Origin of the sequence: Enterobacter sp. K16B, from assembly GCF_020216105.1 — a bacterium.
Classification (GTDB): Bacteria; Pseudomonadota; Gammaproteobacteria; order Enterobacterales; family Enterobacteriaceae; genus Enterobacter; species Enterobacter sichuanensis.
On the sequence record NZ_JAIWJZ010000012.1, the window covers coordinates 1 to 42,384 of the forward strand.

Annotated in this window: 45 protein-coding genes; 18 read left to right on the forward strand and 27 right to left on the reverse strand. The window is 56.2% G+C overall.

Annotated features, from left to right (window positions below; genetic code table 11):
- Positions 1-164: 164 nt before the first annotated feature.
- The 5 genes from yqaB to LDK53_RS03440 all read left to right on the forward strand — a co-directional run bounded on the left by yqaB (position 165) and on the right by LDK53_RS03440 (position 4,272).
- Positions 165-731 carry a fructose-1-phosphate/6-phosphogluconate phosphatase gene (yqaB, locus tag LDK53_RS03420; RefSeq protein ID WP_225284333.1) on the forward strand — a complete coding sequence of 189 codons (567 nt, stop codon included), beginning with the start codon at positions 165-167 and terminating at the stop codon, positions 729-731.
- On the forward strand, positions 728-1,156 hold the full coding sequence (locus LDK53_RS03425) for a YqaA family protein (protein WP_025757127.1): 429 nt from the start codon (positions 728-730) through the stop codon (positions 1,154-1,156). Before yqaB ends, LDK53_RS03425 begins: the two co-directional genes overlap by 4 nt.
- Before the next feature lie 83 nt (positions 1,157-1,239).
- Positions 1,240-2,784 carry a glutamate--cysteine ligase gene (gene gshA, locus LDK53_RS03430; RefSeq protein WP_225284335.1) on the forward strand — a complete coding sequence of 515 codons (1,545 nt, stop codon included), beginning with the start codon at positions 1,240-1,242 and terminating at the stop codon, positions 2,782-2,784.
- Positions 2,785-2,937: 153 nt separating this feature from the next.
- The gene (luxS, locus tag LDK53_RS03435) at positions 2,938-3,453 is read left to right on the forward strand and encodes an S-ribosylhomocysteine lyase (RefSeq protein ID WP_025757129.1); all 516 of its coding nucleotides are present in this window, start codon (positions 2,938-2,940) and stop codon (positions 3,451-3,453) included.
- A 54-nt stretch (positions 3,454-3,507) separates the two neighbouring features.
- On the forward strand, positions 3,508-4,272 hold the full coding sequence (locus LDK53_RS03440) for an AraC family transcriptional regulator (RefSeq protein ID WP_225284337.1): 765 nt from the start codon (positions 3,508-3,510) through the stop codon (positions 4,270-4,272).
- Here LDK53_RS03440 and leuA read toward each other — a convergent pair.
- The 13 genes from leuA to LDK53_RS03505 form a co-directional block, all read right to left on the reverse strand.
- Positions 4,259-5,914 carry a 2-isopropylmalate synthase gene (leuA, locus tag LDK53_RS03445; protein ID WP_225284347.1) on the reverse strand — a complete coding sequence of 552 codons (1,656 nt, stop codon included), beginning with the start codon at positions 5,912-5,914 and terminating at the stop codon, positions 4,259-4,261. The genes LDK53_RS03440 and leuA overlap by 14 nt on opposite strands.
- A gap of 130 nt (positions 5,915-6,044) precedes the next feature.
- Entirely contained in the window at positions 6,045-7,592 is a 1,548-nt protein-coding gene (gene emrB / locus LDK53_RS03450; RefSeq protein WP_025757132.1) for a multidrug efflux MFS transporter permease subunit EmrB, read from the reverse strand.
- A gap of 16 nt (positions 7,593-7,608) precedes the next feature.
- Complete coding sequence (gene emrA / locus LDK53_RS03455) at positions 7,609-8,781, reverse strand: multidrug efflux MFS transporter periplasmic adaptor subunit EmrA (protein ID WP_045286064.1); 1,173 nt, start codon at positions 8,779-8,781, stop codon at positions 7,609-7,611.
- A gap of 126 nt (positions 8,782-8,907) precedes the next feature.
- Complete coding sequence (gene mprA / locus LDK53_RS03460; protein ID WP_047959312.1) at positions 8,908-9,438, reverse strand: transcriptional repressor MprA; 531 nt, start codon at positions 9,436-9,438, stop codon at positions 8,908-8,910.
- 314 nt (positions 9,439-9,752) lie between these two features.
- The gene (locus tag LDK53_RS03465; RefSeq protein ID WP_412174821.1) at positions 9,753-10,892 is read right to left on the reverse strand and encodes an MFS transporter; all 1,140 of its coding nucleotides are present in this window, start codon (positions 10,890-10,892) and stop codon (positions 9,753-9,755) included.
- Between the two features lie 220 nt (positions 10,893-11,112).
- Entirely contained in the window at positions 11,113-12,108 is a 996-nt protein-coding gene (gene proX / locus LDK53_RS03470; protein ID WP_047959310.1) for a glycine betaine/L-proline ABC transporter substrate-binding protein ProX, read from the reverse strand.
- A 9-nt stretch (positions 12,109-12,117) separates the two neighbouring features.
- Positions 12,118-13,182, reverse strand: a complete 1,065-nt coding sequence (gene proW, locus LDK53_RS03475; protein WP_225284350.1) for a glycine betaine/L-proline ABC transporter permease ProW — start codon at positions 13,180-13,182, stop codon at positions 12,118-12,120.
- The gene (gene proV / locus LDK53_RS03480; RefSeq protein ID WP_045286363.1) at positions 13,166-14,377 is read right to left on the reverse strand and encodes a glycine betaine/L-proline ABC transporter ATP-binding protein ProV; all 1,212 of its coding nucleotides are present in this window, start codon (positions 14,375-14,377) and stop codon (positions 13,166-13,168) included. Before proV ends, proW begins: the two co-directional genes overlap by 17 nt.
- 330 nt (positions 14,378-14,707) lie before the next feature.
- Positions 14,708-15,667, reverse strand: a complete 960-nt coding sequence (nrdF, locus tag LDK53_RS03485; protein ID WP_225284352.1) for a class 1b ribonucleoside-diphosphate reductase subunit beta — start codon at positions 15,665-15,667, stop codon at positions 14,708-14,710.
- A 9-nt stretch (positions 15,668-15,676) separates the two neighbouring features.
- A complete protein-coding gene (gene nrdE / locus LDK53_RS03490; protein ID WP_225284371.1) occupies positions 15,677-17,821 on the reverse strand; it encodes a class 1b ribonucleoside-diphosphate reductase subunit alpha in 2,145 nt (714 codons plus the stop codon).
- Positions 17,794-18,204, reverse strand: a complete 411-nt coding sequence (gene nrdI / locus LDK53_RS03495) for a class Ib ribonucleoside-diphosphate reductase assembly flavoprotein NrdI (RefSeq protein ID WP_021241965.1) — start codon at positions 18,202-18,204, stop codon at positions 17,794-17,796. The genes nrdE and nrdI overlap by 28 nt, the downstream gene beginning before the upstream one ends.
- Positions 18,201-18,440 carry a glutaredoxin-like protein NrdH gene (gene nrdH / locus LDK53_RS03500; RefSeq protein ID WP_225284373.1) on the reverse strand — a complete coding sequence of 80 codons (240 nt, stop codon included), beginning with the start codon at positions 18,438-18,440 and terminating at the stop codon, positions 18,201-18,203. Before nrdH ends, nrdI begins: the two co-directional genes overlap by 4 nt.
- Before the next feature lie 252 nt (positions 18,441-18,692).
- The gene (locus LDK53_RS03505; protein WP_025759729.1) at positions 18,693-19,019 is read right to left on the reverse strand and encodes a DUF883 domain-containing protein; all 327 of its coding nucleotides are present in this window, start codon (positions 19,017-19,019) and stop codon (positions 18,693-18,695) included.
- A gap of 160 nt (positions 19,020-19,179) precedes the next feature.
- Between LDK53_RS03505 and LDK53_RS03510 the strand changes: the two genes are divergently transcribed.
- Positions 19,180-19,524: a DUF2002 family protein gene (locus LDK53_RS03510; RefSeq protein WP_008502568.1), complete on the forward strand. Its 345-nt coding sequence runs from the start codon at positions 19,180-19,182 to the stop codon at positions 19,522-19,524.
- A gap of 32 nt (positions 19,525-19,556) precedes the next feature.
- Here LDK53_RS03510 and alaE read toward each other — a convergent pair whose 3' ends face one another.
- Positions 19,557-20,006, reverse strand: a complete 450-nt coding sequence (gene alaE / locus LDK53_RS03515) for an L-alanine exporter AlaE (protein WP_025759727.1) — start codon at positions 20,004-20,006, stop codon at positions 19,557-19,559.
- A 494-nt stretch (positions 20,007-20,500) separates the two neighbouring features.
- Between alaE and stpA the strand changes: the two genes are divergently transcribed.
- Entirely contained in the window at positions 20,501-20,905 is a 405-nt protein-coding gene (gene stpA / locus LDK53_RS03520) for a DNA-binding protein StpA (protein WP_025759726.1), read from the forward strand.
- Between the two features lie 38 nt (positions 20,906-20,943).
- Here stpA and LDK53_RS03525 read toward each other — a convergent pair whose 3' ends face one another.
- The 3 genes from LDK53_RS03525 to LDK53_RS03535 all read right to left on the reverse strand — a co-directional run bounded on the left by LDK53_RS03525 (position 20,944) and on the right by LDK53_RS03535 (position 22,034).
- Positions 20,944-21,123, reverse strand: a complete 180-nt coding sequence (locus tag LDK53_RS03525) for a hypothetical protein (protein ID WP_025759725.1) — start codon at positions 21,121-21,123, stop codon at positions 20,944-20,946.
- 79 nt (positions 21,124-21,202) lie between these two features.
- Positions 21,203-21,724, reverse strand: coding sequence for a rhodanese family protein (locus LDK53_RS03530; RefSeq protein ID WP_225284375.1), 522 nt, complete (start codon positions 21,722-21,724; stop codon positions 21,203-21,205).
- A gap of 10 nt (positions 21,725-21,734) precedes the next feature.
- Positions 21,735-22,034 carry an ArsR/SmtB family transcription factor gene (locus LDK53_RS03535; protein WP_225284377.1) on the reverse strand — a complete coding sequence of 100 codons (300 nt, stop codon included), beginning with the start codon at positions 22,032-22,034 and terminating at the stop codon, positions 21,735-21,737.
- Positions 22,035-22,212: 178 nt separating this feature from the next.
- On the opposite strand from LDK53_RS03535, the gene LDK53_RS03540 reads away from it, so the two are divergent.
- A complete protein-coding gene (locus LDK53_RS03540; RefSeq protein WP_045286357.1) occupies positions 22,213-22,371 on the forward strand; it encodes a YqaE/Pmp3 family membrane protein in 159 nt (52 codons plus the stop codon).
- Here LDK53_RS03540 and LDK53_RS03545 read toward each other — a convergent pair.
- Positions 22,368-23,297 (reverse strand): LysR substrate-binding domain-containing protein, encoded by a 930-nt coding sequence (locus tag LDK53_RS03545; RefSeq protein ID WP_025759721.1) that lies wholly within the window; start codon positions 23,295-23,297, stop codon positions 22,368-22,370. The genes LDK53_RS03540 and LDK53_RS03545 overlap by 4 nt on opposite strands.
- 318 nt (positions 23,298-23,615) lie before the next feature.
- Between LDK53_RS03545 and LDK53_RS03550 the strand changes: the two genes are divergently transcribed.
- From LDK53_RS03550 to LDK53_RS03575, 6 genes are all read left to right on the forward strand, one after another.
- Positions 23,616-24,221 (forward strand): ankyrin repeat domain-containing protein, encoded by a 606-nt coding sequence (locus tag LDK53_RS03550; RefSeq protein ID WP_025759719.1) that lies wholly within the window; start codon positions 23,616-23,618, stop codon positions 24,219-24,221.
- Positions 24,222-24,328: 107 nt separating this feature from the next.
- Entirely contained in the window at positions 24,329-25,870 is a 1,542-nt protein-coding gene (gene fdrA / locus LDK53_RS03555) for an acyl-CoA synthetase FdrA (RefSeq protein ID WP_225284396.1), read from the forward strand.
- Positions 25,870-27,285 (forward strand): DUF1116 domain-containing protein, encoded by a 1,416-nt coding sequence (locus LDK53_RS03560; RefSeq protein ID WP_225284398.1) that lies wholly within the window; start codon positions 25,870-25,872, stop codon positions 27,283-27,285. The genes fdrA and LDK53_RS03560 overlap by 1 nt, the downstream gene beginning before the upstream one ends.
- A gap of 11 nt (positions 27,286-27,296) precedes the next feature.
- A complete protein-coding gene (locus LDK53_RS03565) occupies positions 27,297-28,850 on the forward strand; it encodes a xanthine permease (protein ID WP_225284401.1) in 1,554 nt (517 codons plus the stop codon).
- Positions 28,847-29,803: a carbamate kinase family protein gene (locus LDK53_RS03570; RefSeq protein ID WP_225284403.1), complete on the forward strand. Its 957-nt coding sequence runs from the start codon at positions 28,847-28,849 to the stop codon at positions 29,801-29,803. Before LDK53_RS03565 ends, LDK53_RS03570 begins: the two co-directional genes overlap by 4 nt.
- Position 29,804: 1 nt before the next feature.
- Complete coding sequence (locus LDK53_RS03575) at positions 29,805-31,184, forward strand: amidohydrolase family protein (RefSeq protein ID WP_225284405.1); 1,380 nt, start codon at positions 29,805-29,807, stop codon at positions 31,182-31,184.
- Positions 31,185-31,288: 104 nt separating this feature from the next.
- On the opposite strand, the gene LDK53_RS03580 is transcribed toward LDK53_RS03575, so the two are convergent.
- A complete protein-coding gene (locus tag LDK53_RS03580) occupies positions 31,289-31,891 on the reverse strand; it encodes a short chain dehydrogenase (RefSeq protein WP_025759711.1) in 603 nt (200 codons plus the stop codon).
- A gap of 97 nt (positions 31,892-31,988) precedes the next feature.
- Here LDK53_RS03580 and LDK53_RS03585 point away from each other — a divergent pair, with 97 nt between their 5' ends.
- The 3 genes from LDK53_RS03585 (at position 31,989) to LDK53_RS03595 (ending at position 34,681) form a co-directional block, all read left to right on the forward strand.
- Entirely contained in the window at positions 31,989-32,876 is an 888-nt protein-coding gene (locus tag LDK53_RS03585; protein WP_094918842.1) for a LysR family transcriptional regulator, read from the forward strand.
- A gap of 20 nt (positions 32,877-32,896) precedes the next feature.
- Entirely contained in the window at positions 32,897-34,078 is a 1,182-nt protein-coding gene (locus LDK53_RS03590) for a PLP-dependent aminotransferase family protein (RefSeq protein WP_225284407.1), read from the forward strand.
- 84 nt (positions 34,079-34,162) lie between these two features.
- Positions 34,163-34,681 (forward strand): DUF6622 family protein, encoded by a 519-nt coding sequence (locus LDK53_RS03595; RefSeq protein WP_095450559.1) that lies wholly within the window; start codon positions 34,163-34,165, stop codon positions 34,679-34,681.
- Between the two features lie 2 nt (positions 34,682-34,683).
- On the opposite strand, the gene LDK53_RS03600 is transcribed toward LDK53_RS03595, so the two are convergent.
- A complete protein-coding gene (locus LDK53_RS03600) occupies positions 34,684-35,103 on the reverse strand; it encodes a nuclear transport factor 2 family protein (RefSeq protein ID WP_225284409.1) in 420 nt (139 codons plus the stop codon).
- 69 nt (positions 35,104-35,172) lie between these two features.
- Between LDK53_RS03600 and LDK53_RS03605 the strand changes: the two genes are divergently transcribed.
- Positions 35,173-35,931: a helix-turn-helix domain-containing protein gene (locus LDK53_RS03605; RefSeq protein WP_225284420.1), complete on the forward strand. Its 759-nt coding sequence runs from the start codon at positions 35,173-35,175 to the stop codon at positions 35,929-35,931.
- Here LDK53_RS03605 and nudI read toward each other — a convergent pair.
- From nudI to LDK53_RS03640, 7 genes are all read right to left on the reverse strand, one after another.
- Positions 35,903-36,328 (reverse strand): nucleoside triphosphatase NudI, encoded by a 426-nt coding sequence (gene nudI, locus LDK53_RS03610; RefSeq protein ID WP_225284422.1) that lies wholly within the window; start codon positions 36,326-36,328, stop codon positions 35,903-35,905. The genes LDK53_RS03605 and nudI overlap by 29 nt on opposite strands.
- A 57-nt stretch (positions 36,329-36,385) precedes the next feature.
- On the reverse strand, positions 36,386-36,658 hold the full coding sequence (locus LDK53_RS03615) for a HigA family addiction module antitoxin (RefSeq protein WP_225284432.1): 273 nt from the start codon (positions 36,656-36,658) through the stop codon (positions 36,386-36,388).
- 93 nt (positions 36,659-36,751) lie between these two features.
- Positions 36,752-37,273: a YrhA family protein gene (locus LDK53_RS03620; protein WP_225284442.1), complete on the reverse strand. Its 522-nt coding sequence runs from the start codon at positions 37,271-37,273 to the stop codon at positions 36,752-36,754.
- Between the two features lie 9 nt (positions 37,274-37,282).
- On the reverse strand, positions 37,283-38,419 hold the full coding sequence (locus tag LDK53_RS03625) for an HNH endonuclease signature motif containing protein (RefSeq protein ID WP_225284445.1): 1,137 nt from the start codon (positions 38,417-38,419) through the stop codon (positions 37,283-37,285).
- Between the two features lie 267 nt (positions 38,420-38,686).
- Complete coding sequence (locus tag LDK53_RS03630; protein WP_225284454.1) at positions 38,687-39,127, reverse strand: hypothetical protein; 441 nt, start codon at positions 39,125-39,127, stop codon at positions 38,687-38,689.
- A 320-nt stretch (positions 39,128-39,447) separates the two neighbouring features.
- Positions 39,448-40,617, reverse strand: a complete 1,170-nt coding sequence (locus tag LDK53_RS03635; protein ID WP_104557915.1) for an HlyD family efflux transporter periplasmic adaptor subunit — start codon at positions 40,615-40,617, stop codon at positions 39,448-39,450.
- Between the two features lie 10 nt (positions 40,618-40,627).
- Positions 40,628-42,384 (reverse strand): type I secretion system permease/ATPase (locus LDK53_RS03640; RefSeq protein WP_225284455.1); only part of this gene is annotated, 1,757 nt, incomplete at its 5' end.

The window sequence follows — 42,384 nt, forward strand, 5'->3', positions numbered from 1 at the left end:
GGCTACGAACCGAGCGGTCGGAGGTTCGAATCCTCCCGGATGCACCATCTTCTCCTTCTTTGTTTATTCCTTCGACGTTCCGTCAGCAATCACACTCTCAGTCAGCGACAAAAAACACCTTTTACGATAAAGTAATGCTTTGTTAATCGTTTAGCGAGAGCACGATGTACGCACAGTATGACGGTTTGATCTTCGATATGGATGGCACTCTCCTGGATACCGAACCTACGCATCGTCAAGCCTGGACTGACGTCCTGGGCCGCTACGGCATGCGTTTCGATCTTCAGGCGATGATTGCCCTTAACGGATCGCCCACCTGGCGTATTGCGCAGGCCGTGATTGAACTGAATCAGGCCGATCTCGACCCGCACCTGCTCGCGCGCGAAAAAACCGATGCGGTAAAAGCCATGCTTTTAGATACTGTCCGCCCGCTGCCGCTGGTTGACGTGGTAAAAGCGTGGCACGGACGTCGCCCAATGTCGGTCGGCACGGGCAGCGAAAGCGCGATTGCAGAAGCCTTACTCAATCATCTTGGCCTGCGCCACTATTTTTCTGCCGTGGTCGCCGCCGATCATGTTAAACACCACAAGCCCGCACCGGACACCTTCCTGCTTTGCGCAGAATTAATGGGCGTCCCGGCGGCAAAATGCGTCGTGTTTGAAGATGCCGATTTCGGTATTCAGGCCGCGCTTGATGCCGGCATGGCTGCGGTGGATGTGCGCTTACTGTGAGTGACGCACTGTCACTTGCCTCATTATTCGCCAGCAGTTTCTTAAGCGCCACGCTGTTACCGGGCAATTCGGAAGTGGTGCTGGTGGCGATGCTGTTGTCCGGCGTGAGTCAGCCCTGGCTGCTGGTGTTAATAGCAACAATGGGTAATAGCCTTGGAGGGCTGACTAACGTTATTCTTGGGCGTTTCTTTCCGCTGCGTGAGACATCGCGCTGGCAGGAAAAGGCAGTCGGCTGGCTAAAACGCTATGGCGCTGCCACGCTGTTATTAAGCTGGATGCCTGTAATAGGCGATTTACTGTGTCTGCTGGCGGGATGGATGCGCATCTCCTGGGGACCAGTGCTCTTTTTTTTGTGCCTTGGCAAAGCGGTGCGTTATGTCCTTGTGGCATGGGCAACGCTGCAGGGTATGACGTGGTGGCACTAATTGGTGGAATGAATACGCGACCTTCAATCGTCAACCATTACAATTATGCTGAGTAACATTACTTTGACAGGCGGGAGGTCAATTTGATCCCGGACGTATCTCAGGCGCTGGCCTGGCTGGAAAACCACCCTCAGGCATTGAAGGGTATTCAGCGTGGTCTTGAGCGTGAAACGCTGCGCGTTAACGCGGACGGTAGTTTAGCGACGACGGGTCACCCGAAGGCGTTAGGCTCGGCGCTGACACATAAATGGATCACAACCGATTTCGCTGAAGCACTGCTGGAGTTTATCACCCCGGTAGAAGGCGATATTGATCATATGCTGACGATCATGCGCGATATCCATCGCTACACGGCGCGCAATCTGGGCGACGAGCGTATGTGGCCTCTCAGCATGCCGTGTTATATCGAGCAGGGCCAGGAGATTGAGCTGGCACAGTACGGCACATCGAATATCGGCCGGCTGAAAACGCTCTACCGTGAAGGGCTGAAAAACCGCTACGGCGCGTTGATGCAGACAATTTCGGGCGTGCACTACAATTTCTCGCTGCCAATGGCTTTCTGGCAGGCGAAATGCGGTGAAACAGATAAGGACGCGATCTCCGCGGGCTATTTCCGCCTGATCCGCAACTATTACCGCTTCGGCTGGGTTATTCCTTATCTGTTCGGTGCGTCGCCGGCCATCTGCTCGTCGTTCCTGCAGGGGAAACCGACGACGCTGCCGTTCGAGAAGACCGAGTGTGGAATGTACTATCTCCCATATGCCACCTCTCTGCGCCTGAGCGATCTGGGCTATACCAATAAATCGCAAAGCAATCTCGGTATTACGTTTAACGAATTGCACGAATATGTGGCAGGATTGAAGCGGGCGATCAAAACCCCGTCGGAAGAGTACGAAAAAATCGGCCTCGAAAAAGACGGTAAGCGCCTGCAGATCAACAGCAACGTCCTGCAGATTGAAAACGAGCTGTATGCGCCAATTCGTCCTAAGCGCGTGACGCGCAGCGGTGAAACCCCGTCGGATGCGCTGCAGCGCGGTGGGATTGAATACATTGAAGTGCGCTCGCTGGATATCAACCCGTTCTCACCGATTGGCGTTGATGAACAGCAGATTCGCTTCCTGGACCTGTTTATGGTCTGGTGCGTGCTGGCGGATGCGCCGGAAATGAGTTCAGACGAACTGCTCTGTACCCGTACAAACTGGAACCGTGTGATTCTGGAAGGGCGTAAACCAGGCCTGACGCTGGGTATCGGCTGTGAAACCGCACAGTTCCCGCTGACGAAAGTCGGTAAAGATCTGTTCCGTGACCTGAAGCGTGTTGCCCGGACGATGGACAGCATGGAGGGCGGCGACGCGTATCAACAGATTTGCGACCAGCTGGTGGAATGCTTTGATAACCCGGATCTGACGTTCTCAGCACGCATTCTGCGTTCTATGATTGATCAGGGCATCGGCGGTACCGGGCGTTCGCTTGCGGCGGAATACCGTGAGATGCTGGTGCAAGAGCCATTAGAAGTCCTGAGCGAAGCGGATTTCGTTGCGGAACGCGATGCGTCCGTGGTGCGTCAGAAAGAGGTTGAAGCGGCGGATACGGAGTCGTTTGAGGCGTTTCTGGCGAAGCAGGCTTAAGCAGAAAAGAAAAAGGCCACATCGCTGTGGCCAAAATATACATCTCTGAATTCAGGGATGATGATAACAAATGCGCGTCTTTCATATACTCAGACGCGCATTCTGTAGAAGAGTTCAGTTTATTTAAAAAAAAATCACTACCGGAGGTGACGTATGCCGTTATTAGATAGCTTTACTGTCGACCATACCCGTATGGAAGCACCTGCAGTCCGCGTGGCGAAGACCATGCACACCCCGCACGGCGACACGATCACCGTCTTCGATCTGCGTTTCTGCGTGCCAAACAAAGAAGTGATGCCGGAGAAAGGCATTCATACGCTGGAACACCTGTTCGCTGGCTTCATGCGTGACCACCTGAACGGCAACGGCGTTGAGATCATCGATATCTCTCCAATGGGCTGCCGTACCGGTTTCTACATGAGCCTGATTGGCCAGCCTGAAGAGAAACGTGTGGCAGATGCCTGGAAAGCGGCCATGCAGGACGTGCTGAAGGTAAAAGAGCAGAGCCAGATCCCTGAGCTGAACGTTTACCAGTGTGGGACTTACCAGATGCACTCTCTGGAAGAAGCGCAGGAGATTGCGCGTCACATCATCGAGCGTGATGTCCGCGTGAACAGCAACGAAGAGCTGGCCCTGCCAAAAGAAAAACTGCAGGAACTGCACATCTAGTGCACCTTTTCCCTCTCCCACCGGGAGAGGGTAGGGCGAGGGTGGTTTAATCCCATGACCACAACCTTAACCTTCTCCTTTACCCATCGTCCCCTTGTGCCGTTTGCCCATGATTACGTTCATGGTGACAGCGAGCCGTGGCATGAACATGACTGCGCCCAACTGCTGCATACCCTGAGCGGCGTGGTACGGGTAGATACCGCATCCGGCTGCTGGGTTGTCCCTCCGGGCCGCGGCGTCTGGCTACCGGCGGGTACCCGTCACTCGTTGCGTATTACCGGCAACGTGGCGGCGCGCACGCTGTTTATCGATCCGCTGGCGCGGGCCGATCTCCCGGCCACCTGCCAGATCGTGCAGATCTCCCCGCTGCTGCGGGAACTGATCCTCGCTGCGCTCTCGCTTCCCGAGTCTTATGCACCGGGGAGCCGAGACGAACGCGTGTATGAGCTCATTCTCGATGAAATTCGCCTTATGCCGGTACTGCCGTTTCATCTCCCGGAGCCGGAAAGTGAACCGCTACGACGTCTTTGCCAGCAGATCCGCCAGACCGCCGGGGAGAGCTGGAGCACTGCACAAGCCGCGGGCCTGCTTGGCATGAGCGAGCGCACAATGAACCGCCATTTTCAGCAGCAGACGGGATTAAGCTACGGTGAGTGGCTGAGACGGGCGCGCCTGCTGGAGGCGCTGGTACGGCTTGCGCAGGGCCAGCCGGTGCTTCGGGTGGCGCTGGAGCTGGGTTACGGCAGTCACAGCGCCTTTACGGCCATGTTCCGCCGGGTGATGGGCATTTCACCCAGCGACTACTTCAAAGACAGCTAACCGCATTAAAAAGTGCCTGAAGCGAGGCGCGCGAGACGTCGCTGTCAATTCCCACGCCCCAGCGGCTGCTGCCGTCCTGAAACAGGCAGCGAATGTACGCCACCGAACGGCTGTCGCTGCGTTCGCCTAACGAATGTTCGTGATAATCCTTAATCACGAACGGCGCGTTGACCCAGCGGCTTAACCCCTGAGCGGCGGCGGACAGCAGGCCATTACCCTGACCTTCGAGCTGGCGCGTTCCCCCCTGCGTACAGATGCTTGCCGTCAAACGCAGCTGACCGTCCTGCTGGCCATCGCTGCGATAGGATTGCAGCGCTAACGGCGGCGTTGCCACCAGGCCGTAGCGGGTGCGGAACAATTGCCACAGCGCGTTTTGCGTCATCTCTTTTCCGTGGCGGTCGGTTTCCTGCTGTACATGCTGGCTGAAATCCTGCTGCAGGGCGCGGGGTAATTTCAGACCATGATTCTGCTCGATAAGCCACGCGCTGCCGCTTTTCCCTGACTGGCTGTTCACGCGGATCACCGCTTCGTAGGTGCAGCCGATATCCTGCGGGTCCACGGGCAGGTAAGGCATCTCCCAGCGGTCGCCTGGCCTGCGGGCATCAAAGCCTTTTTTGATGGCGTCCTGGTGCGAGCCGGAGAAGGCGGTATAGGCCAGCCGTCCGGCCCACGGATGGCGCGGATGCACCGGCAGCTGGTTGCAGGTTTCCACCACTTCCACCACCCGGTTCATATCGCTAAAGTCCAGATTCGGGCTAATACCCTGGCTGTAAAGGTTCATCGCCAGCGTCACCAGGCAGACGTTGCCTGTACGTTCCCCGTTCCCGAAGAGACAGCCCTCCACGCGGTCAGCGCCCGCCATCACGGCCAGCTCGGCGCTGGCGACGCCGCTACCGCGGTCGTTATGCGGATGCACGCTGATGCAGACATCGCGGCGGCGGCTAAAGTGGCGACAGAAATACTCGATCTGATCGGCATAGACGTTCGGCGTACTCACTTCGACGGTCGCGGGTAAGTTGATCACCATCGGGCGTTCGTCGCACGGCTGCCAGATCTCCGCCACGGCTTCACAAATCTCCAGCGCAAATTCCGGCTCGGTAAAGCAGAAGGTCTCCGGAGAGTATTCATACTGCCAGCGGGTGTCGGGATTTTCCTCGCACAGCTTACGGATGAGACGCGTGGCGCGCGTCGCCAGCTCAACGATTTGCCCTTTCTCCATGCCGAATACCAGGCGGCGGAACAGCGGAGCGGTGGCGTTATACAGATGGACGGTGGCCTGCTTCGCGCCGCGCAGGGATTCAAAAGTACGATGGATGAGATCTTCCCGCGCCTGAGTAAGCACCTGAATCGTAACGTCATCCGGAATACGGTTCTCTTCAATCAGCTGGCGGACAAAGTTGAAATCCGTCTGCGAGGCGGAGGGAAAAGCGACCTCGATCTCTTTAAACCCGCAGCTCAGCAGCAGATCCCAGAACTGCAGCTTGCGCGCACTGTCCATCGGCTCGGCCAGGGCCTGGTTGCCGTCGCGTAAGTCGGTGGAGAGCCAGCGCGGCGCGCGGGTAATGCGTTGCTCCGGCCAGCGGCGGTCGGGAAGGGAGATAGCGGGATAAGGCTGGTATTTGTCGGCGGGTGTGTTCAGCATGATGCGCTCCTGTTGTCTTTTCACTATCGTGAAGGGATTTCAGGCGCGCTGCTTTATCGGAGGTGACAATTGCTGTCGCGTTTTGGACACGGTGGCGATGGTAGCCGCCACCGTGCAACCCGGCAGAGGACTAATGCGCGCCGCCACCCCCGCCACCGGCACCAAACGGCGGTCTGGCAAACCACACCAGCCCCAGCAGGACGATAAAGATCCCTGCCGAAATCCAGAAAATCTCGTTAGCCGAGATAATCAGCCCCTGGTTGGTGATCTGCTGGGCAATCCAGCCGGACGCCTGCTGCTCCGTCATGCCCATTCCCTGAAGCTGGCTATACATCTGCTGCGCATTTGGGTTGTAGGGATTCACCGCTTCGGTCAGCTGCGCGTGGTGCATCGATTCACGGTTTGTCCACAGGGTGGTGGTGATCGACGTCCCGATGGAGCCCGCCAGCGTACGGGTGAAGTTCGACAGGCTCGACGCGGCCGCCAGACGCTCAGGCGGCAGGCCAGAGAGCGTGATGGTGGTCAGCGGCATAAAGAAGCACGCAACCGCGAAGCCCTGAATAAACTGCGGCCACGCAGAGGCGCCAAAGTCCATTCCCGGCTCGAAGGTATACGCGCGCCAGTAGAAGCACACCGCATACATAATGAAGCTGAAGGTCACCAGCCGACGCATGTCGAGCTTGTGGGCAAAGCGGCCAATAATCGGCGACAGCAGGACCGGGATCACCCCGACCGGCGCGGACGCCAGACCCGCCCAGGTTGCGGTATAGCCATAAACCTCCTGCAACAGCTGCGGCAGCAGAACAATCGCGCCGAAGTAGAGCATATAGGCGAGGCTGATACACAGACAGCCGATGGTGAAGTTTCGCGACTTAAACAGCGAGAGATCGACTATCGGGTTTTCGTCCGTCAGCTCCCAGACAATCAGGAAGCTCAGCGACACCACCGCGACAATGGTCAGGATGATAATTTCCTGCGAGTTGAACCAGTCGAGCTCTTTACCGCGGTCGAGCATGATCTGCAGACTGCCGATGCCGAGGATCAGCAGCGCCAGACCGATGCTGTCGATACGCCGCTGCTCGGTACGCGTTTCACGGCCGCGCAGGGATTGCAGCGTCATCAGCACCACGACGGCACCAATCGGGACGTTGATAAAGAAGATCCAGCCCCAGTGGTAGTTATCGCTGATGTAGCCACCCAGAATCGGTCCGCAGATAGGCGCGACGATAACGGTCATCGACCACAGCGCCAGCGCGACGGAGCGTTTTGCGGGAGGGTAGTTGCTCAACAGCAAACTCTGGGAGAGCGGGATCAGCGGCCCCGCGACTATCCCCTGAATGACGCGGAAGAAAATCAGCATCGTCAGGCTGCTGGACATGCCGCAGGCCCAGGAGGCCAGCACAAACGCCACCGTGGACCAGAGGAACAGCTTCACTTCCCCGACGCGCTTCGCCAGCCAGCCGGTAATCGGAATGGAGATGGCGTTCGCCACCCCAAACGAGGTGATGACCCAGGTCCCCTGGCTCAGGGACGAGCCAAGGTTACCGGCGATGGTCGGGATGGCCACGTTTGCGATGGTGGAGTCCAGCACCTGCATGAATGTCGCCAGCGACAGCGCAATGGTCATAATGACCAGCTGCGCGCCCTCCAGCGGTTTTTGCGGCTTTTGCTGTTGCATAACGCTCACCTTCGGATTAACCGGCGTTTGCCTTCACGATGTCATCGATCAGCTTGTTGACCGGATCGAGGCTAATTTCACGGGCGTTACTCTCATACGCCGGGCTGCTACGCACCTGGCTTGCCAGGATCTGACCGTCGCGGTTGGCGGTGTCGACCGTCACCAGCGTAGAGAGGCCGATACGCAGCGGGTGATCCGCCAGCTGTTTGGCATCCAGTTCGATACGCACAGGCAGACGCTGGACTACTTTGATCCAGTTACCGGTGGCGTTCTGCGCGGGCAGCAGGGAGAAGGCGCTGCCGGTCCCCATATCCAGGCCAACCACTTTCCCGGTGTACTTCACGTCATCGCCGTAGATGTCGCTGACAACCGTCGCGGTCTGGCCGATACGCATATGGGCGAGCTGCGTCTCTTTAAAGTTGGCATCAACCCACAGATTGTCCGCCGGCACGACCGCCATCAGCGGGGTGGTAGGGCTAATCTGCGCCCCTGGCTGGACGGAACGGCGGGAGACATAGCCGGTCATCGGGCTGACGATTTTGGTACGCTGCAGGGCAAGCCATGCGTTGCGCACTTCAGTCGCGGCCTGCTGTACAGCTGGCTGGTTTTCGAGGCTGGTGCCCAGCACCATCGCCTGGTTGGCGTTGTACTGTTGAATGGCGACATCCAGTTGTGCCTGAGCGCTGGCAACGGCGTCACGCGCGTGCTGCAGCTCTTCACGGCCAATCAGGTTGGCGCTGCCGAGCGGTACGCGGCGGTTCAGGTCGCTCTGCGCCTGGGCGAGTGCGGTTTTCTGCACGTCGATGTTGGCCTGCAGCTGTTTGCTGTTGATCATCAGCTGGCGGGTCTGACGGACGCTGGAGGCCAGCGCGGTCTTCGCTTTCTCAAATGCCTGCTGGGCGTCGGTCGGGTCGAGGGTCACCAACACATCGCCTTTTTGCACAAAGTCGGTATTGTCAGCCCAGACTTTCGTCACGCTGCCCGACACCTGCGCCATAATTTGTACCTGGTTCCCTGCCACGTAAGCGTCGTCTGTTTCCTCAGCATGACGCAGTACTAAAAACCAATAGATCCCATATGCCACGGCAATAATGATAAAGAGCAAGGTCAACAGAAGAAGGGCGCTCTTACGTTTGCCTTTCTTATTGGCCGGTTGCTGCGGGGTAGTGCTCTCCGCATTTGCGCTCATTGTTGTTCTCCACGATCTTCTTATTTTCACATCGGCTGAGCCGACCTGTTGTCAGAAAGGCCAGCAGTGTGACGTGCTGGCCTGTCGGTTTTCTTATGAATCTGGATGGTTGAGCGTGTCGTCGCGTTAGCGCAGCGCCTCAAGAACGGCGCCGTCTTCATCCATCTGGTCCAGACGGGTGAGCAGCTTGCGAGTGATGTGCTCAAGCTGGTCGCGCTCGGCAGCGCTGAGGGCGGACCACAGTTTGTGCAGGCAATTGTGCTGAGGTGGCAGCACCTCACGCAGGAACTGGTGACCTTTGTCGGTCAGTTGCAGATGCAGGCAGCGGCGATCGTTGTCGCTTTCACGGCGTTCAATCCAGCCACGCTTTTCAAGCTCATCGGCAATACGGGTCGCATTGGTACGGGAGGAGCCCAGCGCGCAGCTCAATTCGGAAGGCTGAATACTGTGGTTTTCCTGAGACTCCAGCGTAATCAACGCCATAAACAACGTCTCGTTAATCCCTTGAGCTTTCAGCATTTTATTACGGTTTTCCAGTAGCTTACCCTGCATGTGCATGCACAGGCGAGTCAGCAGGATTTCCTGGTACGGGAAGTCCTCATGGCGACTGGCGCGGAATTTAAGCATTTGTTCAATGGGCGTAAACGAACTATCCATTTGGGCATAACCTCATTAATTACAGCCGATATAGTAACGACGGTGACAAATAATGTAAATGAATTATTTGTGCGGTTATATCCGCCAAATTAATGTCACCATCAGAAAGCGCCGGGTAAGTCCGTGACCCGGTGAGCACAGAAAGGGTAGGGTGTGAACCCGCTGAAGAGAGGATGTGAGGACGGGGGTCTGAACTGTTCATGCCGATTGTAAATATGTCACCCACATTAAAATTTCTGGGATAAATGATTACGTTTACATTAACAGACTGAGGGGCCTCTTTACACCCTAAGAGGCCCAACGCAATGTAAAACTTAATGAATTGCCTCCTGGCGATGGTAGCCGCGCCACCATACCACCAGGTTGAGTGCGGCAACGATGGCACCAATCCCACACACGCCGGACCAGCCGGCATGCTGCCACGCCGAGGCGGAAATGAGCGAACCCGCTGCGCCGCCAATAAAGTAGCTGGTCATGTATCCGGCCGTGAGGCGGTTACGCGCCTCTGGCTTCACGCGGTAAATCACGGTCTGATTGGTGATATGAACGCCCTGCACGGTGAGATCGAGCACCAGAATACCGACGATCAGCGCCAGTACCGAGACGTGTCCGTACCAGATTGCCGCCCAGGAGAGCAGGAGTAAAATCAGCCCTGCGGAGGTGGTCAGGTGAGATTTGCCCTTGTCGGCCAGCCCGCCCGCGGGACGCGCGCCCAGCGCGCCAGCGGCACCGGCCAGACCGAACAGACCAATCACCCCTTCGGAATAATTGAACGGCGGGGCGGCAAGCAGAAACGCCATCGACGTCCACAGAATGCTGAAGTTAGCGAAGGTGAAACAGCCGAGCAGGGCGCGGGTGCGCAGAAGTTTATCCTGCGTGAACAGGCTAAACACGGAGGCCAGCAGCTGCGGATAGTTCAGATGGTTCTCCTGCTTCACCTTCGGCAGCCCGCGCCACAGCGCCAGTGCCATAACGACCATCAGGACGCTCGCCACCCAGTAAACGGTGCGCCAGCCGCCGAGACTTGCCAGCAGTCCTGCAACGGTACGCGCCAGCAAAATCCCCAGCAGCAGGCCGCTCATAATGGTACCCACCACCTTGCCGCGTTTTTCCGGGGAGGCGAGGGTCGCCGCGAGAGGCACCAGAATTTGTGCCACCACGGAGAACAGCCCCGTAAGCGCGGTACCGACGATCATCATCGTCAGCGACTGGCTGCTGGCGGTGATCAGCATCCCGCCGGCGGCCAGCAGGGTCATGGAGACAATCAGTATCCGGCGTTCAAACATATCGCCCAGCGGCACCAGGAACAGCAGCCCGGCGGCATAGCCGAGCTGCGCGGCCGTAACAATAAAGCCTGCGGAGCTGGCAGAGAGGTTGAACGCGCGGGCGATGGTGTCGAGAAGAGGTTGTGCGTAGTAGTTACTGGCGACCGCCAGACCCGTTGCCACGGACATTAAAAGGATGAGTGCGGGGCTAAGCCCTTGAGTTGTTTTGGTCAATAGTTTCAGGAATCGTTAGTGAAGTGATTATTTTTCCGGAAACCATAATAGCTAATGATTGTGAATAGTGGGGGATTGTTACGTGATGGATTGTGCGGTTTGGGTTCGGTGCGGATTGATCCCCTCACCCTAACCCCTTCCCCTTTGGGGAGAGGGCCGGGGGAGGGGTGTATTTTTACTTCTGCGCCGCAAGCGCCTCTTTCACCCAGCCGTCAAACTGCTGCTGGTGGGCTTTGATCCAGCCGTCCACATGACCTTTCACATCCGCCTCAGAGGATTTGCCCGCATGCATCATTGCGTTCTGGGCGTTAATGTCCGCCAGCGGCAGCTTCATCACCGAGAACAGCTTCGCCGCCGCCGGGTTTTTCTCTGCCCAGGCTTTGTTGGCGACGATGTGCATGGTGTTCACCGGGAAACCGTAGTTCATGCCGTTCGGCAGTTTAGTGTCGATATCCTTTTGCTCGCCCGGCAGGGAGGAGAACGGCACCTGCAGCCACACCACGTCTTTACCCGGCTTCAGCACGTCGCTTACCCAGTATGGCGTCCAGGTGTAGTAGATCACCGGTTTGCCCTCTTTGAAGCGGGCGATGGTATCGGCCATCATCGCCGAATAGTTGCCGTGGCTCACCTCGACCGTTTTCGCCAGATCAAACGCTTTGTTCTGGTGGTTAATCACCGCTTCACAGCCCCAGCCCGGCGAGCAGCCCATCATGTCGGCTTTACCGTCGCCGTTGGTGTCGAACAGCTTCGCGATCTGCGGATCTTTCAGCTGCGCAATATTGGTGATGTGATACTGGTCGGCGGTTTTCTTGTCGATCAGATAACCCTGGGCCGCACCGGTTACAAAGGTGCCTTCGCGGTAGAATTTCTTATCGCCACCGGCGGCGGCATACATGTCGTCGTGCAGCGGCTGCCAGTTTACGGCGGTAAAGGTAGCATCACCGGAGGCAATCGAGGTATAGCCGACGTTGTAATCTACTTCGCTCGGCGTGTTAACCGTGTAGCCCAGCTTCTCCAGTGCGCGGCTGACCAGCAGGGTCTGGAAGCTCTCTTCCGAAATGGTGCTCTGCACCGGCTGCACGGTAATGCCTTTGCCCGGCAGGTCAGCGGCGAATGCGCTGGTGGAGACAAGGGTGGCAAACGCTGTGGCAAAAAGTACGCTCTGTCGCATCGTTGTTCCTTATTTAATGAATGGGCGGGTGAGTAACCCGACGGGGCCGGTGGTGTACCAGCGACGGTTGCCGCGACTGCGTGAATCACGACCGACGGCCTGGGTCAGGCGGTCAAGAATAATGGCGAGGATCACAATCCCGACGCCGCCAACGGTAGCCAGTCCCATGTCGAGACGGCCAATGCCGCGCAGCACCATCTGACCGAGACCGCCAACGGCAATCATCGAGGCAATGACCACCATCGACAGCGCCAGCATCAGCGTCTGGTTAACGCCTGCCATGATGGTCGGCATTGCCAGCGGGAGCTGAACCTTAAACAGCATCTGACGCGGGCTGGCGCCAAACGAACGTGACGCTTCGATCAGATCCGCAGGGACCTGGTTAATGCCCAGAATGGTCAGACGAATAATCGGCGGCAGGGCGAAGATAATGGTCACCACGACCCCCGGCACGTTGCCGATGCCGAACAGCATGACGATAGGTACCAGATAGACGAACGCTGGCGTGGTCTGCATCGCATCCAACAGGGGACGAATGATCTTCGCCGCCCTCGGGCTGCGGGCCAGCCAGATCCCCATCGGCAGGCCGATAACAATGCAGAAGAGCAGGGCGGTCAGCACCAGCGCCAGGGTGATCATCGCCTGCGACCAGGCCCCGATGGCACCGATCGCAATCAATGAGATCAGCGTGGCGATCCCCATCCCCGCGCTGCCAAACTGCCAGGCGATCAGGGAAAACAGCACAATCGCCACCGGCGCCGGCATGCCCAGCATCAGCTGCTGAAAGCCGTTAAGGATGTAATCCACCGGGATGCGGATCCCCTGGAACACCGGGCGGAAGTGCGTCACCACCCAGTCGATCCCCTCCGTCACCCAGCTGTCCAGCGGGATCAGCGTTTTATGGAACGGATCCATGATGTTGAAGTGTTCTGGCGCAGGCGCGGGCGCGCTGTTCAGCCAGTCTGCTGCACCCCCACCGTCGGCAGGAGCTGGCGCGGAACCCCACGCGTCGGCAGATTGCGCCGCGCTGTCCGCGGCTTCAGTGGTACCCCACGGGTTAGATTGATCGGTCATTGTTTGCTCCCTCGCGATCTAAAGCCTGCAGCAACATGCGTTTTGAGATGATGCCGACGTACTGTTGTTCCTCACCCACGACCGGCACGGCGCATGGCGCCTGGCCGACGTGAGAGAGCAACTCGCTGAGCGGCGTTTCGGCGTCCACGGCAAGCGGAGCGTCAATTAACGCCGCATCGATTCCCTGGTTTTCGCCAAGGGCGGTTTTCAGAGAGTCGATGGAGACAACGCCAACAAATTTATTGCCGCGTTCAACCAGATAGCCGTATTCACGGTCTTCGTCCTGCAGCAGCTTGAGGGCCGAGCGCGGGCCAAAACCGGGCGTTTTACGGATAATGCCGTTGGGCGTTCTGCGGGCAATATCTTTGGCGCTAAAGACCTGGCTAATATCCACGCCGCGGAAGAAGGTGCGCACATAATCATTGGCCGGATTATTGAGAATTTCATCCGGCGTGCCGACCTGCACCACTTCACCATTTTGCATAATGGCAATACGGTCGCCAATTCGCATGGCTTCATCCAGATCGTGAGAAATAAAAACAATGGTGCGCTGATGTTTCGCCTGTAATTTTACCAGCTCATCCTGCATCTCGGTGCGAATTAATGGGTCGAGGGCCGAGAAGGCTTCATCCATTAATAAAATATCCGGATTAATGGCTAATGCGCGGGCTAATCCCACGCGCTGGCGCATGCCGCCAGAAAGTTCATCCGGGTACGCATGGGCATAATTTTCCAGCCCGACCTGACGCAGCGCATCAAGGGCTTTTTCCTGACGTTCCTGAGCGGGCGTACCGGCTAATTCCATGCCAAAGGCGGTATTATCCAGCACCGTCATGTGCGGCATCAGCGCGAATGACTGGAACACCATCGCAATCTTCTTTCTGCGCACCTCGCGAAGCTCAGCGTCGGATATTCTGGCGATATCCACGCCGTCAATCAGCACCTGACCGCGGGTGGGTTCAATCAGGCGATTGAGAAGGCGAACCATAGTGGATTTACCCGAACCGGATAATCCCATGATGACAAAAATCTCGCCTTCTTCAATGGCCAGACTGGCGTTTTTCACGCCAAGCGATAGCCCGGTTTTTTCCAGAATTTGCTCTTTCGAAAGGCCTTTCTCAATATATTTGAATGCGCGCTGTGGATGCTCGCCAAATACCTTATATAGATTTTTCACTTCTAATTTAATTGCCATGCAATAGAGAGTGTCCTGTTATTTGTTTATGTCGATATGATTACCATGGTAAATTGTTAACGGGCATAACCCTAACATACTGAGAATCTGAGACAACCCTGTGTTTGCTTATGGCGTGAATTTTCAGGCAAGCGAAACGGCTGAATTTCCCATGAGTAAAGGGCTGAGCGTGGTTTGAATTTTTCGCAATTTTTTGCTGCGGCATCGGGGAATTTCGCCTGAACATGACGATTCAGGCGAATATGACGTGGAAATGACAGTGTAGTCGCTTTGTAAATATTCGAGAGGAAAATGTTGGGTTTATATTAAATTAACGAACGTTAGCGTTCATTAAAAATCCCAGTCTTCGTCCTCCGTTTCCACCGCTTTACCCATCACGTACGATGAGCCAGATCCCGAGAAGAAATCGTGGTTTTCGTCAGCGTTGGGCGACAGCGCGGACAGAATCGCCGGGTTGACCTCCGCCATCTCCGGCGGGAACATCGCGTCGTACCCCAGGTTCATCAGCGCCTTGTTGGCGTTGTAGCAGAGGAAGGCCTTCACGTCCTCCTCCCAGCCGGTACCGGCGTACAGTTCCTCGGTATAGCTCAGCTCGTTGTCGTACAGATCCATCAGCAAATCGAGCGCAAACCCTTTGAGCTCCTCACGCTTCGCCTCGCTGACTTTCTCAAGTCCTTTCTGATACTTATAGCCGATGTAATACCCGTGTACCGCTTCATCGCGGATGATAAGGCGAATCAAATCGGCGGTGTTGGTCAGCTTGCCGCGGCTCGACCAGTACATCGGCAGCCAGAAGCCGGAATAGAAGAGGAAAGATTCCAGGAACACGCTGGCGATTTTCTTCTTCAGCGGCTCATCAGCCTGATAATAGTCCAGCACCAGGCGGGCCTTGCGCTGCAATGACTCGCTCTCCTCACTCCAGCGGTACGCGGCATCCACATCTTTGGTCTGGCACAGCGTGGAGAATATCGAGCTGTAGGAGCGGGCGTGCACCGCCTCCATAAAGCTGATGTTGGACATCACCGCCTCTTCGTGAGGCGTCAGCGCATCATGCATCAGGGCGGGTGCGCCGACGGTATTCTGGATGGTGTCCAGTAGCGTCAGACCGGTAAAGACGCGGATCGTCAGCTGCTGTTCGGCGTGGCTGAGCGTTTGCCAGGCCGGAATATCGTTGGAGAGCGGGACTTTTTCCGGCAGCCAGAAGTTGCTTGTCAGCCGGTTCCACACTTCCAGATCTTTGTCGTCCTGGATTTTGTTCCAGTTAACGGCGCTCACGCGTGACAGTTTCATCCTTTCTCCTTACAGCGCGCAGGACACGCAGCCTTCAATTTCGGTGCCTTCCAGCGCAAGCTGGCGCAGGCGAATGTAGTAGAGCGTTTTAATGCCTTTTTTCCAGGCGTAGATCTGCGCTTTATTGATATCCCGCGTGGTGGCGGTGTCCGGGAAGAAGAGCGTCAGCGACAGCCCCTGATCCACATGTTTTGTCGCCTCGGCGTAGGTATCAATGATTTTCTCCGGGCCGATCTCGTACGCGTCCTGATACAGCGCCAGGTTCTCATTGGTCATAAACGGGGCAGGGTAGTAAACGCGCCCGGTTTTACCTTCCTTGCGGATCTCTATTTTTGACACAATCGGGTGAATGCTCGACGTGGCGTGGTTGATGTAGGAGATTGACCCGGTTGGCGGCACCGCCTGCAGGTTCTGGTTATAGATGCCGTAACGCATCACGTCATCTCGCAACTGCTGCCACATCTCGCGCGTCGGCAGGACGATCCCGGCGCGGGCAAACAGCTCACGCACTCGCGCTGTTTTCGGCTGCCAGTCGCCTTCCAGGTATTGGCTGAAATACTCTCCGCTGGCGTAGCGGGAGTGCTCAAAGCCCGCGAAGCGCTGGTTACGCTCGCGCGCCAGCATCATCGAGGTGTGCAGCGCATGCCAGGTGATGGTGTAAAAATAGAGATTGGTGAAATCCAGCCCTTCCGGGCTGCCGTAGGCAATGCCTTCCCGCGCCAGATAGCCGTGCAGGTTCATCTGCCCAAGTCCGATAGCGTGCGACGCGGCGTTACCTGCTTCAATGGACGGCACGCTGCGGATGTGGCTCATGTCCGACACCGCCGTCAGGCCGCGAATGGCCGTCTCCACCGTGCGGCCAAAGTCGGGGGAATCCATGGTATGGGCAATATTCAGCGACCCGAGGTTACAGGAGATATCCTTGCCGATCTCCGCGTAGTCGAGGTTCTCATCGTAGGTTGACGCGCTGTTGACCTGCAAAATCTCCGAGCACAGGTTGCTCATGTTGATGCGCCCGGCAATCGGGTTGGCGCGGTTCACCGTGTCCTCGTACATGATGTACGGATAGCCGGACTCAAACTGAATTTCGGCCAGCGTCTGGAAGAAATCGCGGGCGTTGATATATTTTTTGCGAATACGATCGTCGGCCACCAGTTCGTCGTAGCGCTCGCTGATGGCCACATCGCCAAAGGCTTTGCCGTAAATTCGCTCGATGTCATACGGCGAGAAGAGCGCCATCTCAGCATTCTCTTTGGCAAGCCGGAAGGTGATATCCGGGATCACCACCCCCAGTGACAGGGTTTTGATACGGATTTTTTCGTCGGCGTTTTCGCGTTTGGTATCCAGAAAACGCAGAATATCCGGATGGTGCGCATGCAGGTAAACCGCGCCTGCACCCTGACGCGCGCCAAGCTGGTTGGCATAGGAGAAGGCATCTTCCAGCATCTTCATCACCGGGATCACCCCGGAGGACTGGTTTTCGATGCGCTTGATCGGCGCCCCGGCTTCACGCAGGTTAGAGAGCAGAAACGCCACGCCGCCGCCGCGTTTGGAAAGCTGTAGCGCTGAATTCACCGCGCGGCCAATTGACTCCATATTGTCTTCAATGCGCAGCAGGAAGCAGGAGACCAGCTCGCCGCGCTGGGCCTTGCCGCAGTTGAGGAAGGTTGGCGTGGCGGGCTGGAAGCGCCCGGAGAGGATCTCATCGCTTAGCTGTTGCGCCAGCGCTTCATCACCCTGCGCCAGCGTCAACGCCACCATCACCACGCGATCTTCAAAGCTTTCCAGGTAGCGTTTACCGTCAAAGGTTTTCAGGGTGTAGCTGGTGTAGTACTTCCATGCGCCAAGGAAGGTCTGGAAACGAAAACCGCTGGCGTGCGCGCGTTCAAACAGACTCACAACGAAGGGGCGTTGATAGCGGGACAGGACGCGTGCGTCGTAGTAGCCCTCTTTGATCAGATAGTCGAGGCGCTCATTCTGGCTCGCAAAGGTCACGCTGTTGGGCCGCACATGGGCGGCAAAAAAGGCGTCCACCGCCTCGCGATCTTTCCCGAACTGAATGCGCCCCTGACGATCGTAGAGGTTAAGCATTGCGTTTAATGCGTGGTAATCCGGCGTCGCCTGAATTACCCGTTCTGCGGTTGTCGTTGCCAAAATTCGTTCACTCCTTTACGCACGTTTTCGACGTCCTGCTGTGTCCCCATGAGCTCGAAGCGATAGAGATACGGCACGCCGCATTTTTGAGAGATGACATCCCCGGCGCGGCCAAAGGCATCGCCGAAATTGCGGTTGCCCGCCGCAATCACGCCGCGGATCAGCCCGCGGTTATGAGGATCGTTGAGAAAGCGGATCACCTGACGGGGAACGGCCCCCGCCGTGCCGCCGCCGCCATAGCTCGGCACCACCAGAATGTACGGTTCCTCTACCCGGATGCGCTCCCGCTCGTTGAGCGGAATGCGCACCGCTGGCAGCCCGACGCGCTCAATAAAACGAAGCGTGTTTTCCGAGCTGCTGGAGAAGAAAACCAGCCCACTCATGCCCGGGAGGCCTGCGCGCTCAGGCGGTTGATCATGTCCGGGCGGAAGCCAGACCAGCTAAGCTCCCCGGCGACAACGACCGGAAGCTGACGGAACCCCTGCGCACGCAGGGTATCGGCGGCCTCGGGCTGCTGATCAATATTCACCATCTCAAAAGCCACACCACGGCTTTCCATCGCACGTTTTGTGGCGTGGCACTGAACACAATCGTTACGTGTGTAAATAATAATGCTCATGATTCGTATTTCCATTTAAAATGAGGGAGCGGCGCGAATCATCGCGTCAGGTTGTGTGTCTCTTGCTAAAAGGAATACTAGATGTAGTTGTCTTAACTTTCAACCATACAAGATATGGGAAATTTAGATTGATATCGCCCCTGTGATGAGCACAGCGGGGCAGGGCAGGCTGTACGGGTTTTTCAGGCGTTCGGGCAAAGAAAAGCCCCGGCAGCCGCTGGCCACCGGGGCAGAAAAACAACTCACAAGGCGTTATTTACGCAGGCTAAGGAGGGCTCCGACGAAGATCCCGACTGCCGCCACCGTGCCCAGCGTGCAGAGCGGTTTCTCGCGCACGAAGGTGGTTGCGCAACTGACCGCATCGCAGGCCGCCTGAGTCGTACGGGTACGTCCGTTCAGACGCGCACGGGTTTCACGGAGCAGAGACTGAGCCTTACGTTTAGCCGCATCCGCTTCGTCCTTCGCGCCACTTCCCCAGGATTTCAGCACCTCTTCCAGCGAATCCGCTAATTGGCTGACATCATTACGAATATCCTGCGCGTCGTCATTAATATCGTTTCGGTTCGGTCTGTTAAACATACGTTCCTCCGTAATCTTGTGTTCCCGTTCAGTTTAGTTCAGAAATTTAATATCTGAAGCGCATCACGCGTTATCCGGCAGTTTATGGACTATTCTGAAAGCCCTGCTAATGCTGAATACTGTAAGGTTGCCGGGCAGGAAAAGATAACGAGGAAAAGATATGTATTTACGACCTGATGAGGTGGCGCGCGTTCTTGAAAAAGAGGGATTCACCATGGATGAGGTGACACCAAAAGCGTATGGTTATCGCCGTGGCGAGAATTACGTTTACGTTAATCGTGAAGCAAGAATGGGACGTACCGCTCTCATTATTCACCCGACGCTGAAAGACAGAAGTTTGTCATTTGCTGAGCCAGCCTCGGATATTAAAACCTGCGATCATTATCAGCAATTCCCGCTCTATTTAGGCGGCGAGACGCATGAGCATTATGGTATTCCGCATGGCTTCAGCTCGCGTATGGCGCTGGAACGGTTTTTGAAAGGCCTGTTTGGCGACGTACAGTAAACTTGCGACTGGCGTGCGCCAGTCGCTTCACATCACGCTTTTGCCTGGCTGTACTGGCTGACCCTGAACAGGCGGCGACAGTAGTCGAGAAAATAGCCATACACCGCCCCCATCAGCATTGAAATCACAATATTTGAGCTGACCGCCGCCGCGATCTGGTGCCAGTCCGCCCCCACCGTCAGCAGAATGGCCACGTAAACCGGAGACTGGAAGGTCACATACGCCAGAACGTCTGCCAGGTTTTTCACCCAGCCAGCGGGGCTGAGTCGCCGAGCAAAACGCATTACCGCATCGCGGTATAAACCGTAAGGCCAGGCAATAATAATATTGACCGGGATCGCCACCAGGCGAGAGGAAAGTGACTGCTCAAAGGTCATTCCGGAGAGGAATATTTCAATCAGCATGTTCACGACGGAACAGTAGACAACCATCGCGAAAGTATCCGCTACCGCATGGCGCAGGCGTGATTGCGGTGAGAACATGGCTGAACTCCTTGAGAAGAACACAAAAGAAACGATTTTCCCGCAGCGCATAGTGCTTTAGGTTGGTTTGTTTGACGTGTATAGCGTATCTCTCTGGGTTTGAACTAACAACTAGTGATTAATTTTTATTTAATCGCGTTTTGTCCACAAAATTCTCTAAAAATGATTGTTTTTTGATCGGTTCGTTATAATCTGTCCCGCTTAATACTTTTTTATTTAAAAACAATTGGTTATTGGTGGTGGTGCTGACGTGTGTGTAAGTGTCGTTCCGGGTGGCGCAGAATGCTGTAATTTGGCTTAAGGATGACCATTTATAGTGTGGTCAGAGATCAATGCAAACATACCTCGCAAACCGTATATGATAATATAAAGGGTGACATATAAAGGTATTGGCATTATTGGTAGAGCGGACCCGTGGGTAGATATTTTCACTGAAATGAATTATTCTTTCGGTGATTTATCTATTTACCCCAAAGAAAAGGTTTTCAAATAATATGTCTTTGACGTTACAGAATCTTAATAATATCCGAACTCTGCGCGCCATGGCGCGTGAATTATCCCTGGACGTTCTTGAGGAAATGCTGGAAAAGGTCAGGGTCGTTGCCGAAGAGAAACGGAGTGAGCTGGCGGAATTAGAACAGCAGCGCGCTGAGCAGCAGGAAAAAATTAATGCCCTATTGGAACTGATGAAAGCCGATGGTATTTCTCCAACCGAACTGCTGAACTCTGAACGGGCGCTGGCGGGTAAAACGGTGAAAAAACGTAAACCGCGTGAAGCGAAATATCGCTTTATTGACCAGAACGGTGAAGAGAAAACGTGGACCGGCCAGGGTCGTACGCCGAAGCCTATTGCCAGCGCGCTGGCTAACGGTAAATCACTGGATGATTTTCTGATCTAATCCGTGAGCCGGGCGGAAGCGTCCGCCCGGATGTCTGTTTAGCAGACGCCGAAATCACCTTCTTCGCTATACAGCACGACTTCTGCTGCTTTCAGGGTAAATTTCTCACCCTCTTCATTGCTGGCCTGCACCGCCACAATGCTATCCCCCTTCACGTCGAGCACTTTCAGTTTTGGCCCGCCCTGACGCGGTTGTACATAATCACCGACAGCAAACATAGAACCTCCTCATCGTTTTAGCGATCTTCACCTTAGCCCACGCAGGACGTCGGGTACAGCGTATTTCACCGATGACGGATTACGAGGTGCGCCGGTTCCAGGGCATCACCCTGAGCAGTCTCGCCATACCGCAAAAGCCCGTCACACCGGCGAACAGCAGCCCGGCTCCGACAAAACCGCTGAGCAGGAAAAAGCCGCCGGAGACGCTATAGCCCAGCACCACGCCGCACAGAATGAGCAGCCCGGCGGCAATCTGCACCTGACGCATCAGCGGCAGCGGCTGGGATCTGTCTTCGACGGTCTCCAGCCCGGCCTGCTTCCAGCCCTGAATGCCCCCTTCGATCACAAAGGCCTGAGCGGGCGCGGCTGCCCGGGCAAGGCGATCGGCATTCCCCGAGGTCCGGGCACCGGACTGGCAGTGGAAAATTATCGTGTCACCGGCCTCGGCTTTAAGCCCAGCGGGCAGGGTATCCAGCGGCACGGACCGGGCGACAGGAATATGCTCGCGGGCGTATTCGTCGGCATCACGGATATCAATCAGTTTTGCCCCTTCTGCGACGCGCGCGCTGGCCTGTTGAGGTGAAATCAGAGGAAGTGACATGGGCGGCTCCTTACGGACAATAAACGGTTTTCAGGGTGCTGATGAGCTGATGCACCGCATCGTTTTTAATGAAATAGAGAATGCGCTGCGCGTCGCGGGTGCTGTCGATCAGATCCTCTTCACGCATACGCGCCAGATGCTGCGACGTGGCAGAGGCGCTAAGGCCGGTCGCGCGGGCCAGTTCGCCTGCGCTGGTCCCCGGCGCGCCGCAGAGTGTGCAGAGGATCAGCAGCCTGCGTGGGTTGCTCATCGCTTTTAAAAGGGTGGCGGCCTGCTCTGCGCTGGCCTGAAGCTGTTCGAGTTCAGTCATGATAATTTAGCATTTACTTAATTAAGGTAATGCTAAAGTAATTGCGGGCATTAAGCCAGTGTCAAAAGCGTAAAAGAGGGTAAAAGCGAGGCATGGAACTGGCGCAGACCGATAAACTGACTACGCTTAGAGGGTGTTCTTTTATTATTTTCAATGGATTAGCTTGCACGGAGTTTTTATGGGTTTTTGGCGTATTGTTTTTACCATCCTGTTGCCGCCGCTGGGCGTTCTGTTGGGCAAAGGGTTTGGCTGGGCGTTTATCATCAACATTCTTCTGACGCTGCTGGGCTACTTCCCCGGCCTCATTCACGCGTTTTGGGTACAAAGCAAAAGCTAAGCGCGCCAGAGTAAGTCGCTGTAGATCCCGGTCAGCACGCCCTGTGGGCCAAACTGCTGTTTGATCCAGCGCGTGACCTGGCCGGTTGCGGCATGCTGCGTGGCGAGCAGCATGCGCGAGTCCTGACGCGGGTTATTGATACGTCGCGTCACCAGCAGCCCGTCTTCCACCGCTTCCCGCGCCATATATTCCGGCAAAAATCCTATCCCTTCCCCCAGGATCTGACACTGGCATTTGGTATTAAAGTCCGGCACCAGAATCGCCTCCTGTCCGTGCAGCAGCCAGCCAACCTTCTTGTTAATGGTATGTGCCGTATCTTCCACCATGATGTTGGGATACAGGCGCAGCTGGCTCTCCGCTATCGGTTCCGGGACGAAGGCCAGCGGGTGTTCCGGCGCGATGGCAAACACCCAACGGATGGCGCCGATCTCGGTGTAATCAATCCCGCCGCCGTCGAGCAGCGTGTCCGGGGCACCAATGGCGATATTGGCCTGGTTATTAATGATTGAGTCCCAGACGCCGTTATACACCTCGGTGGTGACGGTGATCTGGCAGGTAGGAAACTGCTTTTTCAGAACCTGCAGCAGCCGCGCGGTATGGCGCGGGGTGTATAACAGCTGATTAATACAGATGCGCACCCGCGCTTCGATGCCCTGAGAAATGGTATCAATTCCGCGCTTGATGGCATGAAAATCATTCAGCAGGTCGGTCGCTTTGCGATAAAAGTAAAAACCGGACTCGGTCAGCTCAATGCTGCGCGTGTTGCGGACAAACAGCACCACGTCCAGCCCGGTCTCCATCCGCTTAATGGTGTAACTGATGGCCGAAGTGGTAACGCCCAGTTCGGCAGCCGCCTTGCTGAAGCTGCCGAAACGTGCCGCGGTCGTGAAGGCCAGCAAATTCTCTTCAGTAAAGATCGAATTCATATTACGGCTCCAGGTTGCCATCAGTTTTGAACATATTTTAACAGCCTCGCAACACGGTATTTGACGCCGGTCACAGTTCTGATGATTTACTACAGGCCTTGTCGTGCAAGGCTTTATCAGCCATAAGAACAATGCCGTCTGCGGCGATAAAAAGCGGCCAGCCATAAGGAAAAGGTTGCACAGACGCACGTTTTAGCTGAACTATTGAATTTAACTCAACAATGAATTGACTGTCGATGAATGATTTTTAAGCGGATTCTTTTCTGAAAGGGCTGTTGCTATTCTCAGGTCATCAGCAACACATCATCGGGAGTCTTTATGTCTGCGAACGAACTCGTTACTGAATTTCTGCTGGCGGCAGAGCAGGGCAATGCCGACGCGCTAAAAGCCTGTCTGGAGAAAGGCGTGGATATTAACGCCACCAACCGTCAGAAAAGAACCGCGATTATTCTTGCCAGCCTGAACAAACATTATTCCTGTGTGTCCTTATTAATTGATGCCGGCGCGGATATTGATAAACAGGACCAGACCTGTTTTAACCCCTTCCTGATTAGCTGCCTGACCAACGATATCACCCTCCTGCGGCTGATATTACCCGCGAACCCGGACCTCGACCGCCTGACCCGCTTCGGCGGCGTGGGCATTACCCCTGCCAGTGAAAAAGGGCACGTGGACATTGTGCGTGAGCTGCTGGAAAAAACCGATATTAACGTCAACCACACCAACTTTGTCGGCTGGACGCCGCTGCTGGAAGCCATCGTATTAAATGACGGCGGAGCGAAGCAGCAGGAGATTGTGAAGCTGCTGCTGGAACACGGCGCGAACCCGCATATGACCGACAAATACGGCAAAACGCCGCTCGAACTGGCGCGGGAAAAAGGCTACCACGAGATAGCCGACCTGCTGCTGGCGGCGGGCGCATAACGTATTCGGCCAGCCTTTTCCGGCTGGCCAGTAATTAAAAACGCATTTTTACCGACGTGTATTTCGCACGACGGCGGCCCCCTTTTATCCGCTCTCAGGAGAAAATAATGCCCACGAAAATCGTGATTAAAAAGAACACGTATTTTGACTCCGTCTCATTAATGTCCGTTTCCACCAAAGCCAATAAATTGCCGGGCGTCGAGCAGGCCTTTGTGGCCATGGCGACGGAGATGAATAAAGGCGTCTTAAAAAGCCTCGGACTGTTAACGCCGGAATTAAATGAGGCTAAAAACGGCGATCTGATGATCGTGATTAAAGGCGACGCGGCCAATGATGAAACCCTGGCGGCGATTGAGGCGCTGTTCACGCGTAAAGAACGCCAGGGCGCTCATGAAGCACGCTACGCCACGATTGCCAGCGCCAAAACCCATCGTCCTGATGTCAATCTTGCGGTCATTTCGGTCAACGGAACCTTTGCCGCCCGTGAAGCGCGTCAGGCGCTGGAAAACGATCTTAACGTGATGCTGTTCTCCGATAACGTGTCGCTCGACGACGAGCTGGCGCTGAAGCAGCTGGCTCATCAGAAAGGCTTGCTGATGATGGGACCGGACTGCGGCACCGCCATTATCAACGGCGCGGGGCTGTGCTTCGCCAACGCGGTACGCCGCGGGCCCATTGGGATTGTCGGCGCATCCGGTACCGGCAGCCAGGAGCTGAGCGTGCGCATCCATGAATTTGGCGGCGGCGTATCGCAGCTGATTGGCACCGGCGGGCGCGATCTCAGCGAGAAGATCGGCGGCCTGATGATGCTCGACGCCATCAGGATGCTGGAGGCCGACGAGGGCACAGAGGTGATTGCGCTGATCTCCAAGCCGCCAGCCCCCGCCGTGGCCGAAAAAGTGCTGGCCCGCGCGCGCGCATGCCGCAAGCCCGTTGTCGTCTGTTTCCTTGGGCGCAATGAGCCGCCAGCAGATGAAGACGGACTGCAGTTTGCGCGCGGCACCAAAGAGGCGGCCCTGAAGGCCGTCCTGCTCACCGGCATCAAAAAATCGTCTCTGGACCTGCACCCGCTCAACTGGCCGTTGATTGAAGCGGTGCGCGCCCGCCTGACCCCGCAGCAGAAATACATTCGCGGCCTGTTCTGCGGCGGCACCCTGTGCGATGAAGCGATGTTCGCGGCGCTGGAAAAATTCGACGACGTCTACAGCAACATTCAACCGGATCCGGCGAAGCGCCTGCGCGATATCAGCGTCAGCCAGGGCCATACCTTCCTCGATTTTGGCGATGACGATTTCACCAACGGCAAGCCGCACCCGATGATCGACCCGACCAACCGCATCAGCCGCCTGCTGCAGGAAGCGCGCGATCCGGAAGTGGGGGTGATTGTGATGGACTTCGTGCTGGGCTTCGGCGCGCACGAGGATCCGGTTGGGGTGATGCTCGACGCCATCAAAGAGGCGCAGGCCATTGCGAAAGCCGATAACCGTCCGCTGGAGATCCTCGGCTACGTGCTGGGTACCGATCAGGATCCGCAGCCGCTGGCGCAGCAGTGCCAGCGGCTCACCGATGCCGGCGTCATCTGGGCCAGCAGCAGTACCAACACCGGATTACTGGCCCGTGAATTTGTCTGCAAAGGGGAGAAAGCATAATGACCACTTTATTTAACCAGCCGCTGGACGTGATTAACGTAGGCATCGCGATGTTCAGTGACGATCTCAAAAAACAGCACGTTCCCGTCACCCAGCTCGACTGGACGCCGCCGGGGCAGGGCAATATGCAGGTTGTTGAGGCGCTCGACCAGCTGGCACAAAAACCGCTGGCGGAGAAGATCGCCGCCGCCAACCAAATCGCTCTTGAGCGCATCATTCAGTCTCATCCGGTGCTGGTGGGCTATGACCAGGCGATTAACGTTGTACCGGGGATGACCCGCACTACCATCCTGCATGCTGGTCCGCCTGTGACCTGGGAAAACATGTGCGGAGCGATGAAGGGTGCTGTCACCGGCGCGCTGGTGTTTGAAGGGCTGGCGACGGATCTGGAGGACGCGGCCAGGCTGGCGGCCTCCGGGGAGATCACCTTCTCGCCGTGCCACGAGCACGACTGCGTGGGCTCCATGGCGGGCGTCACCTCTGCGTCGATGTTTATGCACATTGTTGAGAACAAAACCTATGGCAACCGCGCGTTCACCAACCTCAGCGAGCAGATGGCGAAGATCCTGCGCATGGGCGCCAACGACCAGAGCGTAATCGACCGTCTGAACTGGATGCGCGACGTGCTCGGCCCGATGCTGCGCGACGCCATGAAGATTATCGGTGAAATCGACCTGCGTCTGATGCTGGCCCAGGCGCTGCACATGGGCGATGAGTGCCACAACCGCAACAACGCGGGCACCACGCTGCTGATCCAGGCGCTGACGCCGGGGCTGATTCAGGCGGGCTACCCGGTTGAGCAGCAGCGCGAGGTGTTTGAGTTTGTTGCCAGCAGTGACTACTTCTCCGGCCCGACGTGGATGGCAATGTGTAAGGCCGCGCTGGATGCCGCCCACGGCATTGAATACAGCACCGTGGTCACCACCATGGCGCGTAACGGCTACGAGTTTGGCCTGCGCATCTCCGGCCTGCCGGGACAGTGGTTCACCGGCCCGGCGCAGCAGGTGATTGGCCCTATGTTTGCGGGCTATAAGCCGGAAGATTCCGGGCTGGATATTGGCGACAGTGCAATTACCGAAACCTACGGCATCGGCGGCTTTGCGATGGCAACGGCCCCGGCGATTGTCGCCCTCGTGGGTGGCACGGTGGAGGAAGCCATCGACTTTTCCCGCCAGATGCGTGAAATCACCCTCGGCGAAAACCCGAACGTCACCATTCCGCTGCTCTCGTTTATGGGGATCCCGAGCGCCATCGACATCACCAAAGTCGCCGGCAGCGGCATTCTGCCGGTCATCAACACCGCCATTGCCCACAAAGACGCGGGCATCGGCATGATTGGGGCGGGCATTGTTCACCCGCCGTTTAGCTGTTTTGAAAAGGCGCTGTTGACCTTCCGCGATCGCTACTTTTTATAAGGCATGCATCCATGAAAAACATGAAACTGGAGTGGAAAAGAGGTGACTGGGCGGCCTATTTCGGGTTGATGACCAACAACCTGACCAATTTGCTGACCATGATGGGGTTGCTCATTTTTGTCGTCGGCATCCCGAAGGAGATTGTTTATGGACGCATTGCGCCCGCCTTCGGGCTGGCGGTGCTGGCGGCGAGTATTTGCTACGCATGGTTCGGCATGCAGATGGCGCGCCAGACCGGGCGCACGGATGTGACCGCGCTGCCGTCCGGCCCCAGCGCACCGTCAATTTTTACCGTGACCTTCCTTGTCCTGATGCCGGTGTATCAGCAAACGGGCGATGCGGAGTTCGCCATTCAGATTGGCCTGGTGTGGTGCTTTGTTGAGGCGATGATCCTGGCGGGCGGTTCGTTTTTAGGGGAAACCATCCGCAAGATGATCCCGCGTACCGTGCTGCTATCGTGCCTGTCCGGCCTGGGCCTGCTGCTGCTGGCGATGAACCCGATGCTGCAGGCGTTCGAAGCGCCCACCGTGTCGTTCATCGTCCTGCTGCTGATCTTCATCAACTGGTTCGGTAAAAAGCCTATTTTTGCCCGCATCCCGACAGGGTTGCTGCTGCTGATTGCCGGCACGGCCCTGGCGTGGATCTCCGGCCTGCAAAGCCCGGAGGCGATTAAAGCCTCGATGTCATCGTTCGGCTTTAACCCGCCGCAGGTGCATGTGGAAGGGTTCCTGCAGGGGCTGCCGCACGCGCTGCCGTATCTTGCCTCGGCAGTTCCGCTGGGCCTGGCGAACTATATCTTTGACCTGGAGAACATCGAAAGCGCCCACGCGGCGGGGGACGAATACCCGACCCGCAAGGTGATGCTGGCGAACGGTCTGGCGTCGATGCTTGGTTGCCTGATGGGCAATCCGTTCCCGGTCACGGTCTATGTCGGCCATCCGGGCTGGAAAGCGATGGGGGCGAGTATCGGCTACACGCTGGCTTCCGGCGTGACCATGTTCATCGTGCCGCTGTTCGGGCTGGGGGCGTTTATGCTCGCCATCATTCCGATGACCGCCATCGTGCCGATTCTGGTGTTTATCGGCGTCGTCACCGCCAACCAGGTGGTGCGGGAAACGCCGAAGGTGGAGGTCCCCGTCATCTTCATCTGCCTGTTCCCGTGGATCGCCAACTGGGCGCTGACCATGATGAACAGCGTGATGGGCGCGGCCGGGACAAGTGCGGCGAAAATCGGCACCGACGTGCTGCACAGTAAAGGGATCTACTACGAAGGGCTGATGCATCTCGGAAACGGCGCGCCGCTGGCCAGTATGCTCTGGGGCTGTATCGCCATCTTTGCCATCATTAACAAACCGCTGCGCGGGGCTGTCGCTGCCGCGGGGGGCGCGCTGCTGGCGCTGTTTGGCGTCATCCACGCCCCGGTAGTGGGCTTTGCCGAAGGCAGTTCGCTGATGTTCGTGACGGCCTACCTGATGATGGGCGGTATGTTTGTGGCGAAGCATGTACTGGATAGCCGCGAAACGGCGAGCGTCGAACCCGGCCCGATTGTGAAGGAAAACGTATGAAAGCGCTTATGGTCGTCGCCATTGGCGGCAACAGCATTATCAAAGACAACGCCAGCCAGTCGGTTGAGCATCAGGCGCAGGCGGTGAAAGCGGTGGCAGAGTCGGTGCTGGAAATGCTGGCCTCGGACTATGACATCGTGCTGACCCACGGTAACGGCCCTCAGGTCGGGCTGGATCTGCGCCGCGCCGAAATCGCCCACGAGCGGGAAGGGCTGCCGCTGATGCCGCTGGCGAACTGCGTGGCGGACACGCAGGGAGGAATCGGCTATCTGATCCAGCAGGCGCTCAACAACCGCCTGGCCGCCCGCGGGGAGCAAAAAGCGGTCACGGTCGTCACGCAGGTGGAGGTGGATAAAAACGATCCCGGCTTCAGCCATCCGACCAAACCCATCGGCGCGTTCTTCAGTGAGGCGCAGCGTGATGAACTGCAGCAGGCGCACCCGGACTGGCACTTTGTTGAAGATTCAGGCCGGGGCTATCGCCGCGTGGTGGCGTCACCCCAGCCGCTGCGCATCGTTGAAGCGGAGGCTATCAAAGCGTTAACGCAAAAAGGTTTTGTGGTGATCGGCGCGGGCGGCGGCGGGATCCCCGTTGTGCGCTCGGCGCAGGGCGATTACCAGAGCGTGGATGCGGTGATTGATAAAGATCTCTCCACCGCGCTGCTGGCGCGCGAGATCCGCGCCGACGTGCTGGTTATCACCACCGGGGTGGAGAAGGTGTGCATCAACTTCGGCAAGCCGAGCCAGCAGGCACTGGACACCGTCAACGTGGCGCAGATGACGCGCTACATGGAAGAGGGACATTTCCCGGCGGGCAGCATGCTGCCCAAAATTGTCGCCTCGCTGGCGTTTTTACACCACGGCGGCAAGCGCGTGATCATCACCTCGCCGGACTGCCTGCCCGCCGCGCTGCGCGGGGAAACCGGCACCCACATTGTTAATGAAGGAAGATAAGATGAGTGAGAACAAAAGCCGCCGTGAATTCATTAGCCAGAGCGGCAAAATGGTCACCGCCTGCGCGCTGTTTGGCGCGACCGGATCCGTCGCGTATGCTGCTGATTCCGCAAAGCCACTCTGCGAGACCGGTAAACCGATGACCATCACCGCAAAACATTACTATCTGGACAACGTGCTGCTTGAAGCCGGGTTCAACTTTGACGGCAGCGTGGCGACAAGTACCCGCACTGAGCTGAAAACGCTGGAGATTAAAGACGGCAAGATCGTCGCCCTGCGCGACAACAAAAGCCACGCGGTCGCCTCGCTGCCGCACTATGACGCAGGCGGCAAGCTGATGCTTCCGGCAATGCGCGACATGCATATCCACCTGGATAAAACGTTTTACGGCGGACCATGGCGGTCGCTCAACCGCCCGGCGGGCACCACCATTCAGGACATGATCCGTCTTGAGCAGAAGCTGCTGCCGGAGCTACAGCCATACACCCAGGCGCGGGCGGAAAAGCTGATCGACCTCATCCAGTCGAAAGGCTCTACCATCGCCCGCAGCCACTGCAATATCGAGCCGACCTCCGGCCTGAAGAATCTGGAAAACCTGCAGGCGGTTTTATCGCGCCGCAAGCCCGGCTTTGACTGTGAAATCGTCGCTTTCCCGCAGCACGGGCTGCTGCTGTCAAATTCCGAAAAGCTGATGCGTGAGGCGATGCAGGCCGGGGCGCACTACGTGGGCGGGCTGGATCCTACCAACGTCGATGGCGCGATGGAGAAATCCCTCGATACCATGTTCCAGATTGCGCTGGACTACGACAAAGGGGTTGATATTCATCTGCATGAAACCAGCCCGGCGGGCGTGGCGGCGGTGAATTACATGGTGGAAACCGTGGAAAAAACGCCGGCGCTGAAGGGCAAACTGACCATCAGTCACGCCTTTGCGCTGGCGACGCTTAACGAACAGCAGGTGGATGATATCGCCATCCGCATGGCGGCGCAGCAGGTGACCATCGCCTCTACCGTACCGATTGGCACGTTGCATATGCCGCTGAAGCAGCTGCGGGATAAAGGCGTGTTTGTGATGACGGGCACCGACAGCGTGATCGACCACTGGTCGCCATACGGTCTGGGGGATATGCTGGAAAAAGCCAATATTTATGCCCAGCTCTACATCCGCCCGAACGAGCAGACCCTTTCCCGCGCATTAGGTATTGCCACCGGCGACGTGCTGCCGCTCAACGACAAAGGCGAGCGCGTGTGGCCAAAAGCGCAGGACGACGCCAGCTTTGTGCTGGTGGACGCCTCCTGCTCCGCCGAAGCCGTAGCGCGCATTTCCCCGCGTACTGCGACCTTCCATAACGGCAATCTGGTCTGGGGCTCGGTGGGCTAAAAGCGCGCCGGGTGACGCTGCGCTTACCCGGCCTACATTTGAATCGTAGGTCGGGTAAGGCGCAGCCGCACCCGACAATGCAGTTTACTGCTGTGCACAGCGCCTCAGTACCCCACCTTATACACCCGCCCGCTCTGCACGCCTTCCACGCTGCGGCGATAGGCTTGTGCCACCGTCGCGGCAGGCACGCTTTCGAAGCCCGGGAAGAAGCCATCGTAGGTTTCGACGGATTCGGTGAGCACCGTCGGGCTAATCAGGTTGATGCGGATCCCGCGCGGCAGCTCGCAGGCCGCGGCGCGCACAAACCCTTCCAGGGCCGCATTCACCGTGGTGGCATTCACGCCCTGAGCGATCGGCTCGTGCGCCACGATGCCGCTTATCAGGGTGATCGAGCCGCCTTCGTTCAGGTAGTGCTGGCCGGTCAGCGCCAGGCGCACCTGCCCGAGCAGTTTATCCTGTAAGCCCTGATTGAAGTCGCTGTCCTTCATGGTGGCCAGCGGGCCAAAGTAGAGCCCGCCGCTGGCGGAGACAATGGCATCCACCGGGCCGATTTTTTCAAACAGCGCCTGGACGCTTGCCTGCGAAGTAATATCCACCTGGTAGTCACCCTGCGTGCGGCCCACGCGGATCACCTCGTGGCGACGACTCAGCTCTTCACTTACCGCACGACCCACTGTACCGCTGGCACCAATAATGACGATTTTCATAGCCGACTCCTTCTGTTGTGAGCCTCCATTCTTTAATAAATCAAAAACCGGATAAACTGGGCTAAAGTTAGAAGATTGCTAACCAGAGGTTTGTAATATGGATAAGCTTCGCGGCATGGAGACCTTCATCGCCGTCGTGGAAAGCGGCAGCTTTACCGGTGCCGCATCCCGGCTGGAAATGTCGTCGGTGATGGTGGGGAAGTACATTGCATTGCTGGAATCGCAGCTCGGCACCCGTCTGCTGGAGCGTAATACGCGGCGGCAAAGTTTGACCGACGCCGGACGGGTCTATTATGACGAAGCAAAGCGGGTGCTGGAGCAGGTATCGATTGCCGAAAGCGCGGTGGAGCGTCTGCGCGCCGCACCGGCGGGTACCCTGCGCGTGACGGCACCTACGTCGTTTGGGGGCTGCGTTATTGCCCCGCTGACCGCAACGTTTTTGCAGCGCTACCCGGACGTGCGCGTGGAGCTGGATCTCACCAACCGGATGGTGGACCTGGTTGAGGAGGGTGTCGATCTGGCCATTCGCATTGGGGATATTCACAACGACGATCTGGTGGCGAAATATCTCTGCCCATACCGGATGGTGATCTGCGCCGCGCCGGACTATCTGGCGCGCTACGGCACGCCGCAAACACCCGCCGACCTGGTGAATCACCTTTGCCTCTCCCACAGCGTATGGACTGAGCGCAACGAGTGGCGGCTACCGGGTGTCGAAGGGGAGGTGCGCTGGAAGCGGGATGCGGTATTAAGATGCAACGACGGTTACGGGCTGCGGATGGCGGCACGCGCCGGAGCGGGGCTGTTGCTGCAGCCGGAAGTGCTGGTGGCGGAAGAGCTGGCAAGCGGCAGGCTGGTGCGGGTGCTGGAAAATTACATCCCGCAGCCGAGGCCGGTGCATCTGCTGTGGCGCCAGGATTTACGCCCGCTGCCTAAGCTTACGGAATTTATCGCTCATATTCTGCTAAGATTGGGCACACTATAAAAAAAGAAGGTAAGCAAACAATGTCTGTGAATAAACTCGCCAGCAGTGCGCAGGGCCTGCAATCATCTGCCATCCGTGAATTATTAAAACATAGCAAAATGGCAGGCGTTATTTCGCTGGGCGGGGGGATCCCTAACCCGGCCTTATTCGATCACGAAGGCCTGAAAATGGCCGCGGATGCCGTACTCTCACAGCATTTTGGCGAAGCCTTTCAGTACGGTCTGACCGAAGGCGTGCCGGGGCTGCGCGAAGAAATTCAGCGCATCTGTGAAGGGCGCGGCATTGCCTGTAAAGCCGATGACGTGGTAGTGACATCCGGTTCGCAGCAGTCCCTGGACGTGCTGGCGCGGGCGTTGATTAACCCCGGCGATACCGTCGTTGTCGAGCGCCCAACCTATCTCGCTGCCCTGCAGGTGTTCGGCCTGGCGCAGGCGAATTTTGAATCCGTAGGCACTGATGGCGACGGCATGATCGTCGACGAACTCGAAGCGCTGGTGAGCAAAAAAGCCATTAAAGCGGTTTATATTGTGCCGACCTTCGGCAACCCTGGCGGGGTTACGCTTTCTGAAGCGCGTCGTAAGAAGCTGGTGGAACTCTCGAAGCGCCATGACTTCGTGATCATCGAAGACGATCCGTACAGCGAAATTAACTACACCGATGAGCTCTTCTGTCCGTTAATTGCCCATGCCAAAGCTATCGGTAACGAAGAGAACGTGGTGTATACCTCCACCTTCTCTAAAATTCTCGCGCCGGGCACGCGCGTAGGCTGGGTGCTGGTGCCGGAGTGGCTGAAGCGCGCGGTGGTGAATCTGAAGCAAACCACCGACCTGCACACCAGCACCCTGTCGCAGCTGATGACCTACGAATACCTGAAAACCGGCCGTCTGCCGGATCAGATTAAAATGATCCGTGAGGCCTATCGTCAGAAATTCCAGACCTTCGCGACGGAACTGGAGGCGGAGCTGGGCGATGTGATGTCGTTCCACAAGCCAAAGGGCGGCATGTTCCTGTGGGCGAAAATGAACAACGGCATGAACACCACCCGCTGGCTGGAAAAAACGTTAAGTAATGGCGTAGTCTTTGTACCGGGCGAATTTTTCTACTGCAATGAGCCAGACCCTTCAACGCTGCGTATGTCGTTTGTCACGCCAACGGATGAAGATCTGAAAGAGGCGGTTCGTCGCCTGAAAAAATCGCTGTAAAAGACCTGCGCATAACGGTGGTTCTGCCGTTATGCGCAACAGGCGTTCAGGGCGGCAAGGCCGCGATCGTTCATGGTGATCTCCATGTTTGAATTTCTGATCGGTGTTGTGACGCACACCCCCGTCTGGGTGTGGGTGCTGTTTCTCTTCCTTCTCTCTCGCGGCATAAAAGCCCGCAAGCCCGCGACCGTGACCCTGGAGCGGCTTGCCATCATTCCAGGGATCTTTCTTGTCTGGGATATCTACGATCTGGTGGTCTATCGCCAGCTGACCTTTGTGACGGTAGCACTGTGGTTCGCAGGGATCGTTATCGGCGCGGCGCTGGGGTATGTCCTGATTAAGCGGACGGTTGTCACGCGTACGGATGCGCCGCGCACCCTGTTCCGTCAGGCTGATTACACGGCGCTACCGTTTATGATGCTGGCGTTTGGGGTGAAATATGTGCTGGGCGTCATGAGCGCCATCTCTCCCCAGACGCTGCAGCAGCCCGCGATGAGCGCGCTGGCAATTGTCTCCGGCGGCGTCTTTGCGGGCGTATTTATCGGCAAGTTTGTGCGCTATGTCGGGGTGTATAACAGCGTCGCCCTGAACCCGGCGGAGTAACGTTACTGTGTCGCGTGGGCCAGCGCGCGGTCTGATGCATTGCCGCTGAGGGCTCGCGTGACCTCATGGATCCGCCAGATTTTTCCTTCACGCAGCGCCGCAAACATGTACATCTCCAGTACGGCCTGATGACCCTCCGGATAGGTCACCGTTACGATATGCCGGTCTGCCAGAAGGTGGTTCTGGCAGCTTATCTCCTCCACGGTGAATGCGATCTCGCGGATCTGCGCGCGAACGTGGTTCAGGTGCTGCACAAAACCCTGATAATCAAGCGCATGGCCGTCTGTGAACTGCTGGTAGTCGGCAGTGAATACCTCTGCCGGATCGATTTCGCCTTTAAAGAGACCCGTCAGCAGGCAGGCCATGTTCTCGCGCTGTGCGCTGTTTTCTGCAGGGTCGAGCAGGGATGTGATAATACGCATGATGACTCCTTGTGTGGGTGAGCCACCATTATCCTTGACAGAGGAAGGCGCAGTTTCTGTAATACGTCGATGAATAACGATTTTCGGTCAAATGCGATGTTCAGCACTGAGATACTCAGTCATCCCGGCGGCTATCGTACTCCGTGGCACAGTCATCATCCCGGCCAGCTCTGGCGCATTCAAACAGGGCTGCTGGTGATTGAGACGCAGCAGGGGCGCGCGGTGGTACCGGCAAAACATATCGGCTGGGTCCCGCCCGGCCAGCAGCACGCCGCCTTTGCGGAAAGCGCCGTTGAAGGCTGCGCGATCTACCTTGATCCTGAGCAGTGTGCTGCGCTTCCCGGTGCGCCTGCGCTTTTCGAACCCGACGATCTCACGCATGCGCTCTTTTCGCGTGTAAGCGCGGGAGGAAGTGAAGGCGATCCGCGAAAGCTCGCTCTGCTGCTGGATGAACTTGCCCTGGCGCCACAGGTCCGTTATTACCTGCCTGTACCGACAGATCCGCGCCTGAAGCACGTGGTCAGGCATCTGCTGCAGTTCGTCGATGATAACCAGACGGTTGAGGACCATGCCCGCCAGGCGGGGATGAGCGTGCGTACGTTCAACCGTCGGTTTCGTGCCGGGACCGGCATGAATTTCGTCAACTGGCGGCAGCTGGCGCGCGTTATGCAGGCAATGGAGTGGCTCGCGGCGGGAAAACCGGTGGGGTGGATCGCGCTGTCGTGCGGTTACAGCAGCGTCAGCGCATTTATTGAGGTATTCAGAGCATGGACCGGTAAAACGCCGGGACAGTGGGCGGTTAAAGAAGTCCCTTTTGGGCGAAGGTAATGCGCGTGGCGTCGTTGAGATCCAGCTCTTTAAACGATTCCGGATTAACCCAGGCGATCTCCTGAAACTCGTCATTAAACGTGACATCCCGGTTGGCACTGATGCAGTCGAAGATCAGATAGATCATGTAAATCTCCTCAGTTGTGCCATCGGCGTAGGTTTTCACCCTGATGTCATCGCGAAAAGCCCAGGGCGTGACCGAGACGATCTCCAGCGCTTCGCCCAGCTCTTCGCGGATCTCACGGCGTAACGCCTGTTCCATGGTTTCGCCCGGCTCCATTCCGCCGCCGGAGAGAGCCCACTGGCCGGGGAATACGCCGCGATCGTCGGCCATTTTACACAGCAGGTAGGCACCGTCGTTCTGGATGATGGGGCTGACAATGGTTCGTTGGCGCATGATTTCTTCCTGAAAAATGAATTTGGTTACTTTAGCAGACAGGGGGTGGTGGTTATGTTAGGGGTATTCAATTCTCGCTTCCTGGTTTTCTGCGTTTTGTTGCAGATTCAGCCAGAATTCAACGCTGGTATCGAATACGTTCGCCAGTCTTATGGCCAAATCAACGGTGAGTTTGATTTTATTGTTTACCAGCGCACTGGCAGTGGTGTGATCGGTGTTTAATCTATCTGCCAGTTCTGAGATGCCGAGATTGAGTGGCTTAAGATAATCGTGCAGCAACACTTCGCCTGGTGTGATTGAAATGCGTAATTTTTTCTGGTTATTCATCATTAACATCCTGTTTATAAATACAAAATAAGTGTGGTTTGATGCTCTCTCCCGGCCGGGAGGGGAAGAAAGAGTTAAAATATCAATGATTTTAATTCATAACTCAGTAGTTGTAATTATATACTGAAGTATTCCATTGAATTCATTACATGTTTGTAAAACACCGGGAGCTATTTTGTCTATTATTTCAAATGTTCTGTTTTTCGTATTGTAAAGAAAAAATGACATACTATCCTCTCCAAGTATGACATTATCTTTTAAGTCAGAGTCTATAAATATTTCATTATCTCTAGCGTTAAAGTTCATCAGATAGATATTTGACCATAATAACTCACCATCAATAAATTGACTGAATCCATATATCGTCGCTGCATTAAATGTCAAACCATCAATCTTTTCGTAAAAGTATTTGATGTCATCTCTTTCTTCAAATAATCTTTTAATGTCTTTATGAACATTTTTCTTAATTTCATTCCATTCAGCCGGAGGTGTTTCTTTTTGCACAAAATCATATATTTCTTGAGTGATAGGAGGTGCAATATTATAATGATAAGTTATCATGTTGTTTTTTAATATTTTAATTGATTTGTCAAGGTCTTGGAATTTTAAGCTTTTCATTTGTACTACCTATTTTTTGAAAATGATCCCATTTGGCATAGGCCATAATGTATCAATGCTTTCACCAGGTATCAAATCTTTAGTTACTGATTTTTGTACTCCAGTTAATGCACCGTGATAAGGTTGGGCTTTTATTAAAATTAAATTATTAAAACTATTATCCCCACCATCATCAAGAGGTAATTTATGATGAACTTGCCAGGGATCGGGCACACCTCCACGCGCCATTAACTCGATTTGAGAAGGGTTAAAATAATTCTCTATGCCTGGTTCGATAGCTAAGCTTTTGATAAACTTATTCCTGACTGAATTATCGAATTCCTTCCTTAGTAATAAGTATTCATCACGTGGTCTACGAAGGTAATTTATTTCTTCAATTTTAACATCCTGCAAAAAAACTTTTGAATTTTTAGCCTTGCCTAAAAAAACTGTTAATTCATCACTCATCGCAGGATTCTTTACCAATAGAATAGATGCAGTCGCTATTCCTATTCCTATATTGGTATCTGTCATAACTCCTTTATAACCTTCTAAAGCTTCTCCCCCCAATTGTTCAGCAGTCTTTTTAAATCCCTCAATGTTACCATTATATACGCCGCCTGCCGCTAACAGACGTCCTACATTCTTATCATTCAATGTCTTAGTTGATTGAGTATGTTCCTCTGGTTCAATGTTACCGGGCACACCATACTGGATTTTCTGTGTTGGTCGTGGTTTTATTCCTCGATTTCGTTCCACTACTTCACGATATGCACTCATCACTGCATCACGGAACGAACTTTCCCACGGACCCGGCATAAAAGATTCATAAACAATTTCACCATTCTTATCAAAATAAAATGGATTTCTTGACCAACACCAGTGTTCACGTCTATCAACTGCAATATACCACCCTACCTGCAAATTTCTCTCAACCTCTTCATAAATGGGATCGTAATTTTCCCGCCTGTATCTCTGTCCGAAATATCTATCACCATCCCATTTCCTTTTAGGTAGTTCATAACGATTACTGCTACTCACTTTTCTGTAGTCTAATTCATAATAACAACAGGCAAGCTCCAACCCCCGTTTAGGGCTCACTATTTTTTCAAAATCAGTAAGTGTTGCACTACGTCTGAAGTCCCATACTCTATAAAGTTGAAACATATTCCCTCATCTTTATTTGAAATAAAAAATCATGAAAACTTATACATTGATATCATCTCCTGTAATATTTGCATATAAATAATATCCGAATTACATTATTCTGCAGTCCGGATATTTAAAAATATAATTGTTATTATTTTGTTATATTTTATTTACTTGTTGATTAATTATATCTGTGTATACCAGTTGTTTACGGCAAGATTGCGATTAAATTATAGCCAATTATTTTGAATGTTCCTCTCCCGAAGGGAGAGGAAGAAAACTATGTCAACCCAGCAACGCGACGCCAGCCTCCGTTCTCAGCCAGCGCGGGGCGGTGAGCTGGTCGGCAAAATAGCCCGTCAGTTCAAAGAGTAGATCCCCCATCACGCGGGCGGATTCGGGTGAGAGCACGCCAGCTATCAGCAGTTGTGTAATTTCCTCACAGTAGCGACAGAGTTGATCGGACTCGGCGTGGAATGCAGGTTCAGGTTCAGGAAACACATCGACGGTAAGCCGTTCCTCTAAGTGCTCAGGGATTGGCTCCAGCAGCATCGGGCGGAGCAGGGCGAGAGTTGAGGCAAGACGACCGCAGAGCGCTATTTTTCTTGCAGGATCGGTCTCTTCCACCAGCGCTTCGCAATAGCGTTGGCAGTTGTCGGCAAGTTCGGTGAAGTCGGTATTGTGGTCGAAAGGGGTCGCGAAAAGTGCGTTGCTGGTGGTCATCATTTTTCTCCAATCAGGTTGTTAACCCGACCACGGAAATGCCAATTTCCGGGTGGCAGGTCTGAACGGAGTTGGCATTACCGGCTTGGAGTGTACCGGCGCGTCTTGCGACGCCCCCGTCCAGCCCACCATTGGAATGTAGCCAGACGTGCGGCGTAACAAGGACTTACGCCGTCTCCAATCATAACCGGGATGCCAATCCCGACGCCAGATTTTGCTGGCGTGGGAGAAACATACGCCCGGTTAACCTTAATAAAAAGCAGGTTATCCTGGAGAAATGAAATCCTGCGAGGCGGCTTCAGAAAATGATGTAAGGTGTTTCATCACCGCTCCCTCAGCGCCTCTTTCGCCCGGTTAAACGGTTTAATCATGTAATCCAGCACCGTTTTCTCACCAGTCTTGATATCAACCGTCGCAATCATCCCAGGCACAATCGAGAAGCGTCTGCCCGCCTTATTCACCAGGTAATCCTGGCTGGTGCGGATAAACACCCGGTAATAGAACACCTCCGGCTTGGCTTCGTCCTGGATGGTGTCCGGGGAAATGGTCTCGACCACGCCGTGCAGCCCGCCGTAAATGGCGTAGTCGTAGGCCGTGATCTTCACCAGCGCTTCCTGGTTTGGATGGATAAACGCGATATCACGCGGCGATAGGCGGGTTTCGATCAGCAGATGGTCGTCCACCGGCACAATCTCCATCAGCTCGCCGTTGGGCGGGATCACGCCGCCGATGGTGGTGACCTTGATGTTTTTCACGATCCCGCGCACCGGGGATTTCACCGTCAGCCGCGTGACGGAATCCTGACGACCTTTCAGAACCGCCGCGACCATATCGACTTCCGCATTGGCTTTGGAAAGCGCCTCGCGCGCCTGCACGTAATACTGCGAACGCACGTCGGTGAGCTTCAGCTCCAGATCACTTTTCTGCCGCTGCAGGCGCAGCACCTCCACGTGGCTGGCGGCACCGGTTTTCACCAGCCGCTGGGTGATGGCCAGCTCTTTATTGGCGAGATCGAGCGCGGCGCGCAGCTCCCGCTGGGTATCCTCCAGCTGCGCACGTCGCGAGTTGTAGAGCCGCGTTTCGTCGGCAATCAGATCCGGCCATTTCGCCAGCGAAGGAGGAAACTTCAGCGGCAGATCGTTCACTTCGGCATACAGGCGGGCGCTGGAAGCCAGAGACGCGCGGTAGCGCGCCGCGCTTTCGCCGACGTTCGACTCGGAACGGGTAGGATCAAGGCGCGCCAGCACCTGCCCGGCCTGCACCTGATCGCCCTCGTGGACGTTCAGCTCGGTGAGGATCCCGCCGTCCAGCGACTGTAATACCTGCTCGCGCGAGCTGGGGATCACCTTCCCGGAGCCGGTGGATACCTCGTCCAGCACGCCAAACCACGCCCAGACCCCCAGCACCAGAAACATCAGTAATGAAAAGATCACGATCCGACGCGCGCCGGTGTAGCCGCTTTCGGAGTCGAGGGCGTTATCCAGATCGTCCATTGCCGCAACGTCACGCTGACTGATTTTCATTTTTCCACTCCCTTGCGGCGGCTGCCTGCTGTTGTTGCATGCGACTGTTGTTCAGCGCCTGCGCTTTCGGGGCATCCATCACCAGCATGCCATCCTTGAGCACGACCACCCGCTCGACCAGCTCCAGCACTGGTACGCGATGGGTGGCGACGATCAGGGTGCGGTTGCCGAGCCAGTCGCCCAGCCGCTGGATAAACTCCCGCTCGGTGTGCTCGTCCAGCGACGCGGTGGGTTCATCCATCAGCACGATATTCGGGTCGCGCAGCAGCATACGCGCCAGCAGAATCGACTGGCGCTGCCCGCCGGAGAGTCCTACGCCGTTTTCCATGATCGGGTAGTCGAGACCCTTCGGCAGCTTCTGCACAAAGCCCGCCGCGCCGGTCAGCTCCAGCGCCTCGAAAATCTCTTCATCGGTGGCGCGCGGCATACCGAGGGTGATGTTTTCACGCAGGGTGCCGTAAAACAGCCGCGCGTTCTGGGTCATAAAGCCGACGTTGCGCCGCACGTCGGCGACGTCGAGATGCGGCAGGCTGAAGTTGTCGAGTCGCAGTTCGCCGGCCGCCAGATCCATTCCGCCCGCCATCGCCTGCAGCAGGGTCGATTTCCCGGCGCCGTTGCGTCCGAGGATCGCCACTTTTTCGCCCGGTTTGATCTCCAGACGGTTGATGCGCAGCGCCATGCGCGGATCCTCCGGGTGATAGCGGAACTGCGCCTGTTCAAAGAGGTAGTGCCCGCGCAGCACATCCTGACGGATCGGCGTCTCTTCGCGCTGGTTCTCGGTGGGAAGCTGCATGATACTGTCCAGCCCCTCTTTTGCCGCTTTGACCTGCTGCCAGCGGGCCAGCACGCCGCACAGCGTCGCCATGGGGGCAATCATCCGCGAGGCCAGCATTGAGGCGGCCACCACCGAACCGGTGGTCAGGGTGCCGTCGATCACCATCGGCGCGCCGACCACGATCACGGCGGCATAAACCAGGCTCTGGATAGTCATCCCCCAGCTGATCAGGTTCTGCGTCAGCTCGCGGGTGCGCAGGCCGGATTCCGCGGTGATCTGGATATAGCTGTTCCACTGCTGCAAAAAGCGGTTTTCCGCCTGCATCAGCTTGATGTCTTCCAGCCCCTGCACGCTCTCCACCAGCACCGCGTTGCGCAGGGTCGATTCATGTGCCGACTGCTTCGCCAGCGCCGCCAGCTTCTTCTGCAGCAGCAGGCCGGGCAAAACCATGATCACCGCGGCAACCGGCGCGATCCACGCCAGCTGCGGGGCGATGATCGCCAGCACGACAACAAACAGCAGGAAGAAGGGCAGATCGACAATGGTGGAGATGGTGGAAGAGGTCACCATCTCGCGGATCTGCTCCAGCTCGCGCAGCTGCGAGATAAAGCTGCCGGTGGAGCGCGGAATCGCGCTGTTGCGCAGCCGCAGGGCGTGGCCGAAAACGCGGTCCGAGACGCGCAGATCTGAGCGCTTACCCAGCAGATCCATAATGTGCCCGCGCGCCACGCGCAGCACGAAGCCAAACAGGGTGGCAATGAGTACCCCGATGGTCAGGACGTAGAGCGTCGGATAGGACTGGGCGGGGATCACCCGGTCGTATACCTGCATGGAAAAGACAATCCCCGAAAGCGACAGCACGTTGATAAACAGCGCGGCGAGCATCACCCAGCTGTAGGGTCGCAGGTCGCGCATTACCAGCCGGTAGAGCCAGTCCGGACGGTATTTCGAGATATAGGCGT

Excerpts from the sequence above, each read along its gene's own strand:
- yqaB (WP_225284333.1), top strand. The coding sequence starts at position 165 with ATGTACGCACAGTATGACGGTTTGATCTTCGATATGGATGGCACTCTC.
- luxS (WP_025757129.1), top strand. The coding sequence starts at position 2,938 with ATGCCGTTATTAGATAGCTTTACTGTCGACCATACCCGTATGGAAGCA.
- LDK53_RS03440 (WP_225284337.1), top strand. The coding sequence starts at position 3,508 with ATGACCACAACCTTAACCTTCTCCTTTACCCATCGTCCCCTTGTGCCG.
- leuA (WP_225284347.1), bottom strand. The coding sequence starts at position 5,914 with ATGCTGAACACACCCGCCGACAAATACCAGCCTTATCCCGCTATCTCC.
- emrB (WP_025757132.1), bottom strand. The coding sequence starts at position 7,592 with ATGCAACAGCAAAAGCCGCAAAAACCGCTGGAGGGCGCGCAGCTGGTC.
- emrA (WP_045286064.1), bottom strand. The coding sequence starts at position 8,781 with ATGAGCGCAAATGCGGAGAGCACTACCCCGCAGCAACCGGCCAATAAG.
- mprA (WP_047959312.1), bottom strand. The coding sequence starts at position 9,438 with ATGGATAGTTCGTTTACGCCCATTGAACAAATGCTTAAATTCCGCGCC.
- LDK53_RS03465 (WP_412174821.1), bottom strand. The coding sequence starts at position 10,892 with ATGTCCGTGGCAACGGGTCTGGCGGTCGCCAGTAACTACTACGCACAA.
- proX (WP_047959310.1), bottom strand. The coding sequence starts at position 12,108 with ATGCGACAGAGCGTACTTTTTGCCACAGCGTTTGCCACCCTTGTCTCC.
- proW (WP_225284350.1), bottom strand. The coding sequence starts at position 13,182 with ATGACCGATCAATCTAACCCGTGGGGTACCACTGAAGCCGCGGACAGC.
- proV (WP_045286363.1), bottom strand. The coding sequence starts at position 14,377 with ATGGCAATTAAATTAGAAGTGAAAAATCTATATAAGGTATTTGGCGAG.
- nrdF (WP_225284352.1), bottom strand. The coding sequence starts at position 15,667 with ATGAAACTGTCACGCGTGAGCGCCGTTAACTGGAACAAAATCCAGGAC.
- nrdI (WP_021241965.1), bottom strand. The coding sequence starts at position 18,204 with ATGAGTGGGCTGGTTTTCTTCTCCAGCAGCTCGGAAAACACGCTTCGT.
- nrdH (WP_225284373.1), bottom strand. The coding sequence starts at position 18,440 with ATGAGCATTATTATTTACACACGTAACGATTGTGTTCAGTGCCACGCC.
- LDK53_RS03505 (WP_025759729.1), bottom strand. The coding sequence starts at position 19,019 with ATGTTTAACAGACCGAACCGAAACGATATTAATGACGACGCGCAGGAT.
- LDK53_RS03510 (WP_008502568.1), top strand. The coding sequence starts at position 19,180 with ATGTATTTACGACCTGATGAGGTGGCGCGCGTTCTTGAAAAAGAGGGA.
- alaE (WP_025759727.1), bottom strand. The coding sequence starts at position 20,006 with ATGTTCTCACCGCAATCACGCCTGCGCCATGCGGTAGCGGATACTTTC.
- stpA (WP_025759726.1), top strand. The coding sequence starts at position 20,501 with ATGTCTTTGACGTTACAGAATCTTAATAATATCCGAACTCTGCGCGCC.
- LDK53_RS03525 (WP_025759725.1), bottom strand. The coding sequence starts at position 21,123 with ATGTTTGCTGTCGGTGATTATGTACAACCGCGTCAGGGCGGGCCAAAA.
- LDK53_RS03530 (WP_225284375.1), bottom strand. The coding sequence starts at position 21,724 with ATGTCACTTCCTCTGATTTCACCTCAACAGGCCAGCGCGCGCGTCGCA.
- LDK53_RS03535 (WP_225284377.1), bottom strand. The coding sequence starts at position 22,034 with ATGACTGAACTCGAACAGCTTCAGGCCAGCGCAGAGCAGGCCGCCACC.
- LDK53_RS03540 (WP_045286357.1), top strand. The coding sequence starts at position 22,213 with ATGGGTTTTTGGCGTATTGTTTTTACCATCCTGTTGCCGCCGCTGGGC.
- LDK53_RS03545 (WP_025759721.1), bottom strand. The coding sequence starts at position 23,297 with ATGAATTCGATCTTTACTGAAGAGAATTTGCTGGCCTTCACGACCGCG.
- LDK53_RS03550 (WP_025759719.1), top strand. The coding sequence starts at position 23,616 with ATGTCTGCGAACGAACTCGTTACTGAATTTCTGCTGGCGGCAGAGCAG.
- fdrA (WP_225284396.1), top strand. The coding sequence starts at position 24,329 with ATGCCCACGAAAATCGTGATTAAAAAGAACACGTATTTTGACTCCGTC.
- LDK53_RS03560 (WP_225284398.1), top strand. The coding sequence starts at position 25,870 with ATGACCACTTTATTTAACCAGCCGCTGGACGTGATTAACGTAGGCATC.
- LDK53_RS03565 (WP_225284401.1), top strand. The coding sequence starts at position 27,297 with ATGAAAAACATGAAACTGGAGTGGAAAAGAGGTGACTGGGCGGCCTAT.
- LDK53_RS03570 (WP_225284403.1), top strand. The coding sequence starts at position 28,847 with ATGAAAGCGCTTATGGTCGTCGCCATTGGCGGCAACAGCATTATCAAA.
- LDK53_RS03575 (WP_225284405.1), top strand. The coding sequence starts at position 29,805 with ATGAGTGAGAACAAAAGCCGCCGTGAATTCATTAGCCAGAGCGGCAAA.
- LDK53_RS03580 (WP_025759711.1), bottom strand. The coding sequence starts at position 31,891 with ATGAAAATCGTCATTATTGGTGCCAGCGGTACAGTGGGTCGTGCGGTA.
- LDK53_RS03585 (WP_094918842.1), top strand. The coding sequence starts at position 31,989 with ATGGATAAGCTTCGCGGCATGGAGACCTTCATCGCCGTCGTGGAAAGC.
- LDK53_RS03590 (WP_225284407.1), top strand. The coding sequence starts at position 32,897 with ATGTCTGTGAATAAACTCGCCAGCAGTGCGCAGGGCCTGCAATCATCT.
- LDK53_RS03595 (WP_095450559.1), top strand. The coding sequence starts at position 34,163 with ATGTTTGAATTTCTGATCGGTGTTGTGACGCACACCCCCGTCTGGGTG.
- LDK53_RS03600 (WP_225284409.1), bottom strand. The coding sequence starts at position 35,103 with ATGCGTATTATCACATCCCTGCTCGACCCTGCAGAAAACAGCGCACAG.
- LDK53_RS03605 (WP_225284420.1), top strand. The coding sequence starts at position 35,173 with ATGAATAACGATTTTCGGTCAAATGCGATGTTCAGCACTGAGATACTC.
- nudI (WP_225284422.1), bottom strand. The coding sequence starts at position 36,328 with ATGCGCCAACGAACCATTGTCAGCCCCATCATCCAGAACGACGGTGCC.
- LDK53_RS03615 (WP_225284432.1), bottom strand. The coding sequence starts at position 36,658 with ATGATGAATAACCAGAAAAAATTACGCATTTCAATCACACCAGGCGAA.
- LDK53_RS03620 (WP_225284442.1), bottom strand. The coding sequence starts at position 37,273 with ATGAAAAGCTTAAAATTCCAAGACCTTGACAAATCAATTAAAATATTA.
- LDK53_RS03625 (WP_225284445.1), bottom strand. The coding sequence starts at position 38,419 with ATGTTTCAACTTTATAGAGTATGGGACTTCAGACGTAGTGCAACACTT.
- LDK53_RS03630 (WP_225284454.1), bottom strand. The coding sequence starts at position 39,127 with ATGATGACCACCAGCAACGCACTTTTCGCGACCCCTTTCGACCACAAT.
- LDK53_RS03635 (WP_104557915.1), bottom strand. The coding sequence starts at position 40,617 with ATGGACGATCTGGATAACGCCCTCGACTCCGAAAGCGGCTACACCGGC.